This is a genomic window from Rhodococcus sp. NPDC055024 (assembly GCF_053608585.1).
In genome coordinates this window covers 173,015-230,685 of sequence record NZ_JBSGVT010000003.1, presented here as the reverse complement: position 1 = coordinate 230,685, position 57,671 = coordinate 173,015, and the positions used below count along the sequence as shown (strand labels likewise).

Annotated in this window: 40 protein-coding genes (2 of these 40 running past the window's edge); 14 read left to right on the top strand and 26 right to left on the bottom strand. The window is 63.3% G+C overall.

Going from position 1 to position 57,671, the window contains the following annotated elements:
- Nucleotides 1-594 carry the end of an SPFH domain-containing protein gene (locus ACWF6P_RS09835; protein WP_378445985.1) on the top strand. Its footprint begins 690 nt before the window's first position, so 594 of the gene's 1,284 nt are visible here — the last part of the coding sequence; the start codon falls outside the window, past its left edge; the stop codon is at nt 592-594.
- 49 nt (nt 595-643) lie between these two features.
- Here the strand turns inward: ACWF6P_RS09835 and ACWF6P_RS09830 are convergent, their stop codons facing one another.
- The 3 genes from ACWF6P_RS09830 to ACWF6P_RS09820 are packed head-to-tail and all read right to left on the bottom strand — an operon-like array spanning nt 644 to nt 2,543.
- Nucleotides 644-1,177: a hypothetical protein gene (locus ACWF6P_RS09830; protein ID WP_452620901.1), complete on the bottom strand. Its 534-nt coding sequence runs from the start codon at nt 1,175-1,177 to the stop codon at nt 644-646.
- 54 nt (nt 1,178-1,231) lie between these two features.
- Complete coding sequence (locus ACWF6P_RS09825; RefSeq protein ID WP_452620900.1) at nt 1,232-1,828, bottom strand: hypothetical protein; 597 nt, start codon at nt 1,826-1,828, stop codon at nt 1,232-1,234.
- A 31-nt stretch (nt 1,829-1,859) separates the two neighbouring features.
- Nucleotides 1,860-2,543, bottom strand: coding sequence for a TVP38/TMEM64 family protein (locus ACWF6P_RS09820; protein WP_452620899.1), 684 nt, complete (start codon nt 2,541-2,543; stop codon nt 1,860-1,862).
- Between the two features lie 460 nt (nt 2,544-3,003).
- On the opposite strand from ACWF6P_RS09820, the gene mutA reads away from it, so the two are divergent.
- Genes mutA through meaB form a run of 3 tightly spaced genes read left to right on the top strand, consistent with a single transcriptional unit; the run spans nt 3,004 to nt 8,185 of the window.
- Entirely contained in the window at nt 3,004-4,899 is a 1,896-nt protein-coding gene (gene mutA / locus ACWF6P_RS09815) for a methylmalonyl-CoA mutase small subunit (protein WP_452620898.1), read from the top strand.
- Complete coding sequence (gene scpA, locus ACWF6P_RS09810) at nt 4,896-7,148, top strand: methylmalonyl-CoA mutase (protein ID WP_452620897.1); 2,253 nt, start codon at nt 4,896-4,898, stop codon at nt 7,146-7,148. Before mutA ends, scpA begins: the two co-directional genes overlap by 4 nt.
- Before the next feature lie 17 nt (nt 7,149-7,165).
- On the top strand, nt 7,166-8,185 hold the full coding sequence (meaB, locus tag ACWF6P_RS09805) for a methylmalonyl Co-A mutase-associated GTPase MeaB (RefSeq protein WP_378544224.1): 1,020 nt from the start codon (nt 7,166-7,168) through the stop codon (nt 8,183-8,185).
- Nucleotides 8,186-8,247: 62 nt separating this feature from the next.
- Here meaB and ACWF6P_RS09800 read toward each other — a convergent pair whose 3' ends face one another.
- The 14 genes from ACWF6P_RS09800 to ACWF6P_RS09735 all read right to left on the bottom strand — a co-directional run bounded on the left by ACWF6P_RS09800 (nt 8,248) and on the right by ACWF6P_RS09735 (nt 25,135).
- The gene (locus ACWF6P_RS09800) at nt 8,248-9,195 is read right to left on the bottom strand and encodes a sulfite exporter TauE/SafE family protein (RefSeq protein WP_452620896.1); all 948 of its coding nucleotides are present in this window, start codon (nt 9,193-9,195) and stop codon (nt 8,248-8,250) included.
- Nucleotides 9,196-9,428: 233 nt separating this feature from the next.
- The gene (locus ACWF6P_RS09795; protein WP_452620895.1) at nt 9,429-10,463 is read right to left on the bottom strand and encodes a nucleoside hydrolase; all 1,035 of its coding nucleotides are present in this window, start codon (nt 10,461-10,463) and stop codon (nt 9,429-9,431) included.
- A complete protein-coding gene (locus tag ACWF6P_RS09790) occupies nt 10,456-10,932 on the bottom strand; it encodes an OsmC family protein (protein WP_378533049.1) in 477 nt (158 codons plus the stop codon). The genes ACWF6P_RS09795 and ACWF6P_RS09790 overlap by 8 nt, the downstream gene beginning before the upstream one ends.
- Before the next feature lie 31 nt (nt 10,933-10,963).
- Nucleotides 10,964-12,265 carry a CoA transferase gene (locus tag ACWF6P_RS09785; protein WP_452620894.1) on the bottom strand — a complete coding sequence of 434 codons (1,302 nt, stop codon included), beginning with the start codon at nt 12,263-12,265 and terminating at the stop codon, nt 10,964-10,966.
- A 19-nt stretch (nt 12,266-12,284) separates the two neighbouring features.
- Entirely contained in the window at nt 12,285-13,160 is an 876-nt protein-coding gene (locus ACWF6P_RS09780; RefSeq protein WP_452620893.1) for a 3-methyladenine DNA glycosylase, read from the bottom strand.
- A gap of 3 nt (nt 13,161-13,163) precedes the next feature.
- The gene (locus ACWF6P_RS09775) at nt 13,164-14,252 is read right to left on the bottom strand and encodes a hemolysin family protein (protein WP_378630164.1); all 1,089 of its coding nucleotides are present in this window, start codon (nt 14,250-14,252) and stop codon (nt 13,164-13,166) included.
- Entirely contained in the window at nt 14,245-15,627 is a 1,383-nt protein-coding gene (locus tag ACWF6P_RS09770) for a hemolysin family protein (protein WP_452620892.1), read from the bottom strand. The genes ACWF6P_RS09775 and ACWF6P_RS09770 overlap by 8 nt, the downstream gene beginning before the upstream one ends.
- Before the next feature lie 311 nt (nt 15,628-15,938).
- Nucleotides 15,939-17,375, bottom strand: coding sequence for a GuaB1 family IMP dehydrogenase-related protein (locus ACWF6P_RS09765; RefSeq protein WP_378630162.1), 1,437 nt, complete (start codon nt 17,373-17,375; stop codon nt 15,939-15,941).
- A gap of 3 nt (nt 17,376-17,378) precedes the next feature.
- Nucleotides 17,379-18,260 carry a DMT family transporter gene (locus ACWF6P_RS09760; RefSeq protein WP_452620891.1) on the bottom strand — a complete coding sequence of 294 codons (882 nt, stop codon included), beginning with the start codon at nt 18,258-18,260 and terminating at the stop codon, nt 17,379-17,381.
- Between the two features lie 4 nt (nt 18,261-18,264).
- Nucleotides 18,265-19,767 carry a DEAD/DEAH box helicase gene (locus ACWF6P_RS09755; protein WP_452620890.1) on the bottom strand — a complete coding sequence of 501 codons (1,503 nt, stop codon included), beginning with the start codon at nt 19,765-19,767 and terminating at the stop codon, nt 18,265-18,267.
- A 62-nt stretch (nt 19,768-19,829) separates the two neighbouring features.
- Nucleotides 19,830-21,287, bottom strand: coding sequence for an NADP-dependent phosphogluconate dehydrogenase (gene gndA / locus ACWF6P_RS09750; RefSeq protein WP_378445999.1), 1,458 nt, complete (start codon nt 21,285-21,287; stop codon nt 19,830-19,832).
- Nucleotides 21,288-21,504: 217 nt separating this feature from the next.
- Complete coding sequence (locus ACWF6P_RS09745; protein ID WP_378630148.1) at nt 21,505-23,481, bottom strand: DEAD/DEAH box helicase; 1,977 nt, start codon at nt 23,479-23,481, stop codon at nt 21,505-21,507.
- A 261-nt stretch (nt 23,482-23,742) separates the two neighbouring features.
- Nucleotides 23,743-24,696: a M56 family metallopeptidase gene (locus tag ACWF6P_RS09740; protein WP_230815619.1), complete on the bottom strand. Its 954-nt coding sequence runs from the start codon at nt 24,694-24,696 to the stop codon at nt 23,743-23,745.
- 25 nt (nt 24,697-24,721) lie between these two features.
- Nucleotides 24,722-25,135, bottom strand: coding sequence for a BlaI/MecI/CopY family transcriptional regulator (locus ACWF6P_RS09735; RefSeq protein ID WP_003944876.1), 414 nt, complete (start codon nt 25,133-25,135; stop codon nt 24,722-24,724).
- 189 nt (nt 25,136-25,324) lie between these two features.
- Here ACWF6P_RS09735 and ACWF6P_RS09730 point away from each other — a divergent pair, with 189 nt between their 5' ends.
- Nucleotides 25,325-27,898: a bifunctional lysylphosphatidylglycerol flippase/synthetase MprF gene (locus tag ACWF6P_RS09730; protein WP_452620889.1), complete on the top strand. Its 2,574-nt coding sequence runs from the start codon at nt 25,325-25,327 to the stop codon at nt 27,896-27,898.
- A gap of 10 nt (nt 27,899-27,908) precedes the next feature.
- Here the strand turns inward: ACWF6P_RS09730 and ACWF6P_RS09725 are convergent, their stop codons facing one another.
- Genes ACWF6P_RS09725 through ACWF6P_RS09715 form a run of 3 tightly spaced genes read right to left on the bottom strand, consistent with a single transcriptional unit; the run spans nt 27,909 to nt 31,305 of the window.
- Nucleotides 27,909-28,760 (bottom strand): ABC transporter ATP-binding protein, encoded by an 852-nt coding sequence (locus tag ACWF6P_RS09725; protein ID WP_020907760.1) that lies wholly within the window; start codon nt 28,758-28,760, stop codon nt 27,909-27,911.
- Nucleotides 28,757-29,848 (bottom strand): FecCD family ABC transporter permease, encoded by a 1,092-nt coding sequence (locus ACWF6P_RS09720; protein ID WP_452620888.1) that lies wholly within the window; start codon nt 29,846-29,848, stop codon nt 28,757-28,759. Before ACWF6P_RS09720 ends, ACWF6P_RS09725 begins: the two co-directional genes overlap by 4 nt.
- Nucleotides 29,845-31,305 carry a FecCD family ABC transporter permease gene (locus ACWF6P_RS09715; RefSeq protein ID WP_230815749.1) on the bottom strand — a complete coding sequence of 487 codons (1,461 nt, stop codon included), beginning with the start codon at nt 31,303-31,305 and terminating at the stop codon, nt 29,845-29,847. The genes ACWF6P_RS09720 and ACWF6P_RS09715 overlap by 4 nt, the downstream gene beginning before the upstream one ends.
- Nucleotides 31,306-31,507: 202 nt before the next feature.
- Here ACWF6P_RS09715 and ACWF6P_RS09710 point away from each other — a divergent pair, with 202 nt between their 5' ends.
- Both ACWF6P_RS09710 and ACWF6P_RS09705 read left to right on the top strand, forming a co-directional pair.
- A complete protein-coding gene (locus ACWF6P_RS09710; RefSeq protein WP_378533031.1) occupies nt 31,508-32,290 on the top strand; it encodes a hypothetical protein in 783 nt (260 codons plus the stop codon).
- Nucleotides 32,291-32,526: 236 nt separating this feature from the next.
- The gene (locus tag ACWF6P_RS09705) at nt 32,527-32,955 is read left to right on the top strand and encodes a PaaI family thioesterase (protein WP_452620887.1); all 429 of its coding nucleotides are present in this window, start codon (nt 32,527-32,529) and stop codon (nt 32,953-32,955) included.
- 68 nt (nt 32,956-33,023) lie between these two features.
- Here the strand turns inward: ACWF6P_RS09705 and ACWF6P_RS09700 are convergent, their stop codons facing one another.
- A complete protein-coding gene (locus ACWF6P_RS09700; protein ID WP_452620886.1) occupies nt 33,024-34,439 on the bottom strand; it encodes an NAD(P)/FAD-dependent oxidoreductase in 1,416 nt (471 codons plus the stop codon).
- A gap of 410 nt (nt 34,440-34,849) precedes the next feature.
- On the opposite strand from ACWF6P_RS09700, the gene ACWF6P_RS09695 reads away from it, so the two are divergent.
- The gene (locus ACWF6P_RS09695; protein ID WP_452620885.1) at nt 34,850-35,647 is read left to right on the top strand and encodes an ArsR/SmtB family transcription factor; all 798 of its coding nucleotides are present in this window, start codon (nt 34,850-34,852) and stop codon (nt 35,645-35,647) included.
- A 391-nt stretch (nt 35,648-36,038) separates the two neighbouring features.
- Here the strand turns inward: ACWF6P_RS09695 and ACWF6P_RS09690 are convergent, their stop codons facing one another.
- A complete protein-coding gene (locus ACWF6P_RS09690) occupies nt 36,039-36,320 on the bottom strand; it encodes a hypothetical protein (protein ID WP_378533025.1) in 282 nt (93 codons plus the stop codon).
- 102 nt (nt 36,321-36,422) lie between these two features.
- On the opposite strand from ACWF6P_RS09690, the gene ACWF6P_RS09685 reads away from it, so the two are divergent.
- From ACWF6P_RS09685 to galE, 5 genes are read left to right on the top strand one after another with little or no spacing between them, the layout of a single operon-like run.
- Nucleotides 36,423-38,510 (top strand): glycosyltransferase, encoded by a 2,088-nt coding sequence (locus tag ACWF6P_RS09685; protein WP_452620884.1) that lies wholly within the window; start codon nt 36,423-36,425, stop codon nt 38,508-38,510.
- A 47-nt stretch (nt 38,511-38,557) separates the two neighbouring features.
- Nucleotides 38,558-38,830 (top strand): PqqD family protein, encoded by a 273-nt coding sequence (locus ACWF6P_RS09680; RefSeq protein ID WP_378630130.1) that lies wholly within the window; start codon nt 38,558-38,560, stop codon nt 38,828-38,830.
- 7 nt (nt 38,831-38,837) lie between these two features.
- Entirely contained in the window at nt 38,838-39,716 is an 879-nt protein-coding gene (locus ACWF6P_RS09675) for a hypothetical protein (RefSeq protein ID WP_452620883.1), read from the top strand.
- Nucleotides 39,695-40,825, top strand: coding sequence for a nucleotidyltransferase family protein (locus ACWF6P_RS09670; protein ID WP_452620882.1), 1,131 nt, complete (start codon nt 39,695-39,697; stop codon nt 40,823-40,825). Before ACWF6P_RS09675 ends, ACWF6P_RS09670 begins: the two co-directional genes overlap by 22 nt.
- On the top strand, nt 40,822-41,820 hold the full coding sequence (gene galE, locus ACWF6P_RS09665) for a UDP-glucose 4-epimerase GalE (protein WP_452620881.1): 999 nt from the start codon (nt 40,822-40,824) through the stop codon (nt 41,818-41,820). The genes ACWF6P_RS09670 and galE overlap by 4 nt, the downstream gene beginning before the upstream one ends.
- A gap of 7 nt (nt 41,821-41,827) precedes the next feature.
- Here the strand turns inward: galE and ACWF6P_RS09660 are convergent, their stop codons facing one another.
- Nucleotides 41,828-42,811, bottom strand: coding sequence for a hypothetical protein (locus tag ACWF6P_RS09660; protein ID WP_452620880.1), 984 nt, complete (start codon nt 42,809-42,811; stop codon nt 41,828-41,830).
- Between the two features lie 622 nt (nt 42,812-43,433).
- On the opposite strand from ACWF6P_RS09660, the gene ACWF6P_RS09655 reads away from it, so the two are divergent.
- Entirely contained in the window at nt 43,434-44,492 is a 1,059-nt protein-coding gene (locus ACWF6P_RS09655; protein WP_452620879.1) for a diguanylate cyclase domain-containing protein, read from the top strand.
- Here ACWF6P_RS09655 and ACWF6P_RS09650 read toward each other — a convergent pair.
- The 3 genes from ACWF6P_RS09650 to ACWF6P_RS09640 all read right to left on the bottom strand — a co-directional run.
- A complete protein-coding gene (locus ACWF6P_RS09650; RefSeq protein ID WP_452620878.1) occupies nt 44,481-44,954 on the bottom strand; it encodes a DUF5709 domain-containing protein in 474 nt (157 codons plus the stop codon). The two genes, ACWF6P_RS09655 and ACWF6P_RS09650, sit on opposite strands and share 12 nt — an antisense overlap.
- Before the next feature lie 73 nt (nt 44,955-45,027).
- On the bottom strand, nt 45,028-46,203 hold the full coding sequence (locus tag ACWF6P_RS09645; RefSeq protein ID WP_452621006.1) for a lipase family protein: 1,176 nt from the start codon (nt 46,201-46,203) through the stop codon (nt 45,028-45,030).
- A 110-nt stretch (nt 46,204-46,313) separates the two neighbouring features.
- Nucleotides 46,314-57,671, bottom strand: the end of a protein-coding gene (locus tag ACWF6P_RS09640) for a non-ribosomal peptide synthase/polyketide synthase (RefSeq protein WP_452620877.1). The gene runs 15,216 nt beyond the window's last position; the window shows 11,358 of its 26,574 coding nt (coding positions 15,217-26,574); the start codon falls outside the window, past its right edge; it ends in the stop codon at nt 46,314-46,316.

Sequence of the window (57,671 nt, the reverse complement as noted above, 5' to 3'; positions counted from 1 at the left end):
CAGATCCTTCGCGCTCAGGGTGACCGCGCGGCCAAGTACCTGCAGGCCCAAGGCGAGGCCAAGGCCATCGAGAAGGTCTTCGCCGCCATCAAGTCCGGTAAGCCGACTCCGGAATTGCTTGCATACCAGTACCTTCAGACGTTGCCGCAGATGGCGCAGGGCGATGCAAACAAGGTCTGGCTCGTACCCAGCGACTTCGGTGACGCGCTGAAGGGATTTGCGAAAACGCTTGGCGCGCAGGGACAGGACGGTGTTTTCCGTTACGAGCCGCCGGCCGCCGAAGAGAATCTTCCCAACCCTGAGGACGATTCAGCTGAGGTGGCAGAGTGGTTCGAGACAAAATCCGACCCGGCAATCGCAGAAGCAGTGCGCGCCGCTGAAGTTGCTGCGCGCACACCCGTTGAAGATCCGGCAGCTGCAGTCAGGCACCGCCGTGAAAGTGCGCCCGAGCAGCCGGGATTCACCGATCCCGCGCTACCGCAGCAGGGTGAAAACCCGTGGCCCGGTCAGCTACCGCTGCCGTCCGAGCGTGAAGAATTCCAGCAGAAGTACCCGTACCAGGGTCAGCCGCCGGAAGGCGGCCAGCGCCAGTAGTCACCTCTCGTAGTAGTAACTCGTAGTAGTCGGGACGGGGACTCATCACCTATGTGATGAGTGCCCGTCCCGTTCCACATACAGCGATCGCCCAGAGGACGCTGACGAAGGTTCCCATGATGAACTGCTCGGACGCGTGCGGTTCGCGAAGTTCCGGGTACCGTGCGAGTCCCTTGACTGCCAAGACGATCGCGATGCCTTCCGGCCAGGTCGCGAGAATCGACGCCGCCACCGCGAGTCGCTCGAGTATTCCGATCACACGTCCGCCGCGAAGAGGTCCGGCATCCGGTGCCGGGCTTCCGTCCGGTTGACGGCGGGCGATCTTGAAGGTGGCGAGCACCAACGGTGCGCCGGCCGTGGCGGCGGCAAGTACGCACAGGACAAGCGTCGCCCCGAGTGCAAATCCGGTGACCGGGCTCGTTCGGGTCGATGCCAGCGCGGCAACACCGAGCGCTGGAAGAGCCACCACGGACGACGCCCATTCGGGCACTTCCAGTCGACCACGACTGAGCGGTCCCAGCGCCGCTGCAACTGCTGGTGCGGCGGCGGCGGCGGCGAGTGCGATCAACGCCAGAACGACCATGTATCCGAGCCCCCTGCTGTGTCGACGAGTTGTACTGGTGCGAGCGTGAGCAGTCTAGGGCTGGAGTCTGACCAAAAGCCGTTCTGCGAGTCTGCGCCCGGCGAGTTCTGCGTGCCATCCGGCGGTCAGGAGTCGCTTCGACATGGCCTGCTTGGTGATTCCGAGTTGGGTGGCCGCGCTGATCTGAGTGAGTCCGCTGTCCATCAGAGCGATGGCTTCGCGCCCGTCTTTCGTCTGTCTCGTGACAATCGTGCCGAGCAAGGTGAACGCGGCGTCGACGTCGGCGGCAAGTTCGTCGCGCGATCTGTCGGCCGGTGCCTGCTCGACGGCTATTTTGGCCGGCGCTCGCTTGGCGCGCTCGACGGCGACCCGCGCAGCTTCGAACGCCGGCCCGCGTCCGGCGCGAGTCTGTCTTGGGAGAGGCTGCTCGACCGGGCCGATCCCGATCCCGACACTCCAGTGTTCGCGCCGAATCAGCTCCAGTGCGACGGGGACGAGCAGTGCCGGGTCGTCGGTGACCGCTTGAATCTCGTCGCCTGCAGTGCGCTCGAACGGTCGAAGGAGTTTGTACCCGGACAGTGCACCGAGAATCTCCCCGACGCGATCGACATCTCGTCGGCTACCTCGTTGATCCACCGTTAGTACGAACATTAGTCAATGTTATGTAGTTGACTTTCAATAGTCAATCGTTTTGGGTTGACTCGATCAAATCAATCTCTTGAGGTTGACCCGTGTCGGTGGTGGTTTCGCTCAACGGGGGCTGGCGGCGAGCGTCGAACACCAGACCGGCGATGCCGATTGCAATACAGACCCCCGACAGGATCAGGAGACGAGGATCGGCTTCGCCGGAGAGTGCGTCACCCAGAACGACGATCCCCACGGTGCCGGGCAAAATGCCGACAACGGTGGCAAGGACGTAGGGCACGATCCGGATCGACGAAATGCCGCAGCAGTAGTTCACCACCGAGAAGGGGACGAACGCGATCAAGCGCAGCGAGCCGACGGCCAGCCACCCCCGCTTCTCGATCCGCTCGTCCACCCGCCGGATCGTCGGACTCGAAATCCGTTGCCAGACGACGTCGCGGCCGATGGCGCGCACCAGGTAGAGGGCCAGAACAGCGCTCACGGTCGTCGCCGCCACGGTCAGGGCGATGCCGGTCACCGAACCGAAGAGAACGCCCGCACTGAGGGTGAAGACGGTGCGCGGGAACGGCGCGACGGTGACTATCGAATGAACCAGGAAGAACACGAGGGGAAACGCCGGGCCAACCGAGTCCGCCCACTCGCGCACCTGAGACACCGTGGGATGTGGGGCGAGGAGGGCTGCGAGGAACAAAGCGAGCACTACCAGGACTATTACGATCATTCTTCGGTCCAGCAGGCGTCCCATCACAGGTCACAAGGCTACCTGTGAACGGTGAACCGAGTCGCTCGCGCGCTGGGAACGGTGTGCCGACGACCATCCCGAATGCTGGAAATTCACGTGCTCCAGGCGACAATGAAAGCTGAGCTGTGACGAAAACCACTACGCTTTCCAGGTGGTCCACACCTGCAGTCCCGGCCAGTGAAACGAACTCGCGAGTAACTCACATACATGCTGAACAATCGCTAGGTAAGGACCAGTTGCAGGTGTCCGAATCACTGAACACGCACGCCGGCGGACCGGTCGGGAAGTGGTCGTGAACGGCGTCGTGAACGGCACTGTGAAGAACCTGACGTGATCCTCACGATATCTGAGCTCAGACGCGGGTTAGCATCACAGAACTAACGAACAATTCCGATTATCGGTACAGCGCTCACGCTAAAAATGAGAGGGAGCGGACACAGTGTCATTAGCTTCAGAAGCCGAGGCTGTCGAGCAGGCATACGCGGAGTGGCAGCGCTCCGTAGCCGGTGTGCTCGCCAAGTCCCGCAGAGTCGATGCGGCAGAACTGGGCCCCGAGCCACAGAAACTGCTCGAAACCGTCACCTACGACGGCGTCACTGTCGCACCGCTCTACAGCCCACGCGACGAGCGTCCCGAGCAGACCCTGCCGGGCACGTTCCCGTACGTGCGGGGTGTCGATGCTCACCGTGACGTCAATGCCGGCTGGTTGGTCTCCGCTACATTCGGAACCTCCTCCGCAGCCGAGACGAATCGCAGCGTCCTGGACGCCCTCGAAAACGGCGTCAGCGCACTCTGGTTGAAGGTGGGCGGGGGCGGCGTTCCGGTCACCGACCTCGCCGCTGCGCTCGAGGGCGTGCTTCTCGATCTCGCGCCGCTGACGCTCGACGCAGGCGCGGAGGCCGGCGATGGCGCCCGCGCACTCTTCTCACTCCTCGACGCGCGTGCCGAAGCCGGTGACGGCGTCAGTGATCGCGCCGGTATCCGCATCCACCTCGGTGCCGCTCCGCTGACCAGTTCGTTTTCCGGCTCAGCCGACGTCGAACTTGCCGACGCCGTCGAGTTGGCTGCCCTCGCTGCAGCTCGCGCGGAAACCGTGCACGCGATCACCGTCGACGGCACGGCGTTCCACAACGCCGGTGCCGGGGATGCCGAAGAACTCGGAGCCGCGATCGCCGCAGGCCTCGAATACCTCCGCGCACTCACCGCAGAGAGCGGCCTGACCATCGGTGCTGCGTTGTCGCAGTTGGCTTTCCGCTACTCGGCAACCGACGATCAGTTCCAGACCATCGCGAAGTTCCGTGCCGCACGTCTCGTGTGGGCACGTATCGCCCAGGTCTGCGGAGCTTCCGATTTCGGTGGAGCGCCCCAGCATGCGGTCACCTCCGCCGCGATGATGGCTCAGCGCGATCCCTGGGTGAACATGCTGCGCACCACCCTCGCTGCATTCGGCGCCGGTGTCGGTGGAGCAGACGCGGTGACGGTACTTCCGTTCGACGTCGCGCTTGCCGACGGCACCCTCGGCGTCAGCAAGTCGTTCTCCTCACGCATCGCCCGAAACACACAGTTGCTCCTGCTCGAAGAGTCGCACCTGGGCCGTGTCCTCGATCCTTCGGCCGGATCCTGGTACGTCGAAGACCTGACACAGCAGATCGCAGCCACCGCGTGGGAGTTCTTCCAGGAAATCGAAGCAGCCGGCGGATATCTGGCTGCACTCGAGGCGGGAATCGTCTCCGGTCGCATCGCCGCCACCAAGGCCAAGCGCGACTCCGACATCGCACATCGCAAGACCACCGTCACCGGTGTCAACGAGTTCCCGAACCTCGGTGAAACACCGCTGTCCGCCGAAGCAGTCGAGCCCGGCCAGTCCGTCGCCCGCTACGCAGCTGCGTTCGAAGCGCTTCGTGACCGTTCGGACGCGTTCCTCGCCGCCGGCGGCGCCCGCCCCACTGCGCTTCTCGCGCCGCTGGGCTCGGTCGCAGAACACAACGTGCGCACCACGTTTGCGTCCAACCTGCTCGCTTCGGGCGGCATCGACGCAATCAACCCCGGCCCGCTCGAGGTGGGTGCCGAGGCCATCTCCGCAGCCGTCAAGGCTTCCGGCGCCACCGTCGCGGTGCTGTGCGGCACGGACAAGCGTTACGGCGAAAGTGCCGCAGCAGCCGTCGCCGAACTTCGCGCCGCCGGTATCACCAAGGTGCTGCTGGCCGGCCCGGAAAAGGCAGTCGCAGACGCGACCGGCGATTCTCGCCCGGACGGATTCCTCACCGCCCGCATCGACGCAGTGTCGGCACTGACCGAACTGCTCGACTTCATCGAGACGGGAAGCTCCAAGTGACGACACGAGAGGTCAAGCACGTGATCGGCAGTTTCGCCGAGGTCCCACTCGCGGACCCGCAGTCTCCGGCACCCACACCGCCGTCGGTCGAGCAGGCCCAGGCGCTCATCGAAGAGGGTGCCAACGCCAACAACTACGCCGCCGAGCAGGTTGTCTGGTCCACTCCGGAAGGTATCGACGTCAAGCCGGTGTACACCGGCGCAGACCGCACGGCCGCAGCCGAGTCCGGTTACCCGCTCGACAGCTTCCCGGGCGCAGCGCCGTTCCTGCGTGGTCCGTACCCGACCATGTACGTGAACCAGCCGTGGACCATTCGTCAGTACGCCGGCTTCTCCACTGCCGCCGAGTCGAATGCGTTCTACCGTCGTAACCTCGCGGCCGGTCAGAAGGGCCTCTCGGTCGCCTTCGACCTCGCCACGCACCGCGGCTACGACTCCGACCACCCGCGCGTTGCCGGTGACGTCGGAATGGCCGGTGTCGCAATCGATTCCATCCTCGACATGCGTCAGCTCTTCGACGGAATCGATCTCTCGCAGGTGTCGGTCTCGATGACGATGAACGGTGCCGTGCTGCCGATCCTCGCGCTGTACGTCGCAGCGGCAGGGGAACAGGGTGTCACCCCGGACAAGCTGGCCGGAACGATCCAGAACGACATCCTCAAAGAGTTCATGGTTCGTAACACCTACATCTATCCGCCCAAGCCCTCGATGCGGATCATCTCGGACATCTTCGCGTACTCCAGCGCGGAAATGCCGAAGTACAACTCCATCTCCATCTCGGGCTACCACATCCAGGAAGCCGGAGCGACTGCCGATCTGGAACTGGCATACACCCTCGCCGACGGCGTCGAGTACATCCGCGCCGGCCTCGACGCCGGGATGGACATCGACAAGTTCGCGCCTCGCCTGTCCTTCTTCTGGGCCATCGGCATGAACTTCTTCATGGAGGTCGCAAAGCTCCGCGCCGGACGCCTCCTGTGGGCCGAGCTGGTTGCCAAGTTCGACCCCAAGAGCGCCAAGTCCCTGTCGCTGCGCACCCACTCGCAGACCTCGGGCTGGTCGCTGACCGCGCAGGACGTCTTCAACAACGTTCCGCGTACCTGCGTCGAAGCCATGGCAGCCACGCAGGGACACACCCAGTCGCTGCACACCAACGCTCTCGACGAAGCCATCGCTCTGCCGACGGACTTCTCCGCGCGTATTGCCCGCAATACCCAGTTGCTGCTGCAGCAGGAGTCCGGCACCGTTCGCCCGATCGACCCCTGGGGCGGCTCGTACTACGTCGAGTGGCTCACCAACGAGCTCGCCAACCGGGCACGTAAGCACATCGAAGAAGTCGAGGAAGCCGGCGGAATGGCTCAGGCCATCAACGAGGGCATTCCGAAGCTGCGCATCGAGGAAGCTGCCGCTCGTACGCAGGCGCGCATCGACTCCGGTCGTCAGCCGTTGGTCGGCGTCAACAAATACGTTCCCGACGAGGTCGACACGATCGAGGTTCTCAAGGTCGAGAACTCCAAGGTGCGTAAGGAACAGCTCGAGAAGCTGGTTCGTCTTCGCGCAGAACGTGATCCGGTAGCCGTCGAGGCTGCACTCGCCGACCTCACGCGCGCAGCAGCGTCCACCGAAGGCGGCATGGAGAACAACCTCCTCGCACTCGCCGTCGTTGCGGCCCGCGCCATGGCTACCGTCGGCGAGATTTCCGACGCCCTCGAAAAGGTGTACGGACGCCACCAGGCGGAGATCCGCACCATCAGTGGTGTGTACCGCGACGAGGCAGGAACGGTGAGCAACATCAGCAAGGCGATGGAATTGGTCGAGAAGTTCGCCGAGGACGAGGGACGTCGTCCCCGCATCCTCGTTGCGAAGATGGGCCAGGACGGTCACGACCGTGGCCAGAAGGTCATCTCCACGGCATTTGCCGACATCGGATTCGACGTCGACGTCGGACCGCTGTTCCAGACCCCCGAAGAGGTCGCCAACCAGGCGGCCGACAACGACGTCCACGTAGTCGGTGTGTCGTCGTTGGCAGCCGGTCACCTCACCTTGGTGCCGGCGCTTCGGGAGGCTCTGGCTGCGGCCGGTCGTCCCGACATCATGATCGTCGTCGGCGGCGTCATTCCGCCCGGTGACTTCGACGAACTCTACGAGGCCGGCGCTGCTGCCATCTTCCCGCCCGGAACCGTCATCGCCGACGCCGCCAGCGGATTGTTGGAGAAGCTCTCCGCCCAACTGGGTCACGACAACAGCTGAGAAGGGGGTCACTGAAGATGGCACGTCAGCCCATCGACACGCCGTCGCCAGCGGCAAGGCCATCAGTTGATTCTCTCGCCGAGGCGGTACGTGGAAATCAACGTGCCGGCCTCGCTCGGGCGATCACCCTCGTCGAGTCCACTCGCGACGACCACCGGGCTCTGGCGCAGCAGCTTCTGCTGAAGTTGCTGCCCGAGGCCGGGGGAGCACACCGGATCGGCATCACCGGCGTCCCCGGCGTCGGCAAGTCGACCTTCATCGACGCGCTCGGAATGTACTTGCTGGAGAAGGGGCATCGGGTTGCGGTGTTGGCGGTCGATCCGTCTTCCACCCGCACCGGTGGCTCCATCCTCGGCGACAAGACGCGCATGGCTCGCCTCACGGTCGAGAAGAACGCATACATTCGTCCGTCACCGACGTCCGGCACCCTCGGCGGTGTTGCAAAGGCAACCCGCGAGACCATCGTGCTTCTCGAGGCTGCCGGTTTCGACGTCATCCTCGTGGAAACGGTGGGCGTCGGGCAGTCCGAGGTCACCGTCGCGAACATGGTGGACTGCTTCACGTTCTTGACCCTCGCTCGTACGGGCGATCAGCTGCAGGGGATCAAGAAGGGTGTACTCGAACTCGCGGATCTGGTCGCGGTCAACAAGGCCGACGGCAAGCACGAGCGCGAGGCGAAAGGCGCAGCCCGCGAACTGGCCGGAGCGCTGCGCCTGATCTACCCGCACGACGCCATCTGGAAGCCGCCCGTCATCACGATGAGCGGCCTCGAAGGTGTCGGTCTGGACGAGTTCTGGGGAACTGTCACCAAGCACCGTGAGGTGCTCACCGAAGCGGGACAGTTCGAGGAGAAGCGTCGACAGCAGCAGGTCGACTGGACCTGGACGATGGTCAACGATCAGCTGCTACGCAGGCTCTCCAGCAACGATCGGGTTCGTGCGATCCGGGCCGACGTCGAGCAGAGCGTGCGCGACGGTTCGCTGACAGCAGCGTTGGCTGCGGGGCGGATTCTCGACGCGTTCGACGGAAGCAACTAAAGGCGAAAGCAGGAAATCCCGGGTATCCGAGCGCGGATACCCGGGATTTCTTCTGTGACGAGTTATCGTTCGCGCTTGGCTGCAGGCTCGGTGAGTTCGGTCTCGACCGCGAGTTCGACTCCCGTGAAGTCGCCTTCTGCTTCGGCCGGGGTGAGCGTGGACCGCTTCCACGCGTAGAACAGCAACGCTGCCCAGGCAGCGATGATGGTGAGGTATCCGGCCACCGTGACCGCTCCGGTGATGTCGAAGGATTTGAACAGCTTCTGCGCGTTGGTCAACACGATCACGCCGCCCACTGCCGTTCCGAGCAACGTCGCGGGCACGCGGCTGACCAACCACGCCGCAAACGGTGCTGCGATCACACCGCCGAGAGCGAGACCGGCAACAACGAGGAGGTTGCCCATCGACTCGTGACCGAGCCCGATGAGAAATCCCAGTGATGCAGCGGACGCGACCAGGAACTCCGACGCGCTGACCGAGCCGATCACCGTGCGCGGCGCGGTCTTGCCGCGGGAGAGCAGTGTGCTGGTGGTGATCGGGCCCCAACCGCCGCCACCGGATGCGTCGATGAAACCACCGAACAGGCCGAGCGGAGACAGGAAGCGAGCGGTATGCGGGGTGGTGCGAGCATTCGCGACGGCCGGTGGACGGACCGAAAAGCGAAGTGCCACATAGACACCGATTGCCAGCAGAATCGTCGCCGTGATGGGGACCGCAGCTTCGGTCGACAGACCCGAGAGAACGGTGGCACCGATAAATGCACCGACCGCACCCGGCACGCCCAGCTTCGCGACCAACTTCCAGTCGATGTTCTTGAACTTCCAATGCGACACCCCCGAAGCGAGAGTGGTGCCGACCTCGGCCAGGTGAACCGCGGCGCTCGCCTGAGCCGGACCGAGCCCACCGATCATCAGCAGAGTGGTTGCGGTGACACCGAAAGCCATACCGAGAGCGCCGTCGACGAGCTGGGCGCCGACGCCGACAAGAGTGAACAAAAGAAGGTTGAACATGAGAAGACAGACTCCGAGCGAAGAAGCGACAAAGTCAGGGGTGCAGGCAGCGAGAAATCGCCGCTCAGCAACACGCCTGATCGAAGCATGCGCTACGACGAGTGGGCCAGAACGCCATCAATCCGAGCGCAAATGCCGGGGAGGCATCGTGGCTGGAAATCTGCACGTCAGGGTCCTTCGGTTCTCGTTCGTTGGTGTTCTGTCCATGCGAGCATAGCCGGTGCCGCGCTCGATCAACCCACGGCGCGGGCGTAATTTCCCACTCGGTGGACAAGTCGATCGAAGAATTCCGCCGGATCGGTGCTGACCGCGATGTCCGCGTTAGGTTCGCGTTTCCAATGTCCGACCCAGTCCGCGACAGTGGTTCCGACCAACAGTGGGCTCTCGGTTTCGACATCCACCGTTGCCGGTTTCAGGGTCGCCAGGGCCGGGTCGAGCGCGACAGCAGCCGCAAACGGGTCGTGCATGTGAGCAAGAAATCCCTGGTCGTACTCGCGATGGAACTCCATGTAGAACCGGATCGCGTCGGACATATGCCGGATCACGCTGTTGGAGGCGGAGCTGCGGACGTCGGGGCCGTCGTCAGGAGAGATAATCTCTTCCGGCGTGCTCCCGGCAGCGTCCGCGAGCCGACGCACATGTTCGGGGAACATCTCGATGGATTCGGTGACGTTGAGGCCGCAGATGATCGGACGTCGGTGCGCGGGCACTACCGAGAACGCGTCGAACACTTCCTTGGCGGCGTGCGGATCGACCGAGACGTTCCACTCCGCAGTCGGCGTCGTGTTGCCCGGATAGTTGAACGACCCACCCATCACGACCAGTCGTTTCAGCAAAGAGGGAAGGTCGGGTTCGCGTCTGATCGCCAGGGCCAGATTGGTGAGCGGTCCCGTCACCAACCCCGTGAGTTGTCCGGGGTACTCACGGACGAGATCCACCCAGAGGTCGGTGGCGGTACGAACCGAGAGCTCACGACCCGAATCGGGGAGCACGGCATGCCCGATTCCTTGCGGACCGTGAGTCTCCTCGGTGGTGCGCAGCGGGATGACCAGGGGCTCGCGGGCACCGAGTGCAACCTCGATGTCCGGGGCCCCGCAGAGCGCGAGCCAGTTCAAGTTGTTGGCCGCGACCTGTTCCACGGGAACGTTGCCGGCGGTACTCGCGATCCCCACGATCTCGGCCTCGGCGCTGGCGAGTAGATAGAGCAGTGCCAGCGAGTCGTCGATACCGGTGTCGACGTCGACAATCAGCTTGTGGACATCACTCATCGGTGGCCACCAGGATCGTCGGGGAATGCAGGACCGGGAAGTTCACCGAACGAGCGATGAAGCACTTCGTGTGTGCCGGGCCGTGAAGATCTTCGGCCGTCTCGACCATCGACGCGTCGGCGACCAACACCGTCGGATTCAAGGTCACTTCGATGAACTGCCCACCGCCGTCGGACTCCTCGATCATGCTGCCGACCGGCTGATCGCTGTAGTCGAGAACGACGACCCCGGCGGCCGCTGCCAGGCCAAGGTACCAGAGCATGTGGCACTGGGCGAGCGAGGCTACGAGCAGTTCCTCGGGATTCCACCGCTGCGCGTCACCGCGGAACGAGGGATCGGAGCTGCCGAGAAGCTCCGGCTTCCCGACCGCGGATATTGCGTGATCGCGCGAATATGCCTGTGTGCTGGACGTTCCGGATCCCAGATCGCCCGTCCACTGAAGGTCGAGTGTGTAGGTATGTGACTTCACAGGTCCATCTTGCCCTGAATGTGCCGGTCCCTCAGTGTGCCCACTCCGCCGGATCCGATCCCCACGAATGTGCCGGTGAAGGGTAGTCCTCGAACTCTGCCAACGCGGGTCGTGCGGTGGTCACGTCGCCGTGGTTGACAACAGCATCGAAGCCGGGGGCCGTCGGCAGGCCGGGGTGGAGGCTTCGCCCAGGCGCGTCCAGAAGGCGGGCGCAGGTACCTGCCAGCGACACGTCGACAGCGCGGCCACGGCCGTCGTGCGAGCGCATGGTCAACGCGTCGAGGATCCCTGCTGCAAGGAAGTACCCGCTTGCGTGGTCGAGTGCCTGTGCGGGAAGGGCGCCGGGTTTCTCTCCACCCTCGAGGAACGAGATACCGGACGCGGCCTGCACGATGCTGTCGAAGCCGCGCCGATCCGCCCACGGACCTTCCCAACCCCATGCGCTGACACGACCGTGAATCAGGTGCGCGGGAAGATCTCGCCCGATGAGCGCTTCGAGTGCACCCGGCCGGTAGCCGGTGACCAGCACGTCGGCTGTTTCGAGGAGTTCGCGGAACGCTGTCGCACCCTCCGAGGATTTCAGGTCGAGAAGCGCCGACCGCTTGCCCTGGCCACTGTCGAGGTGCTGCCATCCGATTTCAGGGATCGCCGGGGGATCGATCCGTAGAACTTCGGCGCCGACCAGAGCGAGGGCGCGGGTTGCGACCGGGCCGGCGATGACGCGGGTCAGGTCGAGAACGCGTGGGCGCGTCGGAAGTGCGCGCGGTTTCCCCATCTCGCGTGCTCGGATGGATACCAGAGGCGCAGACCTCGCGGCTGCACACTGCTCACTCAGGCGCCACTCGGTCTCGGTACGCACGCGAACCGCGATGGCACCGATCTCGGCGGCTTGCTGTTCGATCTCGATAGCAGAGAGTTCGGATATACGTTGCGCCACTGCTTCTTTGGACGATCCAGGTTCGAGTTCCAGAATGGTGAGCAGTCGGTCGCGATGGTGCGGATAGTTACCGTGCGTGCGGACCCAACCGTCACGGGCGGCGAAGAATCCCGAGTACTCGGAAAACCCGTTGATCGGTTCGCCTCCGGTGCGGAACAGGCGATCGCTCGAAAAGGACGCGGCGATACGCTCGGGATTCAGGGTCCAGTGCCCGGATCCTCGATCAATCGCAGAGGCGAACGCCGCAACCGAACCCGCAGCGAGGTCGAACACCGGCAAGTGCGCCGCGAGAAAGCCCGCCGAGTCCGGGCATTCGATGTGCCCGCGCCGGTCATCGGTTTGCACCCCGACGTCGCGTTGGTATTCGTCGAGATAGAACCCGTACCCGTGATCCATACGACGCCTTTCGGGCAGTTCAGTGGTCGAGAAGCTCCCGACACTTCTTTGCCAGCGTATCGCGGAGCGGCGCAGCACGATCCGCCAAGTGCTGTTGCTGGCGCACGTATTCGGCGCGTCCGGCGGGAGTTTCGATGCGAATGGGGGAGTACCCGTACTCGGCGAGGTCGTAGGGGCTCGCGCGCATGTCGAGTTCACGGGCCAGGAGCGCGTGTTCGAAGCACCGCATCACCAGATCCGAATCGACGAGCGGCAACAATTTGAAAGACCACTTGTACAGGTCCATACCGGCGTGCAGGCAGCCCGGCTGCTCGTGGTCCGCCTGAGTCTCCCGGGCAAGGGGGAGCGAATTCTTGGGGGCCGCGTCCGGCGTGAAGAACCGGAACGCGTCGTAGTGCGTGCATTTGAGCGGCAAGGATTCGACGACCGCGTCGGTACCCGCGAATCCGAGCCGCAGCGGCACGGATTGGTGCCGGATCGCATCCTCGCCGCCGCGATAGACCATCGCCCATTCGTGCAGGCCGAAGCAGCCGAGCACAGCGGGCCGCGCAGACGTCTGGTTCAACAGATTCCACACGAATTCGACAGTGTGACGGCGCCGCTCGAGCACTGAAACGTCGACCGTCGCGGTACCCGAATCGACGCGGTAGCCGGAGAAGGCTGCGTATTCACCGGCATTCTCGAGCGCGACTCCGTAGCCGGGGTGCCAGCGCCGCAGTTGAGCGGGCTTGAAGTTGTAGTACGTGAAGAGGAAGTCGTGCACCGGGTGCGAGATACCGGCGCTACGACGCGCTCGGTGCGGCTCGACGAGCTTCTCCACCTCCTCGAGGTGAAGTGCCCGCCGAGCCGTCCACTCGCTCTGCGCGAGTGCGAGTGAGTGCACCGAACGTGTCATCGATCAGCTGTTTCGTTGTCCGGGAACAGCATCCGTGCCGCGGTGCGTGCCGTCGCGAACAGTGCCGACGTACTCCTCGAGGAGATCCTCGAGCGCGACGATACCGATCACCACTCCGTCCACGTCGGTGACTGCACCGAGGTGCGAGCTGGCCCGACGAAGGCCGGCCAACGCTTCGGCCAGCGGCGTGCTGAGCGGAACGATCGGCAGCGGGCGGATATCCGACGTCGGAACTACGGTGTCCGGTCCGGCAGCTTCGTCCAGAACCTCGTCGAGCACGTCCTTGAGGTGCACGTATCCAGCCAGGGATCCGTCGCTCGCCCGCACCGGGTAACGCGAGTATCCGGTCTCGATGACTGCACGCTCGATCTCACCCAGTGTTGTTCCCGACGGTGTGAGGGGAATGGTCCGAACCTTGTCGAGGGTGATCAGAACCTCGGACACCGTGCGATCGGTCGATTCGAGAGCCTGCTTCAACCGACGGTGTTCTTCGGCGTCGATCAGACCTTCGGATCGCGATTCACCGATCATCGCGGACAACTCCACGGCAGAGACCGTGACGTCGAGTTCGTCCTTCGGTTCGACGCGCAGGAGCTTCAGCACGCCGTTTGCGCACAGGTTGTAGAACGCGATGATCGGGCGAGCGATCTTGATGAAGGCCAGATGCACGGGAACGAGCAGCATGGCCGTCTTCTCGGGGCCGGCCAACGCGATGTTCTTCGGAACCATCTCGCCGAGCAGGATGTGCAGCACGACGACGAGCGAGAGCGCGATCGCGAACGAGATCGGGTGCAGCAGCCCGTCAGGCAGGCCGACGGCTTCCATCGGCACCTCGAGGAGGTGCGCTATGGCAGGTTCGGCGACCTTACCCAAAAGGATCGAGCAGATCGTGATACCCAGCTGAGCCGCCGCGAGCATCAGCGACAGGTTCTCACCGGCCTTGATGACTGTGAGTGCCCGCTTCTTGCCTTGCGCGACCAGTGCCTCGAGACGGTCACGGCGAGCGGAGATCAGCGCGAATTCCGCGCCGACAAAGAATGCGTTGCTCGCGAGCAACACTACGGTCAGGAGAACGCCGAAGAGGTTATTCATCGTCGGACTCCTTCTTGTCGTGGTCGGCGGATTCGGGTTCGACGTCCGCCGGGACCGGCGTGATGGTCACTCGATCGATACGACGGCCGTCCATGCTGGTCACTCGGGCGATCCACTTTCCGCGGGAATCCCCGGACGAGTCGATGTCGGGCAACTCCACTTCGTCACCTTCATCGGGGATGCGCCCCAATTCGGTGAGCACCAATCCGCCGAGGGTGTCGTAGTCGCCTTCGGGCGCGGTGTATCCGGTAGCCGAAGTGACCTCGTCGATACGCAGGAGACCTGAGCACGACCATCCGTCGCCGACGCGTTGCACGTCCAGCTCGGGCTCGTCGTGTTCGTCGCGCACATCGCCGACGATTTCCTCGATGAGGTCTTCCATCGTGACGATGCCCGCAGTTCCGCCGTATTCGTCGACGACCAGAGCGACCTGCATGCCGTCCGAGCGGATCCGCTCCATGACGGTGTCACCGTCCAGGCTCGACGGCACGACCGGAACACGTTGAGCCAGACTGTCGACTCGCGTCGTGCGCCTGCGCTCGGCGGGAACCGTGAACGCGTGCTTGATGTGTACGACGCCGACCGTGTCGTCCAGATCACCGCGAACGACCGGGAAGCGCGAGTAGCCGGTCCGCGACGCCGTCACGATCAGGTCTGCGACGGTGTCCGAGAGTTCCAGCGATTCGATCTTCACTCGCGGGGTCATCAGTTCTTCCGCGGTGCGGTCACCGAACTGCAGCGAACGGTCTACGAGCATCGCCGTGCCCTTGTCGATGGAGCCGCGCTGCGCGGACGTCCGCACGAGGGATCCGAGTTCCTGCGGTGAGCGTGCCGAGCGCAGTTCCTCCGCGGGTTCGATGCCCAGGCGTCGCACGATCCAGTTGGCAGTTCCGTTGAGACCGTTGATTGCCCACTTGAAGATCAGCGAGAAGCCGGCCTGCAGGCCCGCAGTTGCACGGGCGGTGGGCATCGGCTTGGAGATTGCGAGGTTCTTGGGTACGAGCTCGCCGAAGATCATCGAGAACGACGTCGCGAGTACCAGCGCCAAGATCAAAGATGTTGTCGAGGCAGCGGATTCGCTGAGTCCGACGGCCTTCGCAACCGGTGTGATGAACCGCGCCAGAACGGGCTCGGCCAGGTAACCGGTGATCAGTGTCGTGATCGTGATGCCGAGTTGGGCACCGGAGAGCTGGAACGAGAGAGTCTTGTGCGCGTGTTGAACCTGGCGCGAGCGTCGGTCGCCGTCGCGAGCGGCTTCGTCGACGGTACTGCGCTCGAGCGCGGTCAGTGAGAATTCGGCCGCCACGAAGAGGGCGGTGCCTGCAGTCAGCGCGATGAAGCCGAAGAGGCTGAGAATGGTGAAAACGATGTCCATGTGTCATCGCCACCTGAGTTGTGCACGGGGGCCGCCGGGTTTGTCTCCCGGCTCGCTAGAGGAGCCCTCCGAACCGGCGGAATCAGACGATTCCTCGGATAAAACGACGGGTGTAGCGCCGGGTAAGTGTGTGGGTGCCTCGGGCACCGGGTTCCTCTCGTCAGAGCCGAGGATTTCTCGGCTGTAGCGGGCTCGGTCGGGTCGCCGAAGGGCACCCGACCGAGTTTTGTTTTCTGTTTACGGAACCAATGATACCGGCGGGTGCCCGGGAGTAGGGACCCGAGCACCCGCCGACTGTCACGGAGCCCAGTTCACCAACCTGACGGAAGCGGCCGTCCTTCGGCGAATCCGGCAGCGGACTGAACACCGAGAACTGCCTTCTCGTGCAACTCTTCGAGGGAGCGCGCACCCGCGTACGTGCAGGTACTGCGCACGCCGGAACAGATCTGATCGATCAGGTCCTCGACTCCCGGGCGCTCGGGATCGAGACGCATCCGCGAACTGGAGATGCCCTCCTCGAACAATCCCTTACGAGCGCGATCAAAAGCCGTTTCGGTGGCTGTGCGAGCGGCAACGGCGCGCTTGGACGCCATGCCGAAGCTCTCCTTGTACGCATTGCCCGCCTGATCGACCTTGAGGTCGCCGGGGGACTCGTACGTGCCGGCGAACCACGAGCCGATCATGACGTTCGACGCGCCCGCCGCGAGGGCGAGTGCAACGTCGCGGGGGTGGCGAACGCCGCCGTCGGCCCAGACGTGCTTGCCGAGCTCACGTGCTGCTGCAGCACATTCCGCGACGGCCGAGAACTGCGGGCGTCCGACGCCGGTCATCATGCGAGTCGTGCACATGGCTCCGGGTCCGACGCCGACCTTGACGATGTCCGCCCCCGCGGCGATCAGATCACGGGTTCCCTGTGCGGAGACCACGTTGCCTGCGACCAACGGGACGCCGAGATCGAGCGCCTTGAGGGTGGTGAGTGCATCGATCATTCTCTGCTGGTGACCGTGAGCCGTGTCCACGACGATCACGTCGGCACCGGCATCGACGAGTGCCTTGGCCTTGGCGCCCACGTCACCGTTCACACCGACCGCCGCAGCAACCCGGAGTGCGCCCCGATCGTCGACTGCGGGATCGTAGATTCCCGCACGAATCGCACCGGTACGGGTGAGGACCCCGGCAAGAGTGCCGTCTTCGTTGACGATGACTGCCAGCGGATCATGCTTGGCTTCGAGGAGTTCGAACACCTCGCGAGGTGTAGCGGTGACCGGGGCGGTGACGAAGTCGGTGATCGCGACGGTACGTAGGCGCGTGAACCGGTCGACGTCCGCACAGGCGGCTTCGGTGACGACACCGAGCGGCTTACCGTCCTCGACCACCACGACGGCGCCGTGAGCGCGCTTGGGCAGAAGCGCCAGCGCGTCGGAGACGGCGTCGTCGGGGCTCAAGGTGACCGGCGTATCGGCGACGAGGTGGCGGCTCTTGACGAATGCCACGGTCTCGGCGACGGCTTCGGTGGGGACGTCCTGCGGAATGATGACCAGCCCGCCGCGGCGGGCAACTGTCTCGGCCATACGGCGGCCGGCCACTGCGGTCATATTGGCGACGACGACGGGAATGGTGGTTCCGGATCCGTCGGAAGAAGTGAGATCGACGTCGAACCGGGAGGTGACCTCTGTCCGGTTAGGGACGAGAAAAACGTCGTCGTAGGTCAGGTCGTATGGGGGGCGTTGCCCTTCGAGGAACTGCACGTTTCACGAGCTTACCGTCGATTCCGCCGTAGCGCCCTCGGTATCGCGTGCCTGTGAGCGGGAGAGGGCGATCGTAGTCATGATCATCACGGCGACAGCGCACCCGATGAGAGCAATTCCGGGGCCGTCGACGCGTAGGCGTTCGTCCAGAACCGTCATCCCCAGGAAGATGGCCGCAATCGGCTCGCCGATCGTGAGAGCGGGCAGCGACGCCGACAGCGGCCCGACCTGAAACGCACGTTGTTGCAGGTAGACCCCGATAGCGCCCGAGGCGATCAGAGCCCACGTCTGCCAGGCCGAAATCACTCCGACGACGCCGTGTCCGAGTAGGTCGGTGACGTACTTGGTGAACGCGACCGCAACGCCGTAGAAGATGCCGGCCGCGGAGCCGAGAAGCAGTGCGCGCCAACCACCGTCGAGTTTGGACAAGCCGCCGATGGTCGCCACCACGGCGACTGCGACCGTGATCGTCAGGGGCACAGCCCAATCGGACCACGGAGCATTACTGTCGCCCTCGGTGGGATCGCCGACCACGAGGAAGATCGCCAACGAAATCGCGAGCATGATCGCCAGTGACCACGCCGAACGGGTGATGCGAATACCCGAGAACTTGGCCGAGAGTGGCAGCGCGAACAGCAGAGAGGTCACGATCAGCGGCTGCACCACCAACACCGAACCCAACGACAGTGCAACGGCCTGCATGACGTAACCGCCGCCGTCGCCGATCAATCCGGCCCACCACCGAGGGCTCCGAATCAGCGACGCCACCAGCGCCTCGCCCTCGGGAACCGCCGACGCTGCCCGCTGCTGAGCGACGGAAGCGCACGCGAAGAGCAGTGCGGCGACGAGTGCGCAGAGAACCGAGATCAGTGGAAGATCACCCATGTCCTCAGTGTGCGCGCTTGCCCGCCCGATTTCCGGCAGACGGCTTTCCTGCGCCCGGTGCACCCCGCCGCGGCGTCAGGCCCTTGGAGGCCAAACGTTCCGAACGGGTCGGGACCGGGGTGCCGTCGGCCCGGATCTTCTTCACACTCTTGGGATCGGTGACGCGCCGCGAGGAGGCGGCTCGCTTGTCGCCGTCCTTTTTCATGCGGCCACCGGCAGCCGTCCGACCTGCGGTGTCGTGTTCCTGGCGTCCACGCTTTGCGGTGTGCTTGACGGCGACGGTCGTATCGGGAGCCTCGACCGGAATGCCCGTCGGCTCCATTGCTCCGGTGATACGCGTGAGTTCCAGATCGTCGGGGCGGACCCGCACACCGTGAACCTTGATGCCTGCCTGTTTGGTCAACTTCTCGACCGCGTCACGTTCTTCGTCGGTGACGATGGTGACGACGACGCCCGATTCGCCGGCGCGAGCGGTCCGGCCGGCGCGGTGCAGGTAGTCCTTGGCCTCGGCCGGGGGATCGACGTGAACGACGAGGGTCACGTCGTCGACATGGATTCCGCGGGCCGCGACATCAGTGGCGACCAGGACGGGAGTTGTTCCGTCGGAGAACGACGCGAGGGTCTTGGTCCGGTTGTTCTGCGTCTTACCGCCGTGCAGAGCGCCGGCAGAGACACCGATCAAATGCAGCTGCTGCGCAAGCCGATCCACGCCGTGCTTGGTCTTGACGAACATGATGGTCCGCCCCGCGCGCGAAGCGATATGTGCGACAACGGATCTCTTGTCGTCGCGGTCGACGAAGAGCAGGTGATGCTCCATCGTCGAGACGGTGGCAACCGGGGGAGCAGTCGAGTGCGACGCCGGATTGCGCAGGTAACCCGCGACCAGATCGTCGACCTTACCGTCGAGGGTTGCCGAAAAGAGAAGACGCTGACCATCTTTCGGGGTCGTGTCGAGAATCTTCGCGACCTCGTCGATGAAGCCCATGTCCGCCATGTGGTCGGCCTCGTCGATGGTCGTGATCACGACGTCGTCGAGCACGACCGACTGCTGCTCGAGCAGGTCGAGTAGACGGCCGGGAGTGGCGATGAGCAGATCGACGCCCCTGGTCAAGATGTCGGCCTGGCGCTTGATGGGAACACCACCGACCGCGTTGGCCACACGCAAACCGATCTCGGTAGCGGCGTCGTCGAGTGCTTTGTGAATCTGGATCGCCAGTTCGCGGGTGGGAGCGAGCACCAAGCCGCGAGGACGATTCCGCTTGCTCGCCCCACCCTTGAGGCGCACCAACATCGGAAGCCCGAAGGCCAAAGTCTTCCCGGAACCCGTCGCGCCGCGCCCGAGCACATCCCGGCCGGCAAGGACATCGGGGATGGTGGCCGACTGAATGGGGAAGGGAGCATCGATGCCGCTCCGGCGCAACGCATGCACCATCACGGCGGGGATTCCGAGGTCGACGAACGAACGCCCTTCGGTCGAGGTGGGCGAGTCGATCGTCGATTCCTGCATTTGTCCAGGCTACCGGGTATCGGTAGACGCAGATAACCGCATCCACCGATACCCGCTGTGAATCAGGCCTCGATTTCGCTGCGGTCACCGCTCCACAGCGTGTGGAACTTGCCGGGCTTGTCGATGCGCTCGTAGGTGTGCGCGCCGAAGAAGTCGCGCTGACCCTGTGTCAGGGCGGCCGGCAGACGCTCTGCACGCAGACCGTCGTAGTACGACAGCGAAGACGCGAACGCCGGTACCGGAATGCCGAGCATCGTCGCGGTGGCGACCACACGGCGCCAGCTGTCGATGCCCGCCTCGATGGCCTCGCGGAAGTACGGCGCCAGAATCAGGCTCGGCAGGCTCGGATCCGCGTCGAACGCGTCCTTGATGCGGTTGAGGAACTGCGCACGGATGATGCAGCCGCCGCGCCAGATCGTTGCCAAGTCGGCAGGCTTGAGGTTCCAGTCGTACTCGGCGCTACCGGCAGCGATCTGGTCGAAGCCCTGCGCGTACGCCACGATCTTCGACGCGTACAGCGCGGCCTGGATGTCAGCGGCGAACTGCTCGGCGTCAACCGGCTTGTCGCCGAGCGAACCCGAAGCCAATCCCTGCGCCTGGGCTGCGGCGCGCTGATTGCGGCTACCGGACAGTGCGCGAGCAAACACGGCCTCGGCGATACCGGTGACCGGCACGCCCAGATCCAGAGCGGACTTGACCGTCCAGCGGCCCGTACCCTTCTGCTCGGCAGCGTCGACGATGACGTCGACCAACGGCTTGCCGGTCTCGGCATCGACCTGACGGAGCACCTCGGCGGTGATCTCGATCAGGTAGGACTCGAGCGTGCCCTTGTTCCACTCGGTGAAGACGTCGGCGACCTGACCGGCGTCGTAACCCAGCGCGTCACGGAAGAGGTTGTACGCCTCACCGATGAGCTGCATGTCGGCGTACTCGATGCCGTTGTGCACCATCTTGACGAAGTGACCGCTGCCGTCGGGGCCGATGTGCGTGCAGCACGGTGTGCCGTCGACGTGAGCGGAGATCGACTCGAGAAGCGGGCCGAGAGCCTCGTACGACTCCTTCGGGCCGCCCGGCATGATCGACGGACCGTTGAGTGCGCCTTCTTCGCCGCCGGAGATACCAGCGCCGACGAAGTGCAGACCGCGGGCGCGGATCGCGGCTTCACGGCGGATCGTGTCCGTGTACAGCGAGTTACCGCCGTCGATGATGATGTCGCCGGGCTCCATGGCGTTCGCGAGTTCTTCGATGACAGCATCCGTCGGAGCGCCGGCCTTGACCATGATCAGGACGCGTCGCGGCTTCTGCAGTGCGGCAACAAACTCTTCGACGGTCTCGGTGCGCACGAAATCGCCCTCGGAACCATGCTCGGCGATCAAAGCATCGGTCTTGGCGATGCTGCGGTTGTGCAGGGCAACGGTGTGACCGTGGCGGGCGAAATTGCGGGCAATATTCGAACCCATGACGGCCAGGCCGGTGACGCCGATCTGAGCTCGGGGTGATTCGGTGCTAGTGGTTGACATGCTTACAGCTTTCCCTCTCGGTCCGCGGCTGTGAAATCCTGCGCTGTGCGCAGCCGAAAACTGTGCGGCCGCGACGCGCGTGAACATCAGACCGTGCATACAAAACACGGATGCAGATCACTTTAATTGCAGTGACCTGCATCCGTCTCGATACAGCTTCCGGCGCAGCCGGAAGGTTCTCAGTGTTCAGTTGTCGAGCCGCAGCTCAGCGCAGGTATTACCGCTGATCGCGCTTCGGGCCGTCGAATCCGTCATAGCTACGACGGTCGGTGCGGCTGCGGAAGCCACCACCGCTGGTCGAGGCTGCGCGGTTGTCTCCGCCGTCGCGGTTGCCCTGGTATCCACCGGAAGAGCGGTTGCCCTGGTATCCGGTCGAGGGGCGGCTGTCGCGGTCTCCGTAGGACGGACGGCTGTCGCGGTTGCCCTGGTATCCGCTGCCACCCGAAGAGCGGTTGCCCTGGTAGCCGCCGCGGCTCTCGCCGTCACGGCTTCCCTGGTATCCACCGGAGGAGCGGTTGCCCTGGTATCCGGTCGAGGGGCGGCTGTCGCGGTCTCCGTAGGACGGACGGCTGTCGCGGTTGCCCTGGTATCCACCGCTGGAGCGATCACCCTGGTAGCCACTGCCACCGGAGGAGCGGTTGCCCTGGTAGCCGCCGCGGCTCTCACCGTCACGGTTGCCCTGATATCCACCGGAAGAGCGGTTGCCCTGGTATCCGGTCGAGGGGCGGCTGTCGCGGTTGCCCTGGTATCCACCGCTGGAGCGATCACCCTGGTAGCCGCCGCGGCTCTCGCCGTCGCGGTTGCCCTGGTACCCACCCGAGGAACGGTTGCCCTGGTATCCGCCGGAAGAGCGGTTGCCCTGGTAGCCGCCGCGGCTTCCGCCACGATCACCGAAGGAACGCTCGCCACGAGAAGAGCTCTCGCGCAACGGTTCTCCGGTCGGCTTCTTGGCGCCGGTGATACGAGCCAGCTCAGCAGAACCCGGGGTGACGGCGACGGCAGCGGCATTGACGCCGGCCATTCCGGTCAGACGCTTGAACTGACGCTTTTGGTTGGGCAGCACGATTGCGACAACGGTGCCCTTCTCGCCGGCGCGAGCGGTACGACCCGCGCGGTGCAGGTAGTCCTTGTGGTCAGCCGGGGGATCGACGTGAACGACAAGGTCGATGCCGTCGACGTGGATTCCGCGCGCTGCGACGTCCGTTGCGACGAGGACCGGGGTGCGGCCGTTCTTGAAACGCTCGAGGACGCGGGTGCGCTGATTCTGAGCCTTGCCGCCGTGAAGCGACTCGGCAGCGATGCCGACTGCGCGGAGTCGGTCGGTGATTCCCTCGCAACCGAGCTTGGTACGGGCGAACATGATCGTGCGTCCGTCGCGGGCACCGATCTCGGCGAGGACGGAATCCTTCTGGCCGCGGTCGACGAGGAGGACGTAGTGCTCCATCGTGTCGACGCTCGCGCGGCCGTCTTCGGTGGAGTGCGTGACGTGGTTGGCCAGGAACTGACGAACCAGCGACTGGACCTCACGGTCGAGGGTCGCCGAGAACAGCAGGCGCTGTCCGTCTGCGGGGGTCTCACCGAGGATCGAGCGAACCTCGGGCAAGAAGCCCATGTCCGCCATCTGGTCGGCTTCGTCGAGTGCGGTGATTTCCACCGAGTCGAGGATGCAAGTGCCCTGACGCAGGTGGTCGCCGAGACGACCCGGGGTGGCGACGAGGACGTCGACGCCGCGGCGGAGCTGATCGACCTGCTTGGCGAACGGCGTTCCACCGACAGCGGGACGAACCGTGAGTCCGAGTGCGCCGGCGTAGGAGTTGAGGGAGTCGACCACCTGGAAAGCAAGCTCACGGGTGGGGACGAGCACGAGTGCACGGGGACGCTTGGCGGCCGGGCGATCCTCGTGGCGCGAGAGGCGGGTCAGCATCGGCAGGCCGAATGCGAGGGTCTTACCCGATCCGGTCTGTGCGCGGCCGAGAACGTTGGTTCCGGCGAGCGCGTCCGGGATGGACTGCGCCTGGATGGGGGACGGGACGGTGATGGAGTTGCGCGCCAATGCGGCAACAAGCTGCTCGGGCAGGCCGATTTCGGCGAAGGTGATACCCGGCTCGGTGGCGACTGCTTCTTCGGCAGCGGGGGTGTTGACGGTGGTGTCTTCGATGTTCTCGGAAGACGACATTTGGACAGCGTTGGTCACGCGGAAACCTCTCCGGACTACGGGCACGTCGCGGAGCGGAAGAAGCCATGCTGAAATACACGACACAGTTCGCAAAGGGACGAGCCAGGGCACATGTCACCTGGCAATCCGAACGCATACTGCGGGGAATTGGGCTGTGTGCCGTTATATGTTGACGGACCACGATGGTGGCCGTGATCCACTCTACGCCACCGGCTAGGTCGAAGTCAGGTAACCCCGCCTGTGACCTGCACTACTACACGTGGTTGCGCTGGTCAAGACTCAGTAGGCGTTGAAAAGCAGGCGAAGTTCCGTGAGCCAGGGCACTGCCACAGCCACGGTGGGCACCACAAGAATGGCGACCGCCCCCAGATACGCAAAAATCGCAATCCGGGGATCGGCATCGTCAGCCGAGAGGCGCTGCACTCGGATGAGCGTTGACGGGCCGCCTGCTGCCATCGCTCCGCGGGGTGCCGTCGATCCGGCACACGCGACCAGTGCCCGCGCGAGGGGAGTGGGACCGGTAGCGCGCACAGCTGAATCGTCGGCGAGCAACTCCACCAGGAGTTGTACCGATCCCAGAGCCGACTTGCTACGGACGAAACGGGGGAACGCGTGGTTGACGGCCGTGAATGCCTCGAGGACCAGATCGTGACGAGCTCGCAGGTGTGAACGCTCGTGCGTCAGGATGGCCTTGACCTCGGCATGATCGAGGTTCTGCAGAGTGCCCTGACTGAGAACCACGCGTTGGCGCAGACCTGGCAGGCAGTAGGCGATCGGTTCGTCGACGTCGAGCACTCGCAGATCGGGTGTGCGTTCCACCGACGCGGGCATGGCGCAGTCGTCGAGAAGGTCCACCAACACGCGGTGACGTGCACGGCGACGTCGGGTTCTCACGGCGACCTGGATGACCGAGAAGATCAGCTTTGCGCCGATCAGGAGTGTCAGGGCAAAAACAACCACGTACAGAATCCACAGAGGGAGTCCGAGTGCATCGATTTCGGCGGTCGGGGCCGTCGTCGGCCTTCCGTCAGCGCCGGGAACGAGCAGCTGGCTGGCAATGGCCAGGCCCGAACTGAATGCCGACAACACCGCAGCAATCGCGACGGCTTGCCACAGGACCAACGCCGCGCGTGGAGCGCGGTAAGGCCACGTGGAGCGGCTCAGGAGTGCGGGAACCGGACCGGCCAGCAACAAGGCAAGCAGTCCGAAAACCAGTGCAGTAGTGGCGTTCATGTCCTACACATCATGCACGACGAATTCAGTTCGGCCTAGAAATTCCGGGCTGCGCAGCCTTTTTCGCGGACTCGCGCACCTCGAGGGCAGCGAGCGCTTCGCGGAGAGCATCTGCTTCGTCTGCATTGACCTGGCCCACGAAGTGAACGAGTGCCGCAGCGCGACCGCCGGACTCCGGAGCCTGGGCGAGAGCGTCGACCATCAGGCTCGCAACCAGTTCTTCGCGCTTGTTGACGGGAAGATAGCGATGCGCGCGATCGTCACGCTGCTGAATCACCAGATGCTTCTTCGCCAGGCGCTGCAGAACGGTCATGACCGTCGTGTACGCCAATTCGCGATGCGTCGCGAGTGCTTCATGCACCTGTCGCACAGTTTGCGGTTCTGATGTGGACCACAAATGATCCATCACCGCGCGTTCGAGTTCACCTAGACCTGCCATTCTTCGATTCTACGGACTTCCACGACGAAATACGTACTACTGGTAGTAGTAACCGCCTCGGTGGGGGTGTGGTATTGGCCATAGTGATCTGCGTGACGGTTACGGTGGTGAAAGACGACCAAAGTCCCGACAATGAACATGCCCTAATTGGACACCGCCAGTCGATCCGCAGAAAGCAGCCGCACGTAGATGACGATCGACAGTTCGCCGAGCACCGCAGAATCCACATCACGGGCACGGGCAGTCGCGCAGAAAGCTGCCGACATCGTTCGTTTCGGCATTCGCGACGCACCGTTGACGGTCGTTTTACTTCTCACCATGTGGATCCTGGGCGCCGCCACCGGCAGCCTGGTGCACGGACCGTCCCGCGATCTCGAGCACGCGATCGGCGCGGGAATGGGCTCGATCCAGCACGGACGCATTTGGACTCCGCTCACCTCCGCTCTGTGGGCGGGAAACCTGCTCGGGTACATCGGTGCGAGCGTGCTCCTGATCGCGGTCGCTGCGCCCCTCGAGCGGCGCATGGGGACGCTCAAGCTCGCAATCGCCGGAGCGAGCACCCAAATCCTCGGTGTGCTCCTCGGACTCGGCTGGGCATCGTTCGCGAAGGTGTTCGACTCCAACTGGGGATTCCGCCTACACGTCGGCTCCGCTGTAGGCGCGAGTGCATGGATCGTCGGCGCCGCCATGGCCGCCAGCTCGAACATGGGCACACTGTGGCGTCGACGCATCCGCGTCGGAACCCTGGCTTTGACCATCACCTTGGCCCTGTTCAGCGGCCAACTTCAAGATGTCATCAGGTTCTTCGCCGCCGTCGTAGGTCTGGTGATCGGCCAGTGGATCGTGGGACGGTCGGCTCGCGGTGAGCGAATCGCCGGGACCCAGCGGGAGGGCCGCGTCCTCGTGGCCATCGTCGTGGCGGCCAGTGCGATCGGCCCGATGATCGCCGCACTGTCCCCGCAAGCGGTAGGTCCACTTGCCGTCCTGCGTGACCTCTTCCGCGGAGTTCCGTGGACCGTCGCCGAGGTTCGAGAACTGTGCGAGGAGTCCGCGTCGGACCCGGACTGCCGGCGAGGACTCCTCGAGCTCAGACTCTCGGGTATCGGGCCGACTCTGCTCTCGCTGATGCCGTCGATTTTTGTCCTGGTGCTGAGCGACGGGCTTCGGCGTGGCCGCAGATTCGCCTGGATTGCGACGGTGTGCGCTCAGGTTGTCCTGCTCGTCCTCTCGATCGGGAACTTCGTCATCAGGTTCGTCGACGCCGTGGACAGTGACAGTCTGTTCTACGGAATCAGCGATCCGAACGTGTACCGAACACTCGTGCCGTTCCTGACGCCGCTGTTCGTGCTGATCCTCTTGATCTCCACACGCCGATACTTCGACGTGGCGGCCCCGGCCAGGACATACAGACGCTTGGGCGTCGCGATCGTGACGTTGCTCGGGGTCCTCGCCGTGATCTACGTGGGCGGCGGGATGCTCGCCAGGCACGGGTTCGACCGCGAGCCCACTGTCACCATGCTGCTCGCAGACTTCCCTCAGCGCCTCGTACCGCCGGTGTACCTGCAGTTGATCGACCCGCGTCTGCTTCCCGTGGACATCGAGTCGACGTTGCTGTTCGAGTGGACCGGCGTCGTGTTCTGGGGCGTTGCTGCCGTACTGGTCTTCGTGAGCTTCCTCAAGCCCGTCAAGACCGCTGATCCGAAAGCCGCCGAACGTGCGCGATCGATGTTGCTCGCCGGCACCGGCAGTCCGTTGTCGTGGATGACGACGTGGAAGGGCAACACCTACTGGTTCAGTGCAGACGGTTCGAGCTACGTCGCCTACCGCGTCATCGCCGGAGTCGCACTCACCACCGGTGACCCGGTCGGTCCTCCTGATCGGATGCGCGCAGCAATCGAGGGGTTCGCCGAGTTCGCGTCGTCGAACGGGTGGATTCCCTGCTTCTACTCGGTGACCGACGACGCGCGAACCATTACCGATTCCATGGGCTGGAGCGGCCTACAGGTCGCCGAGGAAACAGTGCTCGATCTGGGCGGAATCGCGTTCACGGGCAAGCGGTTCCAGGACGTGCGCACGGCACTGAATCGGGCGAAGAAGTCCGGGATCACGGCCGAGTGGATTTCCTTCCCGCACGCGCCTCTCGCGATCAAGGATCAGATCGTCGCGATCTCGGAAGAGTGGGTGGCGGACAAGGGGATGCCCGAGATGGGCTTCACTCTCGGCGGGCTCGACGAGGTCGACGACGAGGCGGTGCGCTGCCTGATCGCCGTCGACGAGGATCGCACCGTGCACGGTGTCACGTCGTGGCTGCCGGTGCATCGCGACGGCCAGGTCGTCGGCTGGACCCTCGACTTCATGAGGCGACGCTCCGAAGGGTTCCGGCCCGCGATGGAGTTCCTCATTGCTTCTGCCGCACTGAAATTGGAGGAGGAGGGTGTCGAGTTCCTCAGTCTGTCCGGTGCACCGTTGGCAACAATCGCCGCCGACTCCACTACGGACACAGCCGAACCTGAGGCCACGACCTTCTCGGCGATGATGGACAGCGTCCTCGATCTACTCGGTCGCACGCTGGAACCGGTGTACGGCTTCCGATCGCTGCTGGCCTTCAAATCGAAGTTTCAACCCCGATACGTACCGATGCACATGACATTCGCCGATCCGGCCGCGCTACCGAGCATCGGCAACGCGGTCGGGCGGGCATATCTGCCGACCGTGTCGATCGGTCAGGGATTCAAACTCGTTCGGACAATTCTGGGTCGCTGATTCGCGATCTTCAGGCGGGCTTGGCCGGCCCGCCGACAGCGCCGAAGACGTGTCGGGTGCCGATCGGGACGATCAGGGGACGATCCGAGACCGGATCGTCGATGACTGCAGCTTCGAGACCGAACACCTCGAGCAGAAGTTCCGCGGAAATGATGTCCTTGGGGACGCCCGAAGCGACGACGGCGCCGTCTCGCATCACGATCAGATGATCGCTGTACCGGACTGCGAGATTGAGGTCGTGCAGAACCATCACCACGGTGCGCCCCATTTCCTCGTGGAGTTGATCCACCAGGTCGAGGACTTCCATCGAGTGCGCAAGGTCGAGGTACGTGGTCGGCTCGTCGAGGAGCAGGATGTCGGTTCCCTGGGCGAGAGCCATCGAGATCCAGGCCCGCTGACGCTGGCCGCCGGACAATTGATCGACCGGCCGATCCGCAAGGTCCGAGACTCCGGTCAGCTCGAGTGCTTCGGCGACCTCGCCCTCGTCGTCCGCAGACCACTGCCGAATCCACGACTGATGCGGGTGGCGTCCACGTGAGACCAGATCGGCGACGGTGAGCCCTTCAGGCGCTACCGGCGTCTGGGGGAGCATGCCGAGGACCCGCGCGACTTCCTTGGTCTTCATCGAACTGATCGCCTTGCCGTCGAGAATGACCGATCCACCCTTGGGCTTGAGTAGACGGCCCAGCGCGCGGAGAAGTGTCGACTTGCCGCAACCGTTGGGTCCGATGACCGTCGTGATCACGCCGGTGGGGATCTCGAGATCAAGCCCGTCGACGATGATGCGATCCCCGTACCCGAGCGTCAGATTCTGCGCGACGAGACGCGAAGGAGCATCGGTGGACTGGGCGATGGTGGTCATGCTGTGACCTTCCGATTGTTACGAACCAACAGGTAGAGCAAGAACGGACCACCCAGTGCGGAAGTCACGATTCCGACGGGGAGTTCCACAGGCAGAATTGTTCGAGCGATGACGTCGCTGCCGACCACCAGTACAGCACCGGTCAGCGCGGAAGCCACGATGGGCGGGCCGGCAGAGCGCACCAGACGCATGGCGACCTGAGGCGCAGCCAGGGCGACAAAGCCGACCGGACCTGCTGCAGCGGTTGCGATGGCAGCCAGCGCCACGGCGGAGAGCAACAGCTTGGCCTGCGACGATTGCAAGCGAACACCGAGTGAGGTGGCGTTGTCGTCGCCCAACCGCAACGCTCCCATGGTGAACGAGGCGATCACCGCGTAGCCACCGACCAGCGCGACAGCGATGGCTACCGGCCACATCTGATTCCAGGTGGCACCGTTGAGCGAACCGTTGAGCCACACCTGTGCTCGGGAAGCATCGTTGATGTCCGCCGAGATGAGGAGCCATCCCGTCGCTGCCACGAGCATGGCGTTGATGCCGATGCCGATCAGGATGAGGCGGAACCCCTCGACGCCTTTACGCCATGCCAAGGCGTAGATCACCACTGCTGTCAGCAGTCCGCCACAGAGGGCCGCCAACGGAATCCCCAGTGTGGCAAGCAGTCCCACGAACGACCCGCCGCCGCCGAGCACGATGAGAGCAACTGCGGCAGCGCTCGATCCCGCCGTGATTCCGAGGATGTCGGGGCTGGCGAGGGCGTTGCGAGCAATCGTCTGGGTGACCGCACCGGCAATGCCGAGTGCCATACCGATGAAGAGTGCGGTGAGCGAGCGAGGAAGTCGGAGGTCGAAGACGATCAGGTTCTGTGTCTTGCTTCCATTACCGAGCAGGACGGAAATGACATCGGGGATCGAGATCGGATAGTCGCCGCGTCCGATGTTGATGCAGAGCAGAACGAAGAGTGCGACCGCGAGTGCAATGCTCACCGACACCGCGAGTGGACGGTAGACCAGCGAGAATCCACCGACACGAATCGACTTACGGGAGGGGACGGTCCGGGGCAGTACCCGGAGTTCTTGCTTGAGCGTCACAGACTTGCCAACTTCCTGCGGCGTACGAGAGCGATGAAGAACGGGGCGCCGAAGAGGGCCAGGATGATTCCGACCTGCAACTCGCCGGGGCGCACGACCACGCGACCGATGATGTCCGCGGTGATCAGCATGACCGCACCGAGCAAGCCCGCGTACGGGACCAGCCAGCGGTAGTCGGGTCCGGTGATGGCCCGGGCCACGTGGGGGACCACCAATCCGATGAACGCGATAGGTCCACACGCTGCAGTCGCGGCGCCGGTCAGCAGGGTGATCGCGATGATGCCGAGTGTGCGACTGAACGCGATGTTCGTTCCCAATGCTTTTGCGACGTCTTCACCCAGGCTGAGGACATTGAGACCAGGCGTACTTGCCAGGGCGATGACCAAACCGAGTATCAGGAAGGGGAGGACCTGCCAGAGAACGTCGAACCCTCGACCGGACACCGACCCGACCACCCAGAAACGGTAGGCGTCCAGGCTGGTCTGGTCGAGGATGATCACGGCATTGGTCATGGCTTGCAGGAAGAACGCGACGGCTGCGCCCGCCAGAGCCAAACTCAGAGGACTTGCGCCGCCGTTTCCGATGGAGGACAAGCCGAAGACGACGATGCTGGCGACAAACGATCCTGCAAACGCGAACCAGAGATACTGACTCGGTGCGGTGAAGCCGAAGAGATAGATCGCCATGACTACGAAGAACGCCGCGCCGGCGTTGAGGCCGAGCAGACCGGCATCTGCCAACGGGTTACGCGTGTGTCCCTGAATCAGGGCGCCGGCGATACCGAGTGCGATGCCGACAACAAGCCCCAGGATGGTCCGAGGCGCACGCAACGTTCGCACGATGATGTCCGTCTGGGTGCCGTCCGAACTGAAGATGGCGTGGAAGATCTCGGCAAACGTCAGCGGCCGAGCGCCCACCGCGATGCTCGCGAGCATGACGAGCGCGAGAAGTACCGTGAGCACCGCGAGACCGATCAGCCGGCGTCGACGAGTTGCCCCGACGCTGTTGTCGCGCGCGAGTTCCTCGAACCCTTCTTCGCGCGCCGTGCTTTCACGCACCACCTCGATACCGGTTCGATCGAACGGCCTGCGCAGAGCCCGGCGAACACCGATGGGCTGCTTTGTCTTCGCGTCTCGCGTGACCAGGCCTACCCATCCCTTTCCCGAGGTCCGGCCCGTGGCACCTTCGCGGAATCCGAGGTTCCACACAAGGAGACCGACGGCAATGGCTATTGCCGTCCCACCGAATACGGCGCGGTCGGCTTCGCCGCCACCGTTCTCGTCTCGAAGCGACTGAACGATGTACCAGCCGACGAGCAACGGAAGCAGGAACACCCCCGCGTCGAAAATGCCAGCTAGAACACGCATTCGGACAGGAGCCGGGCCGCGCGGCACTATGCGCCGTCCGTACGTCTCGCTGGGTCCTCGGGGATGTCCGTTCCCGAGAGGTTTGATCATCGTCACTGGCGGTTCGAGCTCCTGGTCTTTGTGCGCAGGGAATTCGCATCTTAGGTTACGGAACCCTATGTGGGTGTGCTCCCCGCGGGGCAAGTTCCTGTGAATATGCGGTGCCCAGCGTCACAGTTCTTTACTCTTGAATTATGGTGAGGCTAACCTACATTAAGAACCACAAGACAACTTCGGCCGATTGGAGTGCACGGTGACAATCACCTTGACCACCCAGCATGCGGATGTTCGTGAATTCGAACTCCGGTCGAACGCATTGAGCCGCACCAGCGTTCGCCTACGAGCACTCAACCCTGACTACCCGCGTGTCTATGCGGTTGCCGCCATGGCGGGCGAAGGCAAACGACGCTGGTGGCAGCTCAGTGAAGGCTTGTGTGGGGATCGGGTGCAACAGATGTTCGCCCGTTCACTTCAAGATCTCGACAGTGCTGAAGCTGCCGCGATACAGGTTGCGACGTCGCTCATTCATGCCGTGGTCGGCAGAGTTGCCGCCTCCATCGTCTCCGAGGGGTCCGCCTGGGACCCGGGGCTCGAAAACCTGTTCATCCACATGGACAGCGACGGCGGAATCGATTGGGCAGGCGTAGTCGACGAAACGCTTCGTGTGGCACCCAACGGGCGAGAGTCCGGAAGTGACGGCGTCGTCGACATGCCGTGTGAAGAGGCGCTCCTCATCTGGACTGCGCACCGTTGCCTGACGTCGCTGCGCGCCATCTACGACGCCGTGGCCAGGTGTGCGCCCGTTGACCAGTTCAGATTCTGGGGACTGGTGGGGGAGTCGATCCTGGGTGCAGCTGCTTATGTCCCCATCCTGGCTGGTGAAGGCGAATCGGTAGCGCAGCGCCGTGGACAGGGCCTGCTCGACGCCTTTGTCGCAGCCGGGTTGCCGGTTCGCGCGCGCCGCAAGGTCTCGCTGCGCCCTCGCTGGAACCAGTTCGATGAAGGGCTTGCTAAATTAGGTCAGCCTTGCCTATGATTGTGGAACACCTCGCGGAGAGTTGCACACCGCGAGAGTGACGAAACTGCCGGACCGCGCCGGAGTCCTGAGGGCTGCAGAGACTCCCGGTCCTTCCCGCGGCGGGTTTCACATCGATTGATGTGAAAACCCCCGGTTCTTTTTCCAGACCTGATTCCCAGCTCGAGTTACCTCTCGTGTAATCAAGTAGGGAGTGGCAGCCACACCGGCGCCGGAGAATCACAGATGGAGATGGCATGGTCGACACTGCTGAGACCGCAGAGATGATGAAACGGCTCGGAACGGGCTTCGACGCCATCATCGGCCTGGAATACACCGAACTGAGCCCAGATCGTGTGCGGGCGCAATGGACGGTCAAGCCCACGCTGCACCAGCCCGCAGGGATTCAGCACGGAGGCGTGTACTGCTCGGTGGTGGAGTCTCTCGCCAGCGTCGGTGGCACCGTGTGGCTGGGCGAGCGAGGTCACGTGGTCGGCGTCAACAACAACACCGACTTCCTGCGTGCAACGAGGGAAGGCACACTCACCGCAGAAGCCACCCCGATTCATCGCGGACGCACTCAGCAGCTCTGGGAGGTTCGCATCACCGACGAGAACGACAGACTCGTCTCCAAGGGACAGGTTCGCCTCGCGAACATCACCGAGGTGGCGAAGATCGGAAACTGAGAACACGGGAAAGGGTGGCAGTGGAGTTGAACTCCACTGCCACCCTTCGCCGTTCACTCAGGTACTGATCAGCCGGCAGCCTTCTGTTGCTTGCCTGCCGCCTTCTTCGACTCGCCGTTGGAAGCACTGCCGGACTCGGTCGCTTCCTTGTTCTTCTTCTCCAATTCGCCCATCGCGTTTCGCGCGAAGACCTGCTGCTCGGTGGACGCCATCTGAGCACGGCCACGCCCGAAGAACGTCACAGCCCATGACAAGAGCGTCGAGGCGCGCGAACGGAACCCGACCAAGTACAGAAGGTGAATTGCCAGCCAGGCAACCCATCCGATGAAGCCACTGATCTCGAGCTTGCCCACCTTGGCTACCGCGCTGAAGCGCGAGATCGTTGCCATGCTGCCCTTGTCGAAGTACTTGAACGGAATTCGCGCCGAGGGGGACTGACCATTCAGTTCCGCCTTGATCTGCTTGGCCGCGTACTTGCCGCCCTGCATGGCGACCTGAGCCAAACCGGGAAGCTTGTCGAGCGACATCATGTCGCCGATGACAAAGACATTGGGGTGTCCGGGAAGCGACAGGTCAGGATTGACCATCACGCGGCCGGCGCGGTCGGTTTCTCCGCCGCTCTGCTCTGCGAGCTGCTTGCCGAGAGGGCTCGCCTGAACCCCGGCAGACCACACCTTGCACTGCGACTCGATACGTCGAAGCGTGCCGTCCTTCTCCTTGATGATCAGACCGTCGTTGTCGACGTCGGTGACCATCGCGTCGAGCTGGATCTCTACGCCGAGCTTCTCGAGGGTCTCGGCTGCCTTACGGCTGAGCTTGCCGCCGTACACGGGCAGGACTGCAGGCGCGCCGTCCAGGAGCACAACACGTGCCTCACGCGGATCGATCTTGCGGAAAGCGCCGTCGAGCGTTCGGCGGGAAAGCTCGGCGATCTGTCCGGCCAACTCCACGCCGGTGGGGCCGGCGCCGACCACGACGAAGGTCAGCAAGCGCGCGCGCTCGGCAGGATCGTCCGACAGCTCAGCTTGTTCGAACGCGCCGAGGATACGTCCACGCAGTTCGAGGGCATCGTCGATTGTTTTCATGCCCGGGGCGAACTCTGCGAACTGATCGTTACCGAAGTACGACTGACCGGCACCTGCTGCCACGATCAGACTGTCGAATGGCGTTACCGTGACGCGTTCGAGCAGGCGCGAGGTCACAGTCCGGTTCTCGAGATCGATCGTCTCGACTTCACCGAGCAGTACCTGGGCGTTCTTCTGCTTACGCAGCACGAGCCTCGTAGCGGGAGCGATGTCCCCGACCGAGAGGATGCCGGTGGCAACCTGATAGAGGAGCGGCTGAAACAGATGGTGGGTTGTACGCGCGATCATCGTGATGTCGGCATCGGCTTTTTTGAGAGCCTGAGTGCCGAACAATCCTCCGAAGCCGGAACCGATCACCACTACGCGGTGGCGGTGCGGTTCAACCGACTGGATGCTCATTCCGTACTCCTCGAGTTCTAGGCGACAGTCCTACGGTAGTCCCACCGCGGCCGAGCTTCTCTGCGAGCAGGCCGTCGAACGCAGCAGGGTCCGAATCGATCAAGCGGCCTCGGAGGTGATCACTCCCGATGCGATCGGCTTCGCCGAACCGGGGGTGATCACCACTTTGTCGAGGTGTCGGCTACTGGCGGACCGACAAGATGAACAGTGCGATGCACCCGCCGACGAAAACCAGTATCGACAGGGCCACCGACGCGTACCCGACACCTACTCCAATTGCTGCCCAGTCCATGTGCCCAACCTCTCGTCTGCTGCGATCCGGGATTCAGATCACATTCACCTAGTGACATCACACCTCATCGATCCCCACTTTCGAAACCCGGCACGCCCAACCATTGACATGCAAGTAAATGCTTGCATATTGTGAAGTTGTGGACGACCGGATGAATGCAGTGTTCAAAGCTCTTGCCGATCCGACACGGAGGCTTCTTCTGGATCGCTTGTTCATAGCCAACGGTCAGTCGCTCGGCGACCTGTGCGACAGCCTGGACATGAGTCGACAAGCTGTCACGCAACACCTCACAGCGCTCGAGGATGCAAATCTGATCAGCACGGTTCGGCAGGGGAGATCCAAGCTTCATTATCTCAATCCCGTTGCGCTCGAGGAAATTCGAGAGCGATGGATCAAAAAGTTCGAGGTACCGCGCCTGAACGCGCTCAGTGCCGTCAAAAAACTCGCGGAGGAAGCCATGACCGACAAGCCCAGCTTTGTGTATGTCACCTACATCGCCAGCACAGCCGAGAACGTCTGGAAAGCACTCACGGATGCACAGGCCACTGCAGAGTATTGGGGACACAGCAACGTCTCCGATTGGCAGCCGGGATCGACGTGGGAGCATCGCCGGATCGATGGCTCGAACATCGCGGATGTAGTCGGCACCGTGGTCGAGAGCAACCCGCCGTCGAGGTTGGTTACCACCTGGGCCGATCCGAACGGTGAACCAGGCGTCGACATCTCGCGGGTGAGTTTCGACATCGAAGCCTTCGGCGCGATCGTGCGCCTGACCGTCAAGCACACCGATTTAGCGGACGAATCGGCTCGCATGGAGGTAGCGGGCGGATGGTCGGCGGTGCTGTCGAACCTGAAGTCCTATCTCGAGACCGGAAACACGCTTCCGGTGGCGCCGTGGGAGATGCCGGTCGGTTGACGGTTGTCGACCACGACAAACGTGTCCCCTGAACAGGAGGAATTCGCCGTACTTCGGCCCGAATTGTCGGCACGATCCGGTCTCAAATTCGCAAAAAGCCCAAATTCCGGCGCGTTCAGTCTGTAAAGTTGCCAGTTGGATGCTAGCGTTTGCCCCGACATCGGGTGAGGACGACCTCGTCTCGGACGCATGGGAGAAACGCTATGGGCGGCGACGCTTTTCAGAATGTTCCGGTTGATCGGCGCAAGTTCGTCAAGACAGTTCTAGCGGCCTCGGCGGTAACTGTGCCGGTCGTGACGTCGATCAGCCTCGGTGGTGCGGCGCCGGCCTTCGCAGCCGGTGACACGCCGAATCTTTCCGGAGCGCCTAGTCGTGGCCAGCAGAATCCGAATCAACCAGGCGGTGAACAACCGGGCGGGAACCAACCCGGAGGCAATACTCCGGGAGGGAACCAGCCGGGCGGAAACGAGCCGGGCAACCCCGGATCGTCGGGAAGTTCAGGATCGTCGGGAAGTTCGGGGTCCTCGGGTAGTTCTGGTAGTACCGGGAGTTCGGGATCAACTGGTAGCTCTTCAGGTTCGGGTGGAACGACGACCGCAAAGCCCACCGGGCCCACTGGGCCGACTGAGCCGACAGAGCCGACCGTCCCGACTGTGCCAACGGTGCCGACCACTCGCACCGAGCCGACCCTTCCGACCGTCCCGACTCTGCCGACGAACCCCACGGAACCCACGTAACCGACACAACGAAATTGGTTCCGAGTGAGCACACGACGATGACAGAGTTCGACGTCGCGCTACACCGCGCTCTGAAGAAGCTTCAGAGCGCGGGCCCAGTCCAGGTGAGGGAGACGCCGCCGCACGGAGAACCGGCTGATCTGACTATCGCAATCGCGACCTACGACGATTTCGACGGGGCGTACTTCACGATCCACTCGATCCTGGTCCATCATCGCGAGATTCTGGACAGAGTCGAGTTCGTCTTGTTGGACAACAACCCCGAGGGGTTGCCGGCGCCTATGCTCGAGTCGTTTGCGGGATACATCGATCGTTTCCGCTACATTCCGTTTACCGATGTTCGATCCACCGCAGTGCGGGATGTCCTGTTCCGCAAGGCAACCGGGAAGTACGTCCTGGTCCTCGATTCTCACGTGATCCTGGCACCTGGATCGCTGTCGGCCCTGCTGGCGTATTTCGATGCGAACCCGGAAACCGACGATTTGATCCAGGGACCGATGCTCTCCCAGGATTCCTCGCATATCGCGGCGACCCATATGGACCCCAAGTGGCGCAACGGAATGTTCGGCTCCTGGGGTGTTGATCCGCGCGCGAAGCAACACCCCGACGTGCCTTTCGAAATTGTCATGCAGGGCCTCGGCTCATTTGCCTGCAGGCGCGAGGCGTGGCCCGGATTGAACTCGCATTTCACCGGATTCGGAGGCGAAGAGGGGTACATCCACGAGAAGTTCCGAATCAACGGCGGCAAGGTCGTCTGCCTTCCGGCATTCGGTTGGCACCATCGATTCGAGCGCCCGGCAGGTGTCCCGTATCGAATAAATTGGGAAGATCGTGTTCACAATTACCTGCTCGGTTGGAGTGAAGTCGGTTGGGACCTCGGCTCACTCCATCGTCAGTTCTCCAAGTACCTCGGTGATTCGTATCCAGAGATTCGCCGCCGTGCCGAACTGAGCGTCCAGCGACCGGAACTGGTTTTCGGTGGGGTGATCGTTCTCAGCGATGACAGCCGAGTCGCTCCGTGGCGGTCATGCCTGGCGGAGGCCGAGTCGATCGAACTGACCGTTCACCGTGCCATTCCATCTCGAGAGGACGGTCCTGATGTGTGGAGGACGGCGTCCGCGTTGCTCGCCGGAATCGACAAGGCAATTCTGCTGGGCTGGAAGTCGGCGGTTTTCCTGGACGAGGAGCGCGTGATCGAACCCGCCCTCGCGTACAAACTGCGGAACATAACCGACGACCTCCCCACCGACGCCGATACGGCCGTGATCCACGCACACGGGGAAATCCTGACCGGGGCTGCACTGATTGTTCGTGCGGCGGCGTACCGAGCTTTGCGTGACGAACTCTCTCGTAACATCGACGGACTCGTGCCGACCGGCTTTTCACTGCCGGCGTATCTGCTCGAGCGGGGCGCAGTCGACGTTGTGCTCGATCGTCCACTGTCGCCCGCCCGGGTAGTGGGAGAACATAACTCGGATATCGAGGATTCGAACTCGGAACTCGGCGTTGTCGTCGTGAATCTCGACCTCGACATCGACCGATGGAAGGCGTCCTGGCATAGATTCATTCGCCTGCCGGGCGTAGCCGCGGTGGAGAGGGTCTCAGCTTTCGAGGACGTGATGAATCAGGAAGCGGCCTTTGCCGTCTCGTGGCGTCGCGCGGTCTCTCGGGCGACCGAGAAGGGCTGGGATTCGGTCCTCATCACTGCTGACGACGTCAGTTTGCTCGATGCGGCTGCCTCGATCCTGGACCATGCACGCGAAGAGCTCGATCACCGCGATTGGGATCTCGTCCAACTAGGACACGACCCGAAATCGAGGGACGGAGCTCTGCTCGTCGGTTCGGCACTCTTGCGCACCAGCCCCGAGAACCGTGGTGTCCACGCCGTTCTCGTCCATTCGCGCGCCTTCGAGCGAATTCTCGACGAGATTGCGGATCCGGAGTCAGATCCCGAAGCATTCGGAAAATGGGCGGGTCACTACCGAACTCTGGGCGAGTACCTGGTGGATGCGAGTGCCGGGGGAGCGCTCACGTGCCTGACGGTGGCACCCGGCATCGCCTCCACGCGCAGCCTGATTCGTTCGGGCGCAATCGAATCCGAATACTCACGACGCTTCGCGCTGTGAGACCACCACCAAAACGAAAATCGGATTCGCTGAATCAAGGAGACATCTTGACCGAACTACTCGAAGATGTGAGACCGCAACGCTCTCAGACGGTGGAGAGCAACGATCTCACCGACGGGGTTGTGCTGTACGACAGTTCCAGCGAGGTTGCCCATCACCTCAACCCAGTCGCGACGTTGGTGTGGGAACTGTGTGACGGCCGGACCGTCGGCGAGATCGTCCAGGCTGTGGCAGAGGTGCTCGAGATCCCTGACCACGACGCGGAGTCGGTAGTCACCGAGACGTACGGGCAGCTGAACACCTCGCGTCTGCTGGTGTGAGAATTCCGTGATCGGGAACGACGTACCGCAATTCCGGGCGCACTATCTGTGGGTTGACGCGATTGTGCGCGGTTTCGGCATACCAGAGGTCGGCGTCGTCGAGCATCGGATTGCCAGCCCCTGGCCTGCGGACAACAACGTCGACGTTCGGATTCAGCGGAATCGAGCGACATTCGGTCGCTGGGACGTCACCATCGAATCGACCATCGGTGGGGGCAATGAAATGCTGGTCGGTCTGGACGGTCTACATCTCGCGGAGAGTGTGTATCGCACGGTGCACCGGGATGTCATGACAGCCGCACAGGCCCAACAGTGGACACGCTTGCACGCCGCTCTGGTCGACTGCGACGGTACGAGAGTGGCGATCGCCGGGCATTCCGGGGCGGGCAAGACAACCTTGGCGCTCGCCCTTGCCCTGCGGGGTGCACAATTGCGTGCTGACGAAGGCGTCTTCATTCGTGGTACCGACGCTGTGGGCCTACCGCGGCGGGTTCACCTCAAAGCCGGTACGTTCGACGTCCTCCCGGAGATCAAAGCGCACGATTCGCTGTATCTTCCGTACGCCCCGCCGGTGTGGGCGTTGGACCCGTCAACCTTGCCTGCTGAACCGAACGTCGACTCGGCGGTTCGCGGAATCGACTTGGTGCTGATCCTCGATGGGTGGGACGAGGGTCCGACTCGACTCGCTCCGATGCCCGTATCCCAGGCGATACAGTCGCTGGCCGAGCAATCCGCATTGTGGTCCGACAATCACGGACTGACCCTGAGAAACATCGCTGCCTTACTCTCGAATGCCCCGTGCTACAGACTGATTCGGCACCACCGCGACACCGGCGCGGACACTGTGGAGGAACTGGTGGCGTCATGCGTGACACCCGGTATCTGATTTCCATGTTGGAACCCGAGTGTGGGGCCGATGTCATCCGCTTGTGTTCACAGCAGGATTGGCCCAGAGTCATCGACGCCGCTGCAAGGCACAAGGTGTTGCCGCTGCTCGCCTCCCGAGCAGTCGAGGCCGGCTTCGCATCGGTCCTGCCTGCGAGCTTCGCGGAAATGCTGTCGGAATCCTCGGCCACCGCATCGAGTCCGGAATTGACGCTGAGCCTTGTCCATCACCGAAACACCATTCGGATCTCGGACCTCGACGCGCAGCGAGTGGAACTGCAAGAGTTGTTACACAGCAACGGATTTCCGACGGTTGCGCTGAAGGGTGCGGCCCTTCTCGAGCGAAATGTCTGGCCGAACCCGGCAGCACGACGGATGACGGACATCGACCTCTTGGTGGTCGACCCCGCACACGCCGTTCCGGCCAACGAAGCGATCCTCGATTTCGGCTATCGAATGGTCCGCCCGGACGAAGTGGACTCTGACGCCATCGATCACGACGATCATCAGGAACCGGCACTACTTCGCGACGACCGTCATGGCTCCGTCGAAATCCATTCGCACCTGCTTCCGCGGTTCGCCCGTCACGCACTGACCCGAGAGGCCGCCGTCCGAAGAATCAGCCCGGAGGCGGATGGACACCGCCTTGCGATTGCCGACGTCACGCTGCACGTCATCGCTCACGCGCGGCTTGCCGATCGGGCCTTGATTCGAGCCGATTTGTCATTGAACAGCGTTTTCGACGTGGGGTACCTGATCGCTTCCGAACCCGCACTCGCTGTGACGCTCGCCCGACGCCAGTTGCCACGAGACGTCCGTCGGGCGGTGAACGTCCACTGGGCCGCCGTGGAATCGATCTTCGGCGTGAGCACCGGAGTGAGCACCACCACCGCGCGTTGGTGGTGGCAATGGACGTTGTGGTTGGCCGATCGCCCACGTCTGCACTCGCTCTACCGCGACCTGGTCATGGTGCCGCTCTTTCTCGACCGTGATCGGCTCTCGATCCGGGACGGACGGGACCTACGCGGATGGGACTTGGCGCGCGCACGCGTGTCTCACTTCGTCCGTCGTGCGAGGACTGCTGTCGAAGATGCCGGGGGAGCAGCATGAAAGTCCTGATTACAGGCGGAGCGGGATTCATCGGAAGCACCGTGGCGTCGAAGTGCGTCGACGCCGGGATCGATGTCGTGATCCTCGACAACCTGCTGACAGGCCGTGCCGAATTCGCCCATCGATTCCCGTTCTACTGTGGCGACATTGCGGACGAGAAACTACTCGACAAGATATTCACCGACCATCCCGATATCGGTGCGACAGTTCATTGTGCTGCCCTGATCGTGGTCGGAGATTCCGTCAGTAGCCCGGCGCGGTACTACGAGAACAACGTCTCCAAATCACTGGCGCTGGTTTCCAGTGTCCTTCGGAACGGGTGTGGGCGCTTCGTATTCAGTTCCTCTGCCGCGGTGTACGCGCCGGGCAAGGGCGGGTGTGTCGACGAATCCTCGCCGATCGAACCGCAGAGTCCCTACGCGCACAGCAAAGCTCAGTTCGAAACCATGCTCGACGACATCGTGGCAGCAACAGATTTGTCGGCGATATCTCTCCGCTATTTCAACCCGGTCGGAGCAGATCCGGAACTGCGAAGCGGAATACCATCGGCACGCCCGACGCACGCACTCGGAAAGCTCTTCGAATCATATTCGACAGGAACACCTTTCACAGTGACCGGAACGGATTGGCCGACGCGCGACGGGTCCGGAGTGCGTGATTACATTCATGTCTGGGACCTTGCAGACGCTCATGTTCGAGCACTACAACGGTTCGATCGGATCATCGCCGATTCATCGGGAATGACTGTCGTCAATCTGGGCAGTGGGCGGGGGACCACGGTGTGGGAGCTGGTTCGCACATTCGAGAATGTGCTCGGTGAAGATATCGACGTGGTCGTTGCCGACCGACGCACCGGTGACACTGCCGGCGCTTATGCGTCGAACGATCGTGCGTTGCGACTACTCCGGTGGGTTCCGACATTCACCCTGGAACAGGGGATCGAGGACACCGCGCGGTGGCTGGCAGTGCGGCCGCACCTGCTGAACTCGGTGTAGCCGAACGTCAGCCCGTCGGGTCGTCGTCAACGGTGATGTTGTTGCTACGTAGCCAGAAGGTGGCGTCCGGATCCCACCCGGCGAGCACGGTGGCCCCCGCGTTGGCCGACAACGGGATCGCGATGCCTGGAGTGGTCAGGTACGCCATCATCGTCAGGTGGACGGCGTCGTAGTCGTCGGCCACCGAGACCCAATCCGGGATGAACCAGTTGCGGAATTCACCGGTCGTGTCGTACCACACGGAGCGACGTGAAGCGGGCACAGGCAGGGGATAGGTGTCGACCAGATTTGCCCAGGCCTGCGGACCGGTGATCTCGTAGATGCGGGGCGCACCGTAGGTCCTTACCGGCTGCACCCGAGCCTCGTTCGAGGAGCTGTCTTCTTCGAGAAACACCCCGAGTGCCCCGATACCATCGCGGGCCCTGGTTGTTTCGGTTGTGCCGTTGGCAAAAGGGATAGACCACCATTCGCCTCCGATATGGCGGTCCGGATCTGCGTTCTGATACTCCAGAAACTGACGTTCGGTATCGAGCGCCTCAGCGCGCCACTGTTCAAGGCCGTCTTCCGTACGGTAAATCCGCACGGGTAAGTCCGACCAGCCGTAGATGGGATTTCGCTTCTCAACCAGATGCTGGTTCAGGAGGTCAATCGGCTCGGTCCACCAGGCAGAGTGTGGCGAGCCGAGAAGGGTCCGGGCGATCGGGTGTAATGCCGCAATGACCGCGGGGCGCACGAAGATCAAGTCTTCCTCGTCGGGCGGCTCCCAATAGCGTGCAAAATCCACGGCATACGCGAGACAGTGCAGAATCTCGAGTTCCGACATTTCGGTGATTGCTCGGACGTCAACAGCGTCGAGCACTTCGAGCGCATGTTCGGTCGATTGAGGCCAGTGTCTACCGGATGAGCGTGCATCGGGCTGGCACGCGTACCCGACATTCGCGCAGAACCGACGACCACGCGGTGAGCCGAGGACAAGCGCCACAGAATCCATGTGGGTAAAGCTAGCGGACGAGCTGACGGGGGACGTTCGAAAATCCATTACTTGACATAATGTAGATTATCGGCAAATTGTCGAACTGGCGATATCCGGCTTACGTGCAATTTCTTGCATTCGCCTTCGACGTCGCCTACCCATGTCGATCTGATGGTTTCATCTGCCGACTGTTCACACATTTCCGTCCGAGATCACTGACTGTCGTGGGCTGGCTTGGTCATTGTGACTCGACTGTCGCCGGCCGAGTTGCTACCGATCGACATCTGGCTTCGCCGGCGACTGCGGCTACGCCAAGTCGCTAGTTACCTAGTGACTCACCAAGCAAGATCGACCAATAAGCCCCCTGATCTGGATTGATGTTGATAAGCGCGGCTCGCCCACTTCCAGCCACCCCCTGTTAATTCGTCACTGTGACGTATTAAGGGCGACAGGCTGGACGCGAGTGCAGTTCCATTGTCATTGCCACGGACTACTATCGCCGCATGTGTTGTATTCGACCGGCCGCTTCTCATGGTCAGTGGCCGCGATGAGCGACACACCCAAGGTCGTGCACCGGTGGCTCGCAGTGCCAGACCAGTTTGACCGATTCACGCGATTCTTGCGCGACAACGGAATTCTGATGCCGACTCGGATAGGCATCGGCGTATTGGTTTTCCTCCTGGGTGTCACGATTCTGCTGAAGCGACTGGGCACCCACTCGGTACAGACCATCGGATTTCCGTTGGACGTCGTCGTCGCAGTGCTTGTGATGATCGGTGGAATTGCCCTGCCTGTCATTGCGACCACCCGTGAAAGGTCGTATTTCTTAGTCGTTACCGGAGACTTCGCTGTTGCGGTGATCGTGCTGGCTGAGGCGAATCCGGATCAGCGATTACTCGGATGTCTCGTCTTCGGGCTCGTCGGCTCGTACGTAGCCTTCTTTCACAACCTTCGAGCGCAACTGTGGCACCTCCTGTGGTCCGGGACGATTATCATTGTCGCCAGCATCGGGGTTTTCACGGACGCGCCTTCGTCAGCCTCAGACGTACTGGGACGCATTGCCTTTGCCATCCCTGTCATCACTGTCATACCGGTCGTCACACAGATTGCTCTTGCGCTCCTGAGCAACGACGCACAAAGCTCCGAACTCGATCCATTGACGGATCTGCTGAATCGGCGCGGACTGGCGCGGCGGACTTCCGAACTCCTACAAGCGAAATCCAGCCTCGATCAGTCTTTGCTGGTTGTGGTGATCGACATCGACAATTTCAAACACTTCAACGACACCTATGGCCACGACGTGGGTGACCGCGTCATCCTGCGGACCGCGTATCGACTCCACGACTGGGCCAGATCGGACGCAGCGATAGCTCGTATCGGCGGTGACGAGTTCGTCGTCGTTCAGATGATGCCGTTGCCCTATGTCGGCGACTTGCTCGCACGGATTCACCCCGTCATGAACTCCCCTACAGGCGAACCACTCTCGACGACAAGCATCGGCATAGCCGTACACAACGGCGGCTGGCCGGACGCGCAGGCAGCAGAAAGTGGCCTGCACGACCTACACCGCCTAGCCGATTCGGCGATGTACGAAAGTAAGAGGATGGGCGGAAATCACGTCCATTCGATCGTTCTCACCGATCAACAGCCACAACAGCCCCAACAGCCCCAACGGTCAGACGGTCGTTCAGTCCTCTGAGTCGTCGATCAGGTGCATCGCGGCTTCCTCCGCCGACGATGCGCCGCCGTCGATGCCGACGTCTCCGGCAATGAGTTCGCTTTCCTCGTCTTCGTATCGGCCCTCGTCGTCGGCTACGAGACGCCCGACGCGGCGGTTACCCACTTCGTCACCGTTCGGGAACTCTTCTTCCCGTTCGAATTCGTCGGCATCGGCGGGATCAATCAGCGGATCACCCAGCGACGCGTACGGATCGGGTTCTTCCTCGGCCAGGCGCTCGTCGAGGGTCTCCCCCGCTGATTCCTCGCTGCCGGTCAACCCGTGGGCATCAAGTCCCAGTGGGCGTTCCGGTGGTGAGATTCCCTCGTCGAGAATGTCGTCGACGCCTCGATCGATCAGAGTGTCTTCGGGTTGAAGCTGGTCGTCGGGATCGAGACTGTAATCGCCATTGCCGGCCGCGCCGGTGTCATCCGTGTCGCTCATGCACTCAACGATGCCACGGGCACACGGAGTTGGCCACGCGCCGCGCCTGCTCGATACATCACGCCGGAGATCTTCAGCACGACCGTGGCGCGGGCATTCCGTCGAATCTGTCCTGCAGATACTCGAAAGCGGTGGGCAGACCGAGGACCGCGGTGGTGAGGTGGTCCGGGCTGGGGAACAGTTGGGATTGAATCGTTGCTCCTGCGGCGCAGTACCTCGAAATGGTGTTGACCACCGAATCGATGGGAATCAGCACGTCGTCGGGCGTGTGCCATTCGAACACGGGGGCGGTCGGTACTCCTGGATAGAGTTCGACGCTGTTGTCGTCCATCACCTTTCGCACTTCAGGACTGGACAACAGGGAAGTCGACGTCGACACCTGGGAAGCGCTGCGCCCGGCGCCGACTCTCAGGATGTCGTTGGTGCAGGCATTGGTGAGTTCGGACCGCATCGACCGACCGAGGTCGTTGAGTTGGTTACCGAGAGGCAAGAGGTCGGGATACTCCCGCTCGAGGCCCATCGCTGCGGCGAAGGCGAGACCGAATGCCGGGTGCGGATCTTGCCCGAGTCCATTGGCCATCTTGGACAGATTCATCGGAACGCCGCCTTCGGCAACACCGACGAGGTTGACCTCGGGTGCGTAGGTCGGCGCCAGTGCAGCTGCCCACGCGGTGGCCATACCGCCACCGGAGTATCCAGCGATGCCGACTGGGCTGTCGCCGCTACGCAATTCGGGGACTTTCTGGACGGCGCGTATGCCGTCGAGCGTGATCTGTCCGCCCAGTCTTGCGGCGCCGTATGCGCTGTTGGGTCCGAGATGGTCGGGAAGCGCGATAGTCCATCCGCGCTGCAGAGCGACGTTGAGGATGGGTGCTTCACGGATGACGATGTTGGGATCCGATGCGTAGAGCGCTCGCGACGGCGCACAACCCGTTCCGAGTGCGTTGACGATGTGCTGATAGGAGAGCAGGGGGCCGTTTTGCGTTTGATTCGGCGGCACCAGGATAGTGCTGACCGCGGCAATCGGCTTGTTCTCGGAGTTCGTGGACCGGTAACTGACCTGCCAGATCGCGACGCCCGGAAAAGTCATCAGATCGGGGGCTCGCCGTACGGAGATCGGCGTGCCGGCACTCCCCTCGGCTGCTGCTTGCGAATAGAACGGGTCCGGGTCCGGTGCGGGATACGCGGGATCTGCCTGTGCAGTCCACCCGGAGAGCAGTGTGGCGGTCAGCGCCGCGGCAGTCAGCATCGATCCGGTAAACACGCGTTTGGTTCGCAGTTTCAACGTTTTCCCCTCGTCCGGACCCACGCGGGATCCATCACCCTGTGTGTTTCACTCATACCCATGTCGAACCTGATTCAGACACCCCACTGAGCGATAACTTCTCGCAATCGTACAGCTATGGTTGCCGCAGGCCCCGGTTCGATCATCTGGTTGTGTTCACAGTCGACTTCGACGACGCGGATGTCACCCGAAACGAAGCGGCGCCATTCGGCCACATCGTGCCCGTTTTCGCTCGACCTTCCGGCGACGAAGAACTCGATGTCTCCGGCGTGAACCGGCGGTTGGTGCTGATTCGTCAATTCGACGGAGTGCGAGTAGCCGCGACTGATCCGCTTCAGATGCTGCGCTTCGATTCCGATCCCGGCACCCAGGGTCCGCTCCAGCAATTTCGCCGCTTCTTCGAAAGTCTCGACTGTCTTGGATCCCGCAGGCATCGCGAGCCCCGCCAGTAGTTCGGAGACCGAGAGTTCAGCGGGCTGATCGGAATCCGACGACGGATAGCTGTCGAGGATCGACAGCGTCACGTCACGTCCGCTGCGAGTGAGATTGTGAGCCACGGCGTGTGCGATGACGCCGCCGAGCGACCAGCCGGCCAGATGGATCGGGCCGGTCGATGCCACGGCTGCAATGCGATTCGCGTAGTCGTCGGCGAGTTCGGTCAGCGAGTCGAAGCTGGGCCCGCCGCTCAGTGACGGTAGCTGAAGACCGTATACGGGTTGATCCAGCTCGAGGTGCTTGACGAATTCCGCGTAGCCCCAGGACAATCCGATACCCGGATGGACGAAGAACAGTGGTGCGCGATCGGATCCGGCGCGCAGCGTGATCATCGGAGCGAGCAGGTCCGACGAATCATCCGGCGAGTGTGCGTCCATTCCGTCGGCCGCACGGGCGACACCGCCAGGCGTTGGATCCAGGAACAGTGCCTGCAACGGCACTCGCATCCCGAGGCGCTTCTCGAGTTCGATGGTGATCCGGGTGGCCACGATCGACGTTCCTCCCAGTTCGAAGAAGTCGTCGTCCACGCCGATGTGTTCGTGACCGAGCACGGTCTCGAAGATGTCGACGACTGTTCGTTCGGTGCCGTTGGTCGGCGGTGCGTACGGGACCGTACGACGCTCGAAGCTCGGCGTCGGCAGTGCTTTGCGGTCCAGCTTGCCGACCGGTGTCACCGGAATACGGTCGACGACAACGATCGCGCCGGGAACCATGTGCGCAGGTAGGCGAGAAGACAGGTGGCGTCGGAGCTCCCAGTCGTCGACGGTCTGTCCATCCACGGGCTGGATGTAGGAGGCGATCATCGTCTCCCCCGACGGCGCTTCGTGCCCGAGTGTCGCGGCGAAGTACACGGAGGGGTGTGCCATCAGGACAGAGTCGATTTCGCCGAGCTCGATGCGGAATCCGCGGACCTTGATCTGGAAGTCGCTGCGGCCCAGGTATTCGAGGGTGCTGTCGGAGCGCCAGCGCACCAGGTCGCCCGTGCGGTACATCCGCTGGCCTGGTTCGCCGAACGGATCGGCGACAAATCGGTCGGCGGTGAGGTCGGGACGATTGTGGTATCCGCGGGCGAGTCCGGGGCCGGTTACGTACAGCTCCCCGATGACTCCCACCGGCACGGGCTTGAGGTGCCCGTCGAGAACCAGGCCGGCAAAGCCGATGGCCGGACGACCGATGTTGATGTCCTTGCCCGGTCGCATGGGTTCACTGACGCTGGCCTGGATGGTGGATTCGGTGGGTCCGTATCCGTTGAACATGCGACGGTCTCGGCCCCAGATGTCCACGAGTTCGGGTGGGCAGGCTTCGCCGCCGACGGCGAGCACGCGGAGCTCGGGCAGCGCGGAGCTTTCGATGGAGCTGAGCGCGGTCGGCGTGATGAACGCGTGTGAGACGTGTTCGTCGGCAAAGATTTCAGCCAACTCGGATCCGCCGAAGACGGTGGGTGGGATGACGACCAGGCAGGCGCCACTGCCGAACGCCATCATGAGTTCGAAGACTGAGGCGTCGAAGCTCGGTGATGCCAGGTGCGAAATCCGCGAGTACGGCTGGACGTTGAATCTCTTGTGTTCTTCGGCGTTGAGGTTGGACAACCCGAGGTGGGTGACGATGACGCCCTTCGGCTTCCCGGTCGAACCCGAGGTGTAGATCAGGTACGCGGGATGCCCGTGATGCAGGGGGATCGTGCGGTCGCGATCGGTGATCGCGGCGACGTTCTGGCGCTCGATCTCGTCGACGGTCTCCGCTTCATCGAGGACCATCCACTCGACCGTGTCGGGAAGTTGACTGCGGTGAGCGTCGTCGGTGATGCCGAGTACGGCCCGCGAATCGTCGAGCATGTGGTTGATGCGGTCGTCGGGATAGTTCGGGTCGACGGGCAAGAATGCTGCCCCGGTCTTCGTGACCGCCCAGATGGCGACGATCTCCGCGGCGGACCGCGGCAGACCCAAGGCCACAAAATCTTCGGGTCCGACACCGCGCCGGCACAGCGCTCTCGCCAGCTTCGTCGATTCCTCGTCGAGTTCGCGGTAGGTCATCGACCTCTCGCGACTCGAGAGGGCAGGGGCATCCGGGTTCGAGGCGACTGCTTCGGCGAGGATCTCCGGCCACACCCGCGCTCGAGTCGCGGCTGCACCGGATGCCGGCACCAGAGCGGCTGTTTCGTCGGCGGCGAGGATACCGATGTCGGCGATACGTGTTGCAGGTTCACGTCCGGCAGCGCCCAGGATCAGGCGAAGTCGGTCGGCAAACCGCCGAATGGTGCCGGGTTCGAAGAGATCTGTCGCGAAGTCGAAGGCGGCGGACATCCCGGCAGGGGCGCCGGTCTCGTCGAACTTCTCGTCGACGATCAGCTCGAGGTCTTCCTTCGCGAATTTTGTTTCCACGGTCAGCCCGTCGATGTCGAGGCCGGGCAGGTGGAAGTGCGCGGGTTCGTTGTTCTGAAGTTCGAGGGCTACTTGGAACAGCGGCGAGTACGACGTGGATCTGGTCGGGTTGATCACGTCGACGAGCCTCTCGAAAGGTAGATCCGAGTTCTGGAATGCGGCCAGGTCGATTTCGCGGATGTGTTCCACCAGTTCGGCAAACGTGATGTCGGGATCGACGCTGGTTCGCAGGACCAGCGTGTTGACGAACATTCCGACGAGGTGGTCGAGCGCTGCCTGACCGCGGCCGGCGATCGGGGTGCCGATGGTGACCTCGTCTGCGCCGGACAGCTTCGACATCAGCACGGCCAGTGCGCCGTGCAGTGCCATGAACATCGTGACGCCGTGGGACCTGGACAGGTCCGCGAGCGCGCGGTGAGTGTTCGCGTCGATGTCGAAGGTGAATCGGTCACCGTGGAAGGTCTGTTGCACGGGCCGCGGGTGGTCGGTGGGCAGAGCGATGACATCGTCGAGTCCGGCGAGTTGCTCACTCCAGTAGCGCAATTGGCGGCTGATGACAGATTCCGGATCGTCTTCCGATCCGAGGACCTGATGCTGCCACAACGTGAAGTCCGCGTACTGCACTTCGAGTGGCGCCCACGTGGGCTCGGTTCCGGCCGTACGCGCCAAATAAGCCGCCATGACGTCGCGTGCGAGCGGCGCCATCGACGAACCGTCGGCGCAGATGTGGTGGACGACGACAAACAGAATGTGAACGGGTTCGTCGGTGTCGAGTCGGAAGAGTGCCACGCGCAGCGGCAGGTCGACCGACACGTCGAAGCCGGTGGTGGCGAGCCGTTGCATGCGCTCTGCGAGTTCGTGCTCCCCCAACGTCATTTCACGGATCGGAGGTATTGCCTCGTCGGCGGTGAGCACCTTCTGAATCGGATCGCCGCCGACGGCGGGGAACACGGTCCGCAGTGTTTCGTGGCGCTCGACGACGTCGGCGATCGCCTGTTGCATGGCGGCGACGTCGAGATCACCGGTAAGTCGCACTGCCAGTGGGATGTTGTAGGCGGCCGATCGTGTGTCGAATTGGTTGAGGAACCACATGCGCTTCTGCGCCAATGACAGCGGGACGTTGCCGACGCGCTCCATGGGCGTGAGCGGCACGGTGCCGACGGCAGTGACGGCGCTGGAAAGCCGCTCGGCGAGCTGGGCGGTCGTGGGCGCTTCGAACAGCACGCGTACCCCGACGTCGATGTCGAGGGCGGAGTTGAGCCGCGAGACGACGCGAGTGGCGATCAGCGAGTTGCCGCCGAGTTCGAAGAAGTTGTCGTCCATGCCTACTCGCTCGACACCGAGTACATCGATGAAAGCGTCGGCTATCCGACGTTCGAGGCTCGTACCGGGGGCCCGGAATTCCACAGCGGTTCCGGTGAACTCCGGGGTCGGCAACGCTTTTCGGTCGAGCTTGCCGACCGCGGTGCGCGGAAGCTCGTCGACGATCATGATGCTGGCCGGAACCATGTGCGACGGAACGCGGCCGGCGAGATGCGCGGTGATCTCGGTACCTGTCAGCGTCGATCCTTCCTCGACGGTGAGGTAGGACGCGAGCACTGTTGCTCCGGCCGGTCCGTCGACGCCGAGTGTCACGCAGTTCGTGACAGTGGCCATTGCGGTGATCTGGGCGTCCACCTCGCCGAGTTCGATGCGGAATCCGCGAATCTTGACCTGGAAGTCGCTGCGCCCGACGTATTCGATGGTGTGATCGCTTCGCCAGGAGGCGATGTCCCCGGTGCGGTACATCCGGTCACCCGGCTTCCCGAAGGGGTCGGCGACAAATCGCTCACTGGTCAGGCCGGGACGCCGGTGGTATCCGCGAGCCAAGCCGATTCCGGCGATGTACAGCTCGCCGGGAGCTCCGACGGGTACCGGTTGCAGGCGCGAATCGAGGATCATCTCGTGCACACCGCGGATCGGGCCACCGATAGTGATGGGTGCGCCCACCGTCATGGGTTCGCTGATGTCTGCCATGACGGTTGTCTCGGTCGGGCCGTAGGCGTTGACGAATTCTCGTCCGGGAGCCCACAAACCGACGAGGTGCGGTGGCAGTGCCTCTCCCCCGACGACGACGTGCCGGAATTCGTCCAGGCCGGCCGGGTCGACGGTGGCGAGTGCCGCTGTGGTGACAAACGCATGAGTGACGTGTTCGCGACGGATCAGACTTGCCAGTTCGGCTCCGCCGTAGATATCGGTCGGGACGATCACCATGGTTGCTCCGACACCGAAAGCCTGCAGGTACTCGAAGATGGCTCCATCGAAGCTCGGGGTGGCGAAGTGCAGGGTCCGAGAGTGGTGATCGGCGTGGAATCGGCGTTGCTGATCGAGTGCGAAGCTGTCGAGTCCGGTGTGGGTGACGACCACTCCCTTGGGTCGTCCGGTGGATCCCGAGGTGTAGACCACGTAGGCAGCGTTGTCCATGGCCACCGGTGCGAGCCGTTCGTCCTGGGCGATCGGCAGGGTGCAACTGGTGGCGACGTCGTCGTCGAAGGCTTCTTCTCCGAGCACCGACCAGGACACGATCGGTGGCAATGTCTCGATGGCGTCGACGACGGTCAACCCGAACAGCACTTCGGAATCGCTGAGCATGTGTTCGATTCGGTCGGCCGGATAGGTGGGGTCGACGGGGACAAAAGCTGCGCCGGTCTTGGCGACCGCCCAGACCGCGAGGACCGATTCGATGGACCGTTCGATGCCGATGGCAACCGACGTTTCGGGTCCGGCGCCGCGGCGGATCATGGCTCTGGCCAACTGGTTCGAGCGCCGGTCGAGTTCGGCGTAGGTCATGGAGCGATTGCCGGACGAGAGCGCGATGCGGTCGGGATATGTGGCGGAAACGTCGGCGAGTATCTCCGGAAGCGTACGAGCGGAGCGACCCGGGGATCCGAAGACCGGCGCAAGATCGCGGCTTTCGAACTCCGTGAGTACCTGCAGGCGGGCGAGCGGTTGATCCGGTGCCGAGGCCAGATGTTCGAGGACGATGCCGACGCGCTCGGTGATCTTCGCTACTTCGCGCGCCGAGAAGTGTGTGGGCAGGTACTCCATCTTCAAGTTGAGCGTGTGACTTTCCGACGCGACCACGGCGATCGGGTAGTGCGCCGAGTCGCGTCCGTCGATGCCGAGAACGTGCATACCCGCGATGTCGGTTTCGGCGGTCAGGGCTGCCTCGTCGACGGGATACGACTCGAACACCGTCAGTGTGTCGAAGGATCCGGCGGCGCCGACTGCTCCCGCGATGTCCGACAGGCCGATGTGGTGGTGGTCGAGCAGTGCCGCCTGCTCGGATTGGACGCGAATGGCCAGTTCCGCGAGGGTTTCTCGGGCGTCGAGGCGGACTCGCACCGGGACGGTGTTGATGAACAGGCCGACTATCGATTCCACCCCGGACACCTGGGGTGGGCGTCCTGAGACGGTTCCGCCGAAGACGACGTCGTCGCGGCCGAGGAGTTCGGCGAGCACGATTCCCCAGGCCACTTGGACCAGGGTCGCCATGGTCAGACCGCGGCTTCGCGCGAATGCCCGAAGAGTCTCGGCTCGTTCGGTCGGCAGTGAGTACGAGTGAATGTCACTCGCCACGGTTTCGGCGGCGGTGCTTGCCTGCGAGAGTTGGGTGGATGTGTCGACGCCTCGTAGCGCTTCCTGCCACGCCCGCAGCGAAATTTCGGGTTCCTGCTTCGAGATCCAGGTGAGGTAGTCGCGATACGACTGAACTCTGGGCAGAATCTCGGGGCCGCCGTCAGTTGCGTAGAGAGTGAGCAGATCTCGAAGCAACAGCGGAGTGGACCAGCCGTCGAGCAGGATGTGATGGTTCGTCACGACGAAGCGTGCCGCGTCCGGTCCGTTTCGCACGAGCATGAACCGGATCAGTGGGGCTGTTTCCATGTCGAAACGCTCAGCGCGATCACTCTCGAGCAGCTGAGCGAACGCGAGTTCGCTGTCCTCGGCCCCGGACAGGTCGATTTCGGTCCAGCTGATCTCGACTCCGGACCGGATCACTTGCAGCGCCCGACCTCCCGGCGCGGAGACAAATCCCGCGCGCAGGCTCGGATGACGATCGACCAAGGCCTGCGCGGCGCGGCGCAGTCGCGGCGCCTCGACTCGGCCCCCGAGCTCGAGGGTCAGTTGCACCATGTACGGATCGATTTCCGTTTCGTCGAACTGGGCGTGGAAGAGCATGCCCGATTGCAGAGGTGACAGTGACCAGATGTCGGTCAGGTCGGGGAATCTGCGCTCGAGCTGCTCGATACTCTGTTGGTCTGCGGTGACGAGATCGAGATCGGTGGGCGTGAGCTCACGCTCGGAGTGTTCGTCGACGTACGAACTCAGCGCGCCGAGTGCAGTGGCCCAGAGCTCCGCCAGTTCGGTGACTTCAGCCTCACTGAGGATGCCGCGGGGGAAGGACCAGGTAGCCCGCAGAATCGGACCGTGTGCGGTGTCGGTGGTGACGGCGTTGATGTCGAGTACCGACGCGGCAGCAAGCTCTCCGCTGTGCGCTTCGTCGAGGGTCACTTCGGAGATCGGCAGCCACGGCACTTCGCCGTGCTCGGGATCCGAGCCGGCAAAACGTCCGAGGTAGTTGAACGAGATCTGCGGTGTGGGCAACTCCCGCAGGTCTTCGTTTCGATCGAGGTACTTGAGCATGCCGAAACCGATTCCGTTGTCCGGAATGTCGAGCAGCGTTTCCTTGACGAGCTTCACGGCCGAGGCCGCGGTTGTTCCACCGGACAGCGCATCGACGACGTTGAGTCCGGTCAGGTCGATCCGCACGGGGAACAAGGTGGTGAACCAGCCGACCGTGCGCGAGAGGTCGGCACCCGGTGCGGCGTTCTCCTCGCGGCCATGTCCTTCGAGGTTGAGAAGCACTTCGCCGCTGCGCTGTCCGCGTGATCGACGCCAGGCGGTGACGGCAATCGCGAGAGCTGCGAGCAACCCGTCGTTGACCGAGCCCCCGAAATGTTGAGGCACCGTCGAGATGATGTTCTCGGTCACCGTGGTCGGAACGTCGACGCTGACGCGGTCGACAGTGGAACCGATGTCCACTGCAGGGTCGAGTCCGCGCGTTCCGAGCGGTGGCTCGTCGGCCCGCATTCTCGACCACAATTCGATCTCGTCACGTCGATTCGCGGCGGTCTCGGCGAGGGCTGTCGCCCAACGCCGTATCGACGTTCCTCCGGGCGGAAGCATCGGCGTTTCGCCGTCGAACGCCGAGGCGTAAGCGGTGACCAGGCCGGGGACGAGCATTCGCCAGGACACACCGTCGACCGCGAGGTGGTGAAGGACCAGGAGTAACCGGCCGGCCTCGGCCTGGTTTCCGTTCGCGCTGACGGGATCCAACCAGAGTGCGCTGATCATCTTTCCGTGCTCGGGATCGAGACGGCTGGATGCGTCCTGCATCGCGGCTTCCGCGGCGGCCACGAATTCTTCGCCGCTGGTGGACACGATGGTGGTTCGGCGCAGGACGTCGGAGGCGGCGACGGTGCCGGGTTCGCGGATCTCGAGTTGGTGAGTCGCGGTGTCCAGACGCGCCCGCAGTACGTCGTGACGATCGAGGATCGTTTGCAGTGCGCGCTCCAGCGCGGGGCCGGACACATCGGCTGGCAGTGCGATGAGCGCACTCTGGCTGTAACTACGGATCGTGCTCAGGTCTCCGCGACTGCGTTCGACGAGCCACTCCATGATCGGAGTGAGCGGTAGGGTGCCGACTCCCCCGCCGGGTAGCTCGGTGAGAACCGGTGCAGCTTCCGCTGATTCGACGAGGAGGACCTTGGTGAGGCCGGCAACCGTCTTCGCTTCGAAGACGTCCCTCGGCGTGAAGATGAGGCCTGCGGACTTCGCCCGTGCGACGAGTTGGATCGACATGATCGAATCGCCGCCGAGACCGAAGAAGGAATCGTCCACTCCGATACTGCCCCGCCCCAGCACTTCCGCGAACAGGTCCGCGAGGACCGCCTCGGTAGCGGTGGCCGGTGCCCGCGTCGCCTCCGTTGTTCCCACGACGGCGAAGTTCGGTGCCGGGAGGCCGCGTCGGTCGAGCTTTCCGTTGACTGTCAATGGAAGTGATTCGAGGACGACGATCGAGGTGGGCACCATGTACTCCGCGAGTTCGGCGGAGACGAAGTCGGTCACCGTCGCGGAATCGACGGCACTGCCTGTCTCGGCGACCACGTACCCGACGATCCGAGGTGAGGCGCCGTCGGTACGCACGAGCGCCACGGAGGCCGCGACGCCGGGGCAGCGGAGCATCGAGGCTTCGATCTCTCCGAGTTCGATGCGGAAACCACGCACCTTCACCTGGAAATCACTGCGGCCCACGTACTCCAACTGCCCCGCGTCGTTCCACCTCGCCAGGTCCCCGCTCCGATACATTCGATCCCCCGAACTACCGAATGGATCGGGAAGGAACCGTACCGAAGTCAATGCGGGTTTCCCGAGGTATCCCCGAGTCACCTGATCGCCGGCGACGTACATTTCGCCGACAACACCTGGTGGTACCAGGTTCAGTCGCCGATCGAGTACGTAGACCGACAATCCTGGTACCGCTCGCCCGATGATGCTCGCCGACGCGTGCTCGCTGTCGTTGCGGTCGAGCGCGATTCGACTGACGTGCACTGTCGTCTCGGTGATCCCGTACATGTTGACCAGCGTCGGCGCCGTGTCGGCGCGCCGGTCGTACCACTTGCGCAATTGGCCGAGATCGAGAGCTTCACCACCGAAGACGACGTAACGCAGGGCAAGGTCGGGGTCCGCGCCGCTGGGTGTGTACGCGCGGTCGGCTTCGGCGAGTTGGTAGAAGGCAGTGGGTGTTTGGTTCAGCACCGTCACTCGCTCGCGGCGGAGCAGTTCGTGGAACATGTCGGGCGATCTGGTCGTGTAGTAGTCGACGACGACCAACCGGCCACCGTGCAGCAGCGGACCCCACAGTTCCCAGACGGAGAAGTCGAATGCGTACGAGTGGAACATCGTCCACACGTCCGAGTCGTCGAACCCGAACGTCGGGGACGTGTTGTCCATCAGAGTCAGGACGTTTCGATGGCTGACCTGGACACCTTTGGGGCGCCCTGTGGATCCGGAGGTGTAGATGACGTACGCGACCGCGTCGGGCAGAAGTGGTGTCGTCCGGTCCGCGTCGGTGATGCGATGTGGCGCGGAGTGATCGAGGCGTACGGCGATCTCCGACGATCCGAGTTCGACGATGTCGATGCCGGATTCGATGATCTCCGACGGCAGATCGTTGCGGAAGTCTCCGGTCGTGACCAGGCATACCGGCCGCGCGTCGTCGAAGAGGAATCGCATGCGCTCCGCCGGATAAGTGATGTCGACCGGCAGGTATGCCGCGCCGGTCTTGATGACGGCGACAAGGGCGAGCACGAGGTCGGTCGTTCTGGGCATCGCAACGGCCACCATGGATTCCGGACCGATACCGCGACTGATCAGAAGCCGCGCCAGGCGGTTCGCGCGCCCGTCCAGTTCGGCGTACGTCATTGCGCCGTCGCTGTCGTTGACCGCGGTCGACGACGGATGCGCTGCAACAGCCTCGAAGAAGCGGTCCGCGATGTTGTCGGCCGGAGCCGGTTCGGCGTGAGTGTTCCACTCGGTCAGCATCTGTCGACGCTCGTCGGCGCCGACGACGACGATGTCGCCGGTAGGAGTCGACGGGTCGCGGGAGACCGCCTCGAGGAGGGTGATCAGCCGGTGTGAGAACGATTCGATCAAATCACCGTCGAACAGGTCTGTGGCGTAGACGAATTCGGCGTCGATACCATCCGAATCTCCGTCCGCGTCGTACCGTTCGGTGACCGCGAGTTGGAGATCGAACTTGGCGACAGGAAGGTCGAACTCGACTCCCGAGACCGACAGCCCCGGCAGTTCGAGTTGCGGTAGTGCGTTGTTGCGGAACTCGATGAGTATCTGGAACAACGGAGTGTGTGACGTCGAGCGTTCCGGGTCGAGTGCGTCGACCAACCTTTCGAAGGGCAGGTCAGCGTGTTGGAACGCACCGAGATCACCTTCACGGACCTGGGCGAGTACGTCCTCGAACGATGCGTCGGGCGTGATCTGCGTTCGCAGCACAAGTGTGTTGACGAACATTCCGACCAGGTGATCGAGTTCGGCCTCTCCGCGGCCGGCGACGGGTGTACCGATGGCGATGTCCTCGGTTCCGGCCAGACGCGCTGCAAGCACCGCCAGCGCTGCATGCATGACCATGAACATGGTGCTGCCGTGCTCGCGTGCCAGGTCGGTCAGCGCTCGATGGATCTGCGGTGAGACAGCGAACCGGTGCACCGAGCCCACCATGGAGGGCTTCGCCGGACGCGGGAACGACGTCGGCAGCGCGATCGGCTCACCGAGTCCCGCGAGACGGTCTTTCCAGTAGTCGAGCTGACGGGTCAGGGCGGAGTCCGGATCTTCTTCGGAGCCGAGTACCTCGTGCTGCCACAACGCGAAGTCGCCGTACTGCACGGCCAGTTCCGACCAGCTCGGCGCGCTGCCGGCGCTGCGGGCCGCATATGCCGC

Bases quoted from the DNA above. Each gene is read 5' to 3' on its own strand.
- ACWF6P_RS09830 (WP_452620901.1), bottom strand. From the start codon at position 1,177: ATGGTCGTTCTGGCGTTGATCGCACTCGCCGCCGCCGCCGCCGCACCA.
- ACWF6P_RS09825 (WP_452620900.1), bottom strand. From the start codon at position 1,828: ATGTTCGTACTAACGGTGGATCAACGAGGTAGCCGACGAGATGTCGAT.
- ACWF6P_RS09820 (WP_452620899.1), bottom strand. From the start codon at position 2,543: ATGATCGTAATAGTCCTGGTAGTGCTCGCTTTGTTCCTCGCAGCCCTC.
- meaB (WP_378544224.1), top strand. From the start codon at position 7,166: ATGGCACGTCAGCCCATCGACACGCCGTCGCCAGCGGCAAGGCCATCA.
- ACWF6P_RS09800 (WP_452620896.1), bottom strand. From the start codon at position 9,195: ATGTTCAACCTTCTTTTGTTCACTCTTGTCGGCGTCGGCGCCCAGCTC.
- ACWF6P_RS09795 (WP_452620895.1), bottom strand. From the start codon at position 10,463: ATGAGTGATGTCCACAAGCTGATTGTCGACGTCGACACCGGTATCGAC.
- ACWF6P_RS09785 (WP_452620894.1), bottom strand. From the start codon at position 12,265: ATGGATCACGGGTACGGGTTCTATCTCGACGAATACCAACGCGACGTC.
- ACWF6P_RS09780 (WP_452620893.1), bottom strand. From the start codon at position 13,160: ATGACACGTTCGGTGCACTCACTCGCACTCGCGCAGAGCGAGTGGACG.
- ACWF6P_RS09775 (WP_378630164.1), bottom strand. From the start codon at position 14,252: ATGAATAACCTCTTCGGCGTTCTCCTGACCGTAGTGTTGCTCGCGAGC.
- ACWF6P_RS09770 (WP_452620892.1), bottom strand. From the start codon at position 15,627: ATGGACATCGTTTTCACCATTCTCAGCCTCTTCGGCTTCATCGCGCTG.
- ACWF6P_RS09760 (WP_452620891.1), bottom strand. From the start codon at position 18,260: ATGGGTGATCTTCCACTGATCTCGGTTCTCTGCGCACTCGTCGCCGCA.
- ACWF6P_RS09755 (WP_452620890.1), bottom strand. From the start codon at position 19,767: ATGCAGGAATCGACGATCGACTCGCCCACCTCGACCGAAGGGCGTTCG.
- gndA (WP_378445999.1), bottom strand. From the start codon at position 21,287: ATGTCAACCACTAGCACCGAATCACCCCGAGCTCAGATCGGCGTCACC.
- ACWF6P_RS09740 (WP_230815619.1), bottom strand. From the start codon at position 24,696: ATGAACGCCACTACTGCACTGGTTTTCGGACTGCTTGCCTTGTTGCTG.
- ACWF6P_RS09735 (WP_003944876.1), bottom strand. From the start codon at position 25,135: ATGGCAGGTCTAGGTGAACTCGAACGCGCGGTGATGGATCATTTGTGG.
- ACWF6P_RS09730 (WP_452620889.1), top strand. From the start codon at position 25,325: ATGACGATCGACAGTTCGCCGAGCACCGCAGAATCCACATCACGGGCA.
- ACWF6P_RS09725 (WP_020907760.1), bottom strand. From the start codon at position 28,760: ATGACCACCATCGCCCAGTCCACCGATGCTCCTTCGCGTCTCGTCGCG.
- ACWF6P_RS09715 (WP_230815749.1), bottom strand. From the start codon at position 31,305: ATGATCAAACCTCTCGGGAACGGACATCCCCGAGGACCCAGCGAGACG.
- ACWF6P_RS09705 (WP_452620887.1), top strand. From the start codon at position 32,527: ATGGTCGACACTGCTGAGACCGCAGAGATGATGAAACGGCTCGGAACG.
- ACWF6P_RS09700 (WP_452620886.1), bottom strand. From the start codon at position 34,439: ATGAGCATCCAGTCGGTTGAACCGCACCGCCACCGCGTAGTGGTGATC.
- ACWF6P_RS09695 (WP_452620885.1), top strand. From the start codon at position 34,850: ATGCTTGCATATTGTGAAGTTGTGGACGACCGGATGAATGCAGTGTTC.
- ACWF6P_RS09685 (WP_452620884.1), top strand. From the start codon at position 36,423: ATGACAGAGTTCGACGTCGCGCTACACCGCGCTCTGAAGAAGCTTCAG.
- ACWF6P_RS09670 (WP_452620882.1), top strand. From the start codon at position 39,695: ATGCGTGACACCCGGTATCTGATTTCCATGTTGGAACCCGAGTGTGGG.
- galE (WP_452620881.1), top strand. From the start codon at position 40,822: ATGAAAGTCCTGATTACAGGCGGAGCGGGATTCATCGGAAGCACCGTG.
- ACWF6P_RS09660 (WP_452620880.1), bottom strand. From the start codon at position 42,811: ATGGATTCTGTGGCGCTTGTCCTCGGCTCACCGCGTGGTCGTCGGTTC.
- ACWF6P_RS09655 (WP_452620879.1), top strand. From the start codon at position 43,434: ATGCCGACTCGGATAGGCATCGGCGTATTGGTTTTCCTCCTGGGTGTC.
- ACWF6P_RS09650 (WP_452620878.1), bottom strand. From the start codon at position 44,954: ATGAGCGACACGGATGACACCGGCGCGGCCGGCAATGGCGATTACAGT.
- ACWF6P_RS09645 (WP_452621006.1), bottom strand. From the start codon at position 46,203: ATGCTGACTGCCGCGGCGCTGACCGCCACACTGCTCTCCGGGTGGACT.